56 protein-coding genes, 1 tRNA gene and 1 riboswitch (2 of these 58 cut by a window edge) are annotated in these 55,932 nt (G+C 57.2%); of the genes, 19 read left to right on the forward strand and 38 right to left on the reverse strand.

Annotation, left to right across the window (positions count from 1 at the left end; all coding sequences use genetic code 11):
- Together ACT3RW_RS13195 and ACT3RW_RS13200 are read right to left on the reverse strand one after the other, a co-directional pair.
- Positions 1-1,831: the 5' portion of an ATP-binding cassette domain-containing protein gene (locus ACT3RW_RS13195; protein ID WP_444614042.1), read on the reverse strand. Its footprint begins 497 nt before the window's first position; only the first 1,831 of its 2,328 coding nucleotides appear in the window; it begins with the start codon at positions 1,829-1,831; the stop codon falls past the left edge of the window.
- Positions 1,828-2,448: an ECF transporter S component gene (locus tag ACT3RW_RS13200; RefSeq protein WP_444614043.1), complete on the reverse strand. Its 621-nt coding sequence runs from the start codon at positions 2,446-2,448 to the stop codon at positions 1,828-1,830. The genes ACT3RW_RS13195 and ACT3RW_RS13200 overlap by 4 nt, the downstream gene beginning before the upstream one ends.
- A gap of 65 nt (positions 2,449-2,513) precedes the next feature.
- Positions 2,514-2,638: riboswitch (TPP riboswitch) on the reverse strand.
- Positions 2,639-2,712: 74 nt separating this feature from the next.
- Here ACT3RW_RS13200 and ACT3RW_RS13205 point away from each other — a divergent pair.
- Positions 2,713-2,964, forward strand: a complete 252-nt coding sequence (locus tag ACT3RW_RS13205; RefSeq protein ID WP_131088948.1) for a DUF4235 domain-containing protein — start codon at positions 2,713-2,715, stop codon at positions 2,962-2,964.
- 88 nt (positions 2,965-3,052) lie between these two features.
- Here the strand turns inward: ACT3RW_RS13205 and mnhG are convergent, their stop codons facing one another.
- From mnhG to ACT3RW_RS13235, 6 genes are read right to left on the reverse strand one after another with little or no spacing between them, the layout of a single operon-like run.
- Positions 3,053-3,454 (reverse strand): monovalent cation/H(+) antiporter subunit G, encoded by a 402-nt coding sequence (mnhG, locus tag ACT3RW_RS13210; RefSeq protein WP_131088949.1) that lies wholly within the window; start codon positions 3,452-3,454, stop codon positions 3,053-3,055.
- On the reverse strand, positions 3,454-3,720 hold the full coding sequence (locus tag ACT3RW_RS13215) for a monovalent cation/H+ antiporter complex subunit F (protein ID WP_131088950.1): 267 nt from the start codon (positions 3,718-3,720) through the stop codon (positions 3,454-3,456). The genes mnhG and ACT3RW_RS13215 overlap by 1 nt, the downstream gene beginning before the upstream one ends.
- Positions 3,717-4,349, reverse strand: a complete 633-nt coding sequence (locus tag ACT3RW_RS13220) for a Na+/H+ antiporter subunit E (protein WP_131088951.1) — start codon at positions 4,347-4,349, stop codon at positions 3,717-3,719. The genes ACT3RW_RS13215 and ACT3RW_RS13220 overlap by 4 nt, the downstream gene beginning before the upstream one ends.
- Before the next feature lie 13 nt (positions 4,350-4,362).
- Positions 4,363-5,964 carry a Na+/H+ antiporter subunit D gene (locus ACT3RW_RS13225; protein ID WP_131088952.1) on the reverse strand — a complete coding sequence of 534 codons (1,602 nt, stop codon included), beginning with the start codon at positions 5,962-5,964 and terminating at the stop codon, positions 4,363-4,365.
- On the reverse strand, positions 5,961-6,410 hold the full coding sequence (locus ACT3RW_RS13230) for a Na(+)/H(+) antiporter subunit C (protein WP_131088953.1): 450 nt from the start codon (positions 6,408-6,410) through the stop codon (positions 5,961-5,963). Before ACT3RW_RS13230 ends, ACT3RW_RS13225 begins: the two co-directional genes overlap by 4 nt.
- Entirely contained in the window at positions 6,407-9,376 is a 2,970-nt protein-coding gene (locus tag ACT3RW_RS13235; protein ID WP_131088954.1) for a Na+/H+ antiporter subunit A, read from the reverse strand. The genes ACT3RW_RS13230 and ACT3RW_RS13235 overlap by 4 nt, the downstream gene beginning before the upstream one ends.
- Positions 9,377-9,601: 225 nt before the next feature.
- On the opposite strand from ACT3RW_RS13235, the gene ACT3RW_RS13240 reads away from it, so the two are divergent.
- Positions 9,602-10,924 carry an MFS transporter gene (locus tag ACT3RW_RS13240; RefSeq protein ID WP_444614044.1) on the forward strand — a complete coding sequence of 441 codons (1,323 nt, stop codon included), beginning with the start codon at positions 9,602-9,604 and terminating at the stop codon, positions 10,922-10,924.
- Positions 10,925-10,986: 62 nt separating this feature from the next.
- Here ACT3RW_RS13240 and dcd read toward each other — a convergent pair whose 3' ends face one another.
- Positions 10,987-11,568 (reverse strand): dCTP deaminase, encoded by a 582-nt coding sequence (gene dcd / locus ACT3RW_RS13245; RefSeq protein ID WP_131088956.1) that lies wholly within the window; start codon positions 11,566-11,568, stop codon positions 10,987-10,989.
- 195 nt (positions 11,569-11,763) lie between these two features.
- Between dcd and ACT3RW_RS13250 the strand changes: the two genes are divergently transcribed.
- Complete coding sequence (locus ACT3RW_RS13250) at positions 11,764-12,633, forward strand: M15 family metallopeptidase (protein ID WP_444614045.1); 870 nt, start codon at positions 11,764-11,766, stop codon at positions 12,631-12,633.
- Between the two features lie 23 nt (positions 12,634-12,656).
- On the opposite strand, the gene ACT3RW_RS13255 is transcribed toward ACT3RW_RS13250, so the two are convergent.
- Together ACT3RW_RS13255 and ACT3RW_RS13260 are read right to left on the reverse strand one after the other, a co-directional pair.
- Entirely contained in the window at positions 12,657-12,998 is a 342-nt protein-coding gene (locus tag ACT3RW_RS13255) for a hypothetical protein (RefSeq protein ID WP_444614046.1), read from the reverse strand.
- A gap of 183 nt (positions 12,999-13,181) precedes the next feature.
- Complete coding sequence (locus ACT3RW_RS13260) at positions 13,182-14,888, reverse strand: fumarate hydratase (protein WP_444614047.1); 1,707 nt, start codon at positions 14,886-14,888, stop codon at positions 13,182-13,184.
- Positions 14,889-14,999: 111 nt separating this feature from the next.
- Here ACT3RW_RS13260 and ACT3RW_RS13265 point away from each other — a divergent pair, with 111 nt between their 5' ends.
- From ACT3RW_RS13265 to ACT3RW_RS13300, 8 genes are all read left to right on the forward strand, one after another.
- A complete protein-coding gene (locus ACT3RW_RS13265; RefSeq protein ID WP_444614048.1) occupies positions 15,000-15,491 on the forward strand; it encodes an SseB family protein in 492 nt (163 codons plus the stop codon).
- A gap of 96 nt (positions 15,492-15,587) precedes the next feature.
- Positions 15,588-15,658, forward strand: a tRNA-Gly gene (locus ACT3RW_RS13270).
- 70 nt (positions 15,659-15,728) lie between these two features.
- A complete protein-coding gene (locus ACT3RW_RS13275; RefSeq protein WP_131089818.1) occupies positions 15,729-16,658 on the forward strand; it encodes an AEC family transporter in 930 nt (309 codons plus the stop codon).
- Positions 16,659-16,746: 88 nt separating this feature from the next.
- Positions 16,747-17,562 carry an amino acid ABC transporter substrate-binding protein gene (locus ACT3RW_RS13280; RefSeq protein ID WP_131088961.1) on the forward strand — a complete coding sequence of 272 codons (816 nt, stop codon included), beginning with the start codon at positions 16,747-16,749 and terminating at the stop codon, positions 17,560-17,562.
- Between the two features lie 82 nt (positions 17,563-17,644).
- On the forward strand, positions 17,645-18,310 hold the full coding sequence (locus tag ACT3RW_RS13285) for an amino acid ABC transporter permease (RefSeq protein WP_131088962.1): 666 nt from the start codon (positions 17,645-17,647) through the stop codon (positions 18,308-18,310).
- On the forward strand, positions 18,297-19,064 hold the full coding sequence (locus ACT3RW_RS13290) for an amino acid ABC transporter ATP-binding protein (protein WP_444614049.1): 768 nt from the start codon (positions 18,297-18,299) through the stop codon (positions 19,062-19,064). Before ACT3RW_RS13285 ends, ACT3RW_RS13290 begins: the two co-directional genes overlap by 14 nt.
- Before the next feature lie 18 nt (positions 19,065-19,082).
- Complete coding sequence (locus ACT3RW_RS13295; protein WP_444614050.1) at positions 19,083-20,627, forward strand: helicase HerA-like domain-containing protein; 1,545 nt, start codon at positions 19,083-19,085, stop codon at positions 20,625-20,627.
- 63 nt (positions 20,628-20,690) lie between these two features.
- The gene (locus ACT3RW_RS13300; RefSeq protein WP_444614051.1) at positions 20,691-21,713 is read left to right on the forward strand and encodes a hypothetical protein; all 1,023 of its coding nucleotides are present in this window, start codon (positions 20,691-20,693) and stop codon (positions 21,711-21,713) included.
- Positions 21,714-21,720: 7 nt separating this feature from the next.
- Here the strand turns inward: ACT3RW_RS13300 and ACT3RW_RS13305 are convergent, their stop codons facing one another.
- From ACT3RW_RS13305 to ACT3RW_RS13375, 15 genes are all read right to left on the reverse strand, one after another.
- Complete coding sequence (locus ACT3RW_RS13305; protein WP_444614052.1) at positions 21,721-22,056, reverse strand: MFS transporter; 336 nt, start codon at positions 22,054-22,056, stop codon at positions 21,721-21,723.
- An 11-nt stretch (positions 22,057-22,067) separates the two neighbouring features.
- Positions 22,068-22,961 (reverse strand): MFS transporter, encoded by an 894-nt coding sequence (locus tag ACT3RW_RS13310; protein ID WP_444614053.1) that lies wholly within the window; start codon positions 22,959-22,961, stop codon positions 22,068-22,070.
- Between the two features lie 146 nt (positions 22,962-23,107).
- Positions 23,108-25,015 carry an NHL domain-containing thioredoxin family protein gene (locus tag ACT3RW_RS13315; RefSeq protein ID WP_131088966.1) on the reverse strand — a complete coding sequence of 636 codons (1,908 nt, stop codon included), beginning with the start codon at positions 25,013-25,015 and terminating at the stop codon, positions 23,108-23,110.
- Between the two features lie 139 nt (positions 25,016-25,154).
- Positions 25,155-25,925, reverse strand: coding sequence for a hypothetical protein (locus ACT3RW_RS13320; RefSeq protein ID WP_444614054.1), 771 nt, complete (start codon positions 25,923-25,925; stop codon positions 25,155-25,157).
- Positions 25,918-27,972, reverse strand: coding sequence for a cytochrome c oxidase assembly protein (locus ACT3RW_RS13325; RefSeq protein WP_444614055.1), 2,055 nt, complete (start codon positions 27,970-27,972; stop codon positions 25,918-25,920). The genes ACT3RW_RS13320 and ACT3RW_RS13325 overlap by 8 nt, the downstream gene beginning before the upstream one ends.
- A gap of 194 nt (positions 27,973-28,166) precedes the next feature.
- A complete protein-coding gene (locus tag ACT3RW_RS13330; protein ID WP_444614056.1) occupies positions 28,167-28,766 on the reverse strand; it encodes a copper resistance CopC family protein in 600 nt (199 codons plus the stop codon).
- 43 nt (positions 28,767-28,809) lie between these two features.
- A complete protein-coding gene (locus ACT3RW_RS13335) occupies positions 28,810-29,418 on the reverse strand; it encodes a hypothetical protein (RefSeq protein WP_444614057.1) in 609 nt (202 codons plus the stop codon).
- A gap of 152 nt (positions 29,419-29,570) precedes the next feature.
- Positions 29,571-29,855, reverse strand: a complete 285-nt coding sequence (locus tag ACT3RW_RS13340; protein ID WP_028268375.1) for an HU family DNA-binding protein — start codon at positions 29,853-29,855, stop codon at positions 29,571-29,573.
- A gap of 272 nt (positions 29,856-30,127) precedes the next feature.
- On the reverse strand, positions 30,128-30,412 hold the full coding sequence (locus ACT3RW_RS13345; protein ID WP_061954273.1) for an HU family DNA-binding protein: 285 nt from the start codon (positions 30,410-30,412) through the stop codon (positions 30,128-30,130).
- Between the two features lie 173 nt (positions 30,413-30,585).
- The gene (locus tag ACT3RW_RS13350; protein WP_444614058.1) at positions 30,586-31,581 is read right to left on the reverse strand and encodes an SDR family NAD(P)-dependent oxidoreductase; all 996 of its coding nucleotides are present in this window, start codon (positions 31,579-31,581) and stop codon (positions 30,586-30,588) included.
- A gap of 22 nt (positions 31,582-31,603) precedes the next feature.
- The gene (locus tag ACT3RW_RS13355; RefSeq protein WP_444614059.1) at positions 31,604-32,575 is read right to left on the reverse strand and encodes an ABC transporter substrate-binding protein; all 972 of its coding nucleotides are present in this window, start codon (positions 32,573-32,575) and stop codon (positions 31,604-31,606) included.
- Positions 32,572-33,900 carry an LLM class flavin-dependent oxidoreductase gene (locus ACT3RW_RS13360; protein ID WP_444614060.1) on the reverse strand — a complete coding sequence of 443 codons (1,329 nt, stop codon included), beginning with the start codon at positions 33,898-33,900 and terminating at the stop codon, positions 32,572-32,574. Before ACT3RW_RS13360 ends, ACT3RW_RS13355 begins: the two co-directional genes overlap by 4 nt.
- Entirely contained in the window at positions 33,897-34,928 is a 1,032-nt protein-coding gene (locus ACT3RW_RS13365) for an LLM class flavin-dependent oxidoreductase (protein WP_444614061.1), read from the reverse strand. Before ACT3RW_RS13365 ends, ACT3RW_RS13360 begins: the two co-directional genes overlap by 4 nt.
- Positions 34,925-36,010: an LLM class flavin-dependent oxidoreductase gene (locus tag ACT3RW_RS13370; protein ID WP_444614062.1), complete on the reverse strand. Its 1,086-nt coding sequence runs from the start codon at positions 36,008-36,010 to the stop codon at positions 34,925-34,927. Before ACT3RW_RS13370 ends, ACT3RW_RS13365 begins: the two co-directional genes overlap by 4 nt.
- Entirely contained in the window at positions 36,010-36,975 is a 966-nt protein-coding gene (locus ACT3RW_RS13375; protein ID WP_444614063.1) for an ABC transporter substrate-binding protein, read from the reverse strand. The genes ACT3RW_RS13370 and ACT3RW_RS13375 overlap by 1 nt, the downstream gene beginning before the upstream one ends.
- Before the next feature lie 173 nt (positions 36,976-37,148).
- On the opposite strand from ACT3RW_RS13375, the gene ACT3RW_RS13380 reads away from it, so the two are divergent.
- On the forward strand, positions 37,149-37,982 hold the full coding sequence (locus ACT3RW_RS13380; RefSeq protein ID WP_444613281.1) for an IS5 family transposase: 834 nt from the start codon (positions 37,149-37,151) through the stop codon (positions 37,980-37,982).
- A 30-nt stretch (positions 37,983-38,012) separates the two neighbouring features.
- Here the strand turns inward: ACT3RW_RS13380 and ACT3RW_RS13385 are convergent, their stop codons facing one another.
- Together ACT3RW_RS13385 and ACT3RW_RS13390 are read right to left on the reverse strand one after the other, a co-directional pair.
- Positions 38,013-38,819, reverse strand: coding sequence for an amino acid ABC transporter ATP-binding protein (locus ACT3RW_RS13385; protein ID WP_444614064.1), 807 nt, complete (start codon positions 38,817-38,819; stop codon positions 38,013-38,015).
- Positions 38,816-39,892: an amino acid ABC transporter permease gene (locus tag ACT3RW_RS13390; protein ID WP_444614065.1), complete on the reverse strand. Its 1,077-nt coding sequence runs from the start codon at positions 39,890-39,892 to the stop codon at positions 38,816-38,818. The genes ACT3RW_RS13385 and ACT3RW_RS13390 overlap by 4 nt, the downstream gene beginning before the upstream one ends.
- 290 nt (positions 39,893-40,182) lie before the next feature.
- Between ACT3RW_RS13390 and ACT3RW_RS13395 the strand changes: the two genes are divergently transcribed.
- From ACT3RW_RS13395 to ACT3RW_RS13405, 3 genes are read left to right on the forward strand one after another with little or no spacing between them, the layout of a single operon-like run.
- The gene (locus ACT3RW_RS13395) at positions 40,183-42,105 is read left to right on the forward strand and encodes an FAD/NAD(P)-binding protein (RefSeq protein WP_444614066.1); all 1,923 of its coding nucleotides are present in this window, start codon (positions 40,183-40,185) and stop codon (positions 42,103-42,105) included.
- 9 nt (positions 42,106-42,114) lie between these two features.
- Positions 42,115-42,642: a GNAT family N-acetyltransferase gene (locus ACT3RW_RS13400; protein ID WP_262199468.1), complete on the forward strand. Its 528-nt coding sequence runs from the start codon at positions 42,115-42,117 to the stop codon at positions 42,640-42,642.
- Positions 42,639-43,232: a J-domain-containing protein gene (locus ACT3RW_RS13405; protein WP_444614067.1), complete on the forward strand. Its 594-nt coding sequence runs from the start codon at positions 42,639-42,641 to the stop codon at positions 43,230-43,232. Before ACT3RW_RS13400 ends, ACT3RW_RS13405 begins: the two co-directional genes overlap by 4 nt.
- A 79-nt stretch (positions 43,233-43,311) precedes the next feature.
- Here ACT3RW_RS13405 and rpsN read toward each other — a convergent pair whose 3' ends face one another.
- From rpsN to ACT3RW_RS13445, 8 genes are all read right to left on the reverse strand, one after another.
- Positions 43,312-43,617 (reverse strand): 30S ribosomal protein S14, encoded by a 306-nt coding sequence (gene rpsN / locus ACT3RW_RS13410; protein ID WP_131088982.1) that lies wholly within the window; start codon positions 43,615-43,617, stop codon positions 43,312-43,314.
- A gap of 3 nt (positions 43,618-43,620) precedes the next feature.
- Entirely contained in the window at positions 43,621-43,791 is a 171-nt protein-coding gene (gene rpmG / locus ACT3RW_RS13415) for a 50S ribosomal protein L33 (protein ID WP_022874359.1), read from the reverse strand.
- Between the two features lies 1 nt (position 43,792).
- A complete protein-coding gene (gene rpmB, locus ACT3RW_RS13420) occupies positions 43,793-44,029 on the reverse strand; it encodes a 50S ribosomal protein L28 (protein ID WP_060702424.1) in 237 nt (78 codons plus the stop codon).
- Between the two features lie 332 nt (positions 44,030-44,361).
- Entirely contained in the window at positions 44,362-44,862 is a 501-nt protein-coding gene (locus ACT3RW_RS13425) for a MarR family winged helix-turn-helix transcriptional regulator (RefSeq protein ID WP_131088983.1), read from the reverse strand.
- Between the two features lie 150 nt (positions 44,863-45,012).
- A complete protein-coding gene (locus tag ACT3RW_RS13430; RefSeq protein WP_444614068.1) occupies positions 45,013-45,810 on the reverse strand; it encodes an ABC transporter permease in 798 nt (265 codons plus the stop codon).
- A 1-nt stretch (position 45,811) separates the two neighbouring features.
- The gene (locus tag ACT3RW_RS13435; RefSeq protein WP_131088985.1) at positions 45,812-46,714 is read right to left on the reverse strand and encodes an ABC transporter permease; all 903 of its coding nucleotides are present in this window, start codon (positions 46,712-46,714) and stop codon (positions 45,812-45,814) included.
- Entirely contained in the window at positions 46,711-47,844 is a 1,134-nt protein-coding gene (locus ACT3RW_RS13440) for an ABC transporter ATP-binding protein (protein ID WP_444614069.1), read from the reverse strand. The genes ACT3RW_RS13435 and ACT3RW_RS13440 overlap by 4 nt, the downstream gene beginning before the upstream one ends.
- A gap of 60 nt (positions 47,845-47,904) precedes the next feature.
- On the reverse strand, positions 47,905-49,131 hold the full coding sequence (locus ACT3RW_RS13445) for an ABC transporter substrate-binding protein (RefSeq protein WP_131088987.1): 1,227 nt from the start codon (positions 49,129-49,131) through the stop codon (positions 47,905-47,907).
- Positions 49,132-49,348: 217 nt separating this feature from the next.
- On the opposite strand from ACT3RW_RS13445, the gene ACT3RW_RS13450 reads away from it, so the two are divergent.
- From ACT3RW_RS13450 to ACT3RW_RS13460, 3 genes are all read left to right on the forward strand, one after another.
- Positions 49,349-49,816, forward strand: a complete 468-nt coding sequence (locus ACT3RW_RS13450; protein ID WP_131088988.1) for an Lrp/AsnC family transcriptional regulator — start codon at positions 49,349-49,351, stop codon at positions 49,814-49,816.
- A complete protein-coding gene (locus ACT3RW_RS13455) occupies positions 49,813-51,192 on the forward strand; it encodes an aspartate aminotransferase family protein (RefSeq protein ID WP_444614070.1) in 1,380 nt (459 codons plus the stop codon). Before ACT3RW_RS13450 ends, ACT3RW_RS13455 begins: the two co-directional genes overlap by 4 nt.
- A gap of 168 nt (positions 51,193-51,360) precedes the next feature.
- A complete protein-coding gene (locus ACT3RW_RS13460; RefSeq protein ID WP_444614071.1) occupies positions 51,361-52,419 on the forward strand; it encodes an ImmA/IrrE family metallo-endopeptidase in 1,059 nt (352 codons plus the stop codon).
- Positions 52,420-52,483: 64 nt separating this feature from the next.
- On the opposite strand, the gene ACT3RW_RS13465 is transcribed toward ACT3RW_RS13460, so the two are convergent.
- On the reverse strand, positions 52,484-54,202 hold the full coding sequence (locus tag ACT3RW_RS13465) for an HNH endonuclease signature motif containing protein (protein WP_444614072.1): 1,719 nt from the start codon (positions 54,200-54,202) through the stop codon (positions 52,484-52,486).
- Between the two features lie 57 nt (positions 54,203-54,259).
- Complete coding sequence (locus ACT3RW_RS13470; RefSeq protein ID WP_444614073.1) at positions 54,260-55,786, reverse strand: PucR family transcriptional regulator; 1,527 nt, start codon at positions 55,784-55,786, stop codon at positions 54,260-54,262.
- Positions 55,787-55,868: 82 nt separating this feature from the next.
- On the opposite strand from ACT3RW_RS13470, the gene ACT3RW_RS13475 reads away from it, so the two are divergent.
- Positions 55,869-55,932: the beginning of a CoA-acylating methylmalonate-semialdehyde dehydrogenase gene (locus ACT3RW_RS13475; RefSeq protein WP_444614074.1), read on the forward strand. The gene runs 1,433 nt beyond the window's last position; the window shows 64 of its 1,497 coding nt (coding positions 1-64); the start codon lies at positions 55,869-55,871; its stop codon lies off the right edge, out of view.

Consider the following 55,932-nt stretch of genomic DNA (forward strand, 5'->3'; position numbering starts at 1 on the left):
TACTGAACAGTCCAAGCTGCGCATAGACTGCGCCACTATCTTGGCCAACCAGTGCAATACCCCACGCAGCAAAAAGCCCTGCCAGTAGCAGCGGCCACGCCCGTTTGAGGAACTTCAGCGGACTGAGACCGGCCAGTGGGAACAACACAACGCTGGCAACAATGATCACCAAAGCCGAGACTGCATCCAATGTACTGATCAAAGGCAACGTTGCGGCAGCCACGGCGCCCAGCTTGGCTAACGGGTTGATCTTAGCTAGCCAGCTATCGCCCACCGGAGCATCCAGTACCGGTCCCTTAGGCTTGGCCACGTCGCCGCTTGGCAGTGCAGCTAGATGAATCTGCTCAGCCTGCAAGACGCTGGCCAAATGTTCATCGTGAGTCACCGCAATGATCGCGGTGTCCTGTTCCAACTGAGCAACCAGCAGCTGCGCTAATTCACGCCACGTATTGGCATCCTGTCCGAAGGTTGGTTCGTCAAGGATCAATACGTCTGGAGAAGCGGCTAACACGGTGCCTACGGATAGCCGACGTTTCTCTCCTCCGGAGAGCGTGAATGGGTTTGCGTCAGCAAGATGTTCCAGACCCAAGCGCACCAGCAGTGACTGCACTAACTGCTCAACTTGTTCCGGCTCGTATTTCAGTTCTCGCCCGCCACTGGCTTTGGCTCTTAACGGAGCAAAAGCTAGTTCTTCACGGACGGTTTGCGCCACAAATTGGTGCTCAGGTTCTTGGAACACTGAACCGATCCGACCAATCAGCGCACCAGCTTTCCAGCTAAACGGTGAGCTGCCAAGACCATTGGCTAGCTGCTCGCTTGCATCAAGCTGTCCTGCGACAGGAGCGAGCAAGCCACCAACGGTGAGTGCCAAGGTGGATTTACCTGCACCGTTTTCACCACGGATGACCGTTGCGGTGCCTGCGCGGACTTGTAGGTTAACCGGGCGGGTGCGCGGTGCTTGCTCAGCTCGGGCGCACACCAAGTCTTTGGCCTCCAGCAAGGTTCCTCCCGGCTGGAGTGTCACTTGTTGGATTTGTGGCAGGTAGCCGGGAACCCACAGACCGGCCGAAGCGAGTTCAGCGCGAAGCTGCTGATCCTCCATGAGCTGTTGCGGGCTCAGATCATGGGCTACTCCGCCACCTGGCTCAAGGACGATGATGCGGTCCATGTGCTGGGCCCAGACTTCCAACCGGTGTTCAACTACCAGCACGGTGGCCCCGCTGAGCTGTGCCGCATTAAGCACGGCATCGCGCAAGGGACCGATCCCCTCTGGGTCCACGTTGGCGGTCGGCTCATCAAGGAGCATCAATCCTGGCTGCATGGCCAAGATACCGGCCAGAGCCAGTCGCTGTTTCTGTCCTCCGGATAGTTCTTGGGTCCGGTGGTCAAAGGAGAGCATGCCTAGACCTACAGCGTCCAATACTTCTGGGATGCGCTCACGGATCACCTCGGGAGCTACAGCAAGATTCTCGGCCCCGAAGGCGACATCATCAGCTACCCGGCTCTGCACCACTTGGGTCTCCGGGTCTTGCTGCATCAGCCCAACCGGGCGTTGGCGAGCAAAGGCATCAGCCCCGTCAATGAGTAGCTCGCCACGCATTTGCTGCGACTCGTCGACTTCCAACAACCCCGCCAGAGCATGTAGCAAGGTCGACTTTCCCGCACCGGAAGGACCAACAAGAAGTACTTTCTGGCCGGCCTGAATATTAAGGTCTAAACCGGAAACCGCGGGAGTTGTTCTTTCGGCATGCTGCCAGCTAAAACCACGCGCAGAAATCTCGGCGCCCCGCCGAGTTTGAGCGTCAGCGCCACGGTTAGCCAGCGAACTCATTTGGCGTCCAGTTTCCCGGACTCGAGGTGAGCACGGCGGCTAGCCAGTGCGCTCAGTGCACCGGTCTTAGCCAATCCACGGGTGGCCAGCCAAGACAGCAGACCAGCGATGATCAGTCCAGAGACGCCGGTGATCAGCACGTGCAAGATCTTTAGTGATGAGGTGTATTCCACGTAGTACGCCAGGATGTAGGCTTCGGAAATACCGGCGAAGATGCCGGTGAAAAAACCTGCAATGAGCGCAACGCTCAGGTTCCACTTACGGTAGCGGAAGATGGCAAAGACCAATTCAGCACCAAGGCCCTGGACCAGCCCGGAAACGATGACGCTCAGACCGTAGTGAGATCCCAGCAATGCCTCGATAATGGCTGCCAGTAATTCGCAGAACACTGCTGCACCTGGTTTGCGGATGATCAGGGCACCGAGTACCGCTGGGAAGAGCCATACGCCAGTCAGCAGTGCAGCGGCAGGTGGGAAGGCAACAAAAGCTAGCGAGAACAGCGGCATGCCTGCGCTCCAAGCCCAGAAGATCACTCCTGAGGCTACGGCGATTACTGAGGCTACGACGATGTCGACAACGCGCCAGCTGGTTCGCTGTTTTGCGACTACTTGGTTCATGGGTGGTCCTCCTATATTTAGGAGGGGAGATGTACGGACTGATGGCATAGTGCTACACCCGTCCGCATCCGAGATGCTCGACTTCCTTCGCCGGTACTAGCCGGAGCAGGTTCGAGGGTCTGCGATCTATCGCACTCTCAGCGTCTTGGCGACTTCTTTTTTGAAGTCTGACGCTCCCCTGTCGGAAAAATTACTGCTCCCCCACCTTACCGCAGGTATGCTGGGCAGAGGAAAGATAAGTTACGACGTTGAAGCGAGGGCAATATGAACACAGTACAGAAACTTGCCACCACCGGAATTTCGATTGGCGCCGGTTTGCTCGGCAGCAAGCTAGTTGATCAGCTGTGGAAGGGCGTCACCGGAAATAAGGCTCCCCGCAAGGGTAGCGAAGAAGCTGCAGAGGCTTCATTCCGTCAGGCGCTCGGATTCGCGATCTTCTCATCGATTGTCGCAGCGACCATCCAGGTCTTGGCAGACCGTGGCACCAACAAGGTTGTCGCACGGTTCAGCAAGTAGCTAATGCTCAAGGAACGGCCCACCAATGGTGGGCCGTTCCTTTTTGTTTTGTTCAGTTTTACACTGCTCAGTTTTTCACTGCTCAGTTTTACTTTGAGTCCTTCGACTCTTCGCTAGAGACTTCAACAGACGCGGTGGCCGGTGCGTCAGATACCGTGTCCACTACTTGCCTCAGTTCATCGGCGTAGAGAGATTGTTTGGCAGCGTGCTTGGTTCGGTAACCAGCGCGCCCAATCATATGTGCGGATACGGGAGCGGTCAGTAGCTGCATCCCCCAAGCCAGGAACAATACTGGAACCACACTCCAGCTACGCAAGTGAATTGCTAGCGCGGTGAAGATCAGCAGAAAGCCAAGTACTTGCGGTTTGGTGGCGGCGTGCATCCGAGTGAGCATGTCGGGGAATGAAAGCAGACCGATACCGGCAATCAGCGACATGAGGCAGCCGGTGATCAGCAGGACGGCGACAAGAATATCGAGGAACAATTCCATTAGGCGTTCCTCTGATCCGAGACGTACCGCGACACCGTAACCGAGCCAATGAAGCCCAAGGTGCACGCAACAACGACAAACAACAGGTAGTCGGTGTGGCGGTTGAAGACCATTTCCAAGCACAACGCCACGGAAATGATCAGCAGCATCACGTCCAAGGCTAAGACTCGGTCAAGAATCGAGGGGCCCTTGGCAACGCGGATCAAGCACGCAACGGTGGCTAGACCCAGCATGATGCCGCAAATCCACATCACGATTGTCATCATTTTTTGCCTCCTACTCGACCAAGAATTGGACCGCATTCGTGCTTGATTGCTTCAAATTCATCGTGGCTACCCATCGCCATGATCACTCGACGTTCAATGTCGCGCACCGCTTCGCGGGCCCGTTCCATGTCGGATCTCGATTCGATGTTGATGTAGTGCAAGTACAGCGTTGATGAGCGCCGGTCAACGTCGATAACAAATGATCCAGGAATCAGCGTCAGTACATGTCCCACCGCGGTGACAATCAAATCCGAGTCGGTACGCAACTCCACGGCGATCACTCCACTGCGGGTTTTCTTTCCCCGGAAGATCGCCAGTCGTGCCACTTGGAAACTTGCCACAAATACTTGACCGATGAACCAGATAAACAGTTCAAAGCAGTACCAGACGTTCACACGGCCCGAAAGGACCACCGGCGGCAGCGGGAAGAGCGTGACAATTATCAGCGCAACGATGACACCGAAGATCAGATTCGCCGGCGAGAAGTCTTGCCAGAGGGCTGCCCAGACAAAGATCAGCAACGCCAGCAGCGGCCATTCCTGTTTGAGTGTTGCCCGGTGACGGACGCCAGAAGTATCAAGCGCATCATGGATACGCTGATCTCTGTGCTTCAGGTTTTTAGTCGACATCGTCCCCCCCTAATCACAATGGCAAGATCGCACTGATATATGGTTCGCGAGCAATGAGCTCAGCTGCGACCCGTTCACAGAACTCGAAGATTGGTCCAGCAAATACGGTCAACGCAATGCCGGCTACAACGAGTGACGCGGTGGAATAGCGCATTCCCCACGGCAAAGAATCGGCTTCAAGCTCCTTGGCCAGTTTCAGACCCAATGCCGGATTTTGCGCTCCACCAGCAGCAGTCTCAATAGCTACTGAGGCGGCCTGTTCCACTAGTTCTTGGTTTGGAACTTCAGCATCGGTAGCGCGTCGCCAGAACACACGGGCCCAAACACGGATGATGGCCAGCAGCGTCAGCAAGCTAGTGAGCAGACCAGCGCCAACAACAATCCAGGTCAATGGGTCAGCATCCTGTACTGCGGCGTGCAGCAATCCGAACTTCCCCAAGAATCCGGAGAACGGTGGGATGCCGCCCAAGTTGATCGCGGGGATAAAGAAGAGCAGCGACAGCGCCGGGGAAAGTTTGGCTAGCGAGCCGAGCTTGGTGACATTCGAGCTACCTGCACGACGTTCAATCAGGCCGGCCACCATGAACAACGAGGTCTGCACAATAATGTGGTGACCTACGTAGTAGATGGTTGCCGCGATGGCTAGTGGGGTGCCGATAGCAACACCAAAGATCAGGTAACCGATGTGGCTGGTCAGCGTGAAGGACAGCATACGTTTGATGTCCGTCTGGGCCAATGCACCAAGAATACCGACCACCATGGTCAGCGCTGCGGCCACCATCAGTCCGGCGCGTACTTCGCCTCCGGGGAACAGTAAGGTTTCGGTACGCACGATGGCATACACGCCCACCTTGGTCAGCAACCCTGCGAACACGGCGGTCACCGGTGCCGGAGCGGTTGGGTAGGAGTCGGGAAGCCACAAAGACAGCGGGAACACCGCGGCCTTGATGCCGAAGGCAATCAACAGCAATACATGCAAGATCAGCTGCGGGCCTTGATCCAACTGTGGCAGCTTCACCGCGAGGTCCGCCATATTCACCGTTCCGGTGGCGGCGTAGATCATGGCGATGGCCATCAAGAAGACCACCGAGGAAACCACCGAAACCACCACGTAGGTAGTACCGGCGCGAATGCGTTCAGCTGTGGCACCCAAGGTGAGCAGCACGTAGCTGGCGGTGAGCAGGATTTCGAATCCGACATAGAGGTTGAAGAGGTCCGCTGCCAGGAAGGCGTTAGACACACCGGCCAGTAGAATCAGGTAGGCCGGGTGGAATACCGAGACTGGTCCGGGTTCATCCCCGTCGGCTAGACCCTGACTGGTAGCGAAGAACAACACTGCCAGTGACACCAAGGTGGAAATCAGCAGCATAAAGGAGCTGAAGCCATCAACCATCAGTGCGATGCCGAAGGGTGACTCCCAGCCACCGATGTGTATGGCATAACTTTCTCCGCCCCAGACGGCTGCCACCATGCCTGCTTCCAAAAGCAAGGTCAGGCACAGGATGCCGATGGTGATCAGTCGTTGGGTGCGCACCTGGCGGCGGGCCAGGAACGCGGCACCGGCGCCAATGATCGGAAGGACTACGGCCAGGGGGGCTAGATCTAGAAAATTCACTCTTCCCCCTCACGTACTGGTCGGCCTTCTTCGTCAACGAATTCGGTCGTATCCTCTGCCACCGGCGAGTCTTCCTCTTCGTCGTAGGCTGTCTTCTGCGACACCTTAATATCTTCGGTGTCATCGGCCAGCTCATCGGCACTGGTCAGCGTCCACGACCGATAGATCATGGCGAGCAAGAATGCTGTCACCGCGAAGGTGATGACGATTGCCGTCAAGATTAATGCTTGCGGCAGTGGATCTGAATATTCTTCGGCTGCAATTTCGGGTTTGAACAGCGGGGCAATGCCTCGCCGGCCACCGGTGGTCAGGATCAGCAGGTTGATGCCGTTGCCTAAAAGCATGATGCCTAACAACACACGGGTCAGGGTTCGTTCAAGTACTAGGTAGAAACCGCAGGCAAGCAGCACACCGGTAATCACGAGAAAGGTGATGTTCACGCTCATCGGCCAACTCCTGTCTGTGAGGCTTGTACAAAGTCATGGCGGTCCACCGGGCTACGTCCTTCGGAGAGTGAATCAATTTCGCTACCCAGTGAACGCAGCACGTCCTGTACCAGTCCCAAAACCACCAGATACACGCCGATATCGAAGATCGTAGAAGTAACAAACTTCTGATCTCCAAAGAACCAGAACTCCACGGCATACATGGTGAAAATTTCGTCGCCCAGCAACAGCGGAACAATTCCGGCTAGTCCAGCTAGTGCAATACCGCCACCGATAAGCAAGCCTGGGGCAATCCTGAGTGACTCAGAGAGTTCAATGCGACCGCCGGCTAGGTAACGGATGGTCAAGGCAAGGCCTGCGATCAGACCGCCGGCAAAACCGCCACCGGGAGTGTTATGTCCGGTGAGCAGCGTGTAGACCGAGAGGATCAGCACCGAGTGGAACATCAGCCGGGTGACCACTTCAAAAATGATTGAGCGACGTTCGGCCACGAGGGTACTGCCGGCCATCAGCCAGTCTTGATTGCCGCTGGTGGCAAAGCGTCGGGCGATGCGCAGTTCCACATCTTTGGATTCCTTATTGCCCATGGCTTCGGAACCCGAATCGATGCTGCCCGGTTCCACCTCGTGTGCACGAACCCGTGAGCCGAAGCTACGGCCGGCGAAGATCAATGAAGCGACGCCGGTTGCAGCCGCCGCGAGGACGGTGATTTCTCCGAAAGTATCCCAGACACGCATGTCAACCAGGGCGACGTTGACAATATTTTTTCCGTAACCCTCGTGGTAAGCCAGCTCTGGCCATTCAAGTGAAATTCGGGTTTGGTCACGGGCGCCCATCATGGCGATGGCAATGTAGATCACCATGACGGCCAAGGCGATTGCCAGCAGTGCGCGTCCCCATTTGATCTTGGCAACTCCACCCCACAGTCGCTTTGGCAAGGCACGCAGAGCCAAAACGAAGGAGACCAAAATGATGGTTTCTACCAACAGTTGGGTCAGCGCCAAGTCGGGTGCCCCCTGCAAGGCAAAGATCGCGACCATGCCGTAGCCGGTGACCGAAACCATCAGCACTGCCATGAAACGCTTTGGCGCAATCACGGACACCACGGCGCCTGCAATAATCAGCGCACCGATGAGCAGCTGGGCAGGGTGGTCAGCAATAACCCAGAGATCGGGCCAAGGAGTCGAGACTGTCAGGGCAATCCCCAGCGGAACTACTAAGACGACGCCAAGAATCACGCCGAGGTAGAAGGACAACGAACCACGTTGGGTGCGACCGGTAATCCAAATGGCAACCATGTCCAGCCCGTTGAGTGACATGCGGTAGATATCTTCGGCGGAGATGATCATGCGCCTCGGAGCAGCACCGGTATCTGTTCGGCGGCGAATCCAGTAGAAGGCAAGACCCAGGCTGATGGAAATTGCGCTGAGTCCCAAGGCTGGGTTCAGTCCAGCAAATGCCAACAGGTGCATTTTGCCTGGTCCACCCTGCGCTGCTGACCAATGGATCATCAAAGGCTCAACCAGCTGTGGGTACAGGCCAAGGGCCAGCGTCATGGCTGAGAGCAGGAGCAATGGTGCGAGGAAGATCAGTGTTGGGGCCTTGCAGGTCAGGTACGGCACCGAATGCTTTTTCACCCCGAACGCGCCGAAGAAGAAGCGAAGAGAATAACCCATGGTCAAACCAGCGCCGAGCACCAAGCCGATCAAAGCAACGATGCCCCAGCCGTGTTCTAAGTGCAGCGCGGATTCGTAAATTGCTTCCTTGGCCACAAAGCCAAAGGTCAACGGCACGCCCGCCATGGATGCTGCAGCGATTCCGGCGGTAACACTCAGAATCGGCATGGCCCGGCGCAGTCCGCTGAGCTTTCGAATATCACGAGTACCGGTGTTGTGGTCAATGATGCCCACGCTGAGGAACAAGGTCGCTTTGAATAGGCCGTGGGCCAAGGTCATTGCCAGTGCGGCGAAGGCGGCTTCCGGTGTTCCAAAACCGAAAATGGCAATGATGAAGCCCAGCTGCGAGACCGTACCAAAAGCAAGAATCAGTTTAAGGTCATGCTGTTTAAGCGCACGGAAGCCACCAATGAGCATGGTCAGCACACCGATGCCCACGGTCATTGGTACCCAGAGGTTTGTTTCGGAGAATCCCGGGGCCAAGCGCGCGATCAAATAAACGCCGGCTTTAACCATGGCGGCGGCGTGCAAGTAGGCGGACACCGGTGTTGGTGCGGCCATGGCGCCGGGCAGCCAGAAGTGGAAAGGAACCAATGCGGATTTGGAGATGGCACCAACAATGATCAAGGCTATGGCTACGTCCGTGTAGGCACCAAGTGAAACGAGGCGATCTGCGGAAGCCAAGATCTCGGAGAGCTGGTAGCTGCCCGCTTCGGAACCGATCATCAAGATACCGGCCAGCATGATCAAACCACCCAAGGTGGTGACGATCAGTGCAGTCATTGCCGAACGGCGGGCTGAGATCAAGGCTTGGTTGAAGCCGATGAGCAGATAGGAAAGAACGCTGGTGATTTCCCAGAAGATAAACATGATGATGACGTCGTCGGCCGTGACCAAGCCGGTCATCGCTCCGGCGAAGGCAACCATCTTCGCAGCGAATCCACCAATTTGTGGGTCATCGTTTTTGAAGTAGCGTGCACAGTAGAACAACACCAGTGCGCCCACGCCAAGAATCAGCAGCAGGATGGTGGCGGATAAGGAGTCCATCCGGAAGTTCAACCCGATGTTGAGTCCGGAGATCCACTCAATTTTCAGTGAAGGCGGCGCATTAGGTGCACCGTTGGCCAGAGAGTTATCTGCGGCAAGTACAACAGGTAGCTGAGTCAGCAACCAAATAAATCCCACTGCAGGGACAGCGGCCACCACATAGAAGGCGTTTCGTTTAAGTACCCGGAACAAGAGCGGGCACAAAAGGGCGGTCACAAACAGCGCAGTGAGAATTACTAGCACTTGTCTCCTCTGTCGACTGTTGGTTGGGCAGAGTGCATTGACCACAAAAATAGTCCGCAGTAGTAATTTTATCAGCCGGTTTCCGCGAGCCTTTGCGCAATCTGTCTTTAGAGGAATATTTTCGCCAGTTTCCGCGATCAGCTGATTTTGAGCTTTTGCACAGGATTATCAAGATTTCCATTTTTGGTTCACTCACAGTTCCGTGCTTGCGGGTACGATTCGAGCATGTCAATCATTCGACCAGATTCGCCCCCAGCCAGTGATAAGTGGCTGAACAAGTACACCTGGGCTTGGGCTAGCTGGGACTGGGGTCAGGCAGCGATCAACGCGGTGATGATCACCTTCGTTTTTACCGTCTACTTGACCAGTGAGCTTTTCGGCGACAAGGACCATGCTTCGCTGGTGTTGTCTCAAGCGCTGACGGTCGGCGGTTTGGCCATCGCATTGCTGGTGCCAGTCACCGGAATGCGCGCCGATGCAGCAGGCCGACGAAAACTGTGGATTGTGGTCAATACGCTGATCCTCGTTGTTATCTGCGCTGCCTGTTTCTTTGTCTATCCAGACCCCAAGTTTCTTTGGTTAGGCGCCATCCTAATTGCGCTGATGTCAGTGGTCAGTGAGTTTGCCGGGGTGAACTACAACGCCGTACTCAACCAGATTTCAACCAAGGCCACTGTCGGCAAGGTCTCCGGATTCGGTTGGGGCATGGGCTACGTAGGTGGCATCCTTGCTCTGGCCCTGGTGCTATTCGGTTTTGTGGAACCTATAGTTCAGTGGCCTGGTGCCAGTACCGATGGATCACTGAATCTTCGATTGATCGCCATCTTCTCTGCCGCTTGGTGCCTAATGTTTGCGCTGCCACTGTTTTTCATCATTCCAGAAGCGCCGCCAGCCATTTCAGCGAAAATCCCACTGAAGGATTCTTACAAGGTCTTGTTCGCAACGATCAAGAACTTGTGGAGCAGTGACCGCAACTTACTGTTCTTCCTTTGCTCCTCAGCTGTCTTCCGTGACGGTCTAGCCGCCATCTTCACCTTCGGTGGTGTCATCGCGACGGGCACCTTTGGCTTCAGCACATCAGAAGTAATCATCTTCGCCATTGTTGGCAACCTAGTTGCGGCGGCCGGTGCGGTGTTGGGCGGCCGACTCGATGACGTGCTCGGGCCAAAGATGGTCATCTGCGGTTCCCTCATCGGGTTGCTCATCGCCGGTGCAGGAGTATTCCTCTCCCCCGGCGCCAGCGGCTTCTGGATCTTCGGATTGCTGCTGTGCTTGTTTGTGGGACCGGCTCAGGCGGCCTCACGTTCTTACCTGGCAAGGCTAATTCCAGCAGGCCGCGAAGGAGAACTCTTTGGCCTCTACGCCACGACGGGTCGGGCGGTTTCCTTCTTAGCCCCGGCACTGTTTGGCCTGTCTATTGCCATAGCTACTCCCCTAGTAGCTGCAGGCGGCGCCCAGCGCTATGGCATCTTGGGAATTCTAGTGGTGCTTGCCCTGGGCCTGCTGCTTCTGTTGCCTATCCGTGCACCGCGCAAGGTCAAGGATTAGTCAGCCGTCAAATGATCCACCAAACACAATGAGGACCGGCTCAAGGGCGATCCTCATTGTGTTTAGCTTTCGATGTTTGTGCGGTGGAAGTTCAGGTGGCTGCGTGATGCCGTTGGTCCGCGCTGTCCCTGGTAACGGTTTCCGTAGGGTCCGGAACCGTAAGGGTGCTCGGTGGCGGAGGTCAGCTTGAAGAAGCAGAGCTGGCCAATCTTTGAACCTGGCCAGAGCTTGATCGGCAGGGTAGCCATGTTGGAGAGTTCCAGCGTCACGTGTCCGGAGAAGCCCGGATCAATGAAGCCTGCAGTGGAGTGGGTGAGCAGTCCAAGGCGGCCCAGTGAGCTCTTGCCTTCAAGACGTGCCGCAATTGAGTGTCCGAGGGTCACCACTTCATAGGTGGAGCCAAGCACAAACTCACCGGGGTGCAAGATAAACGGCTCGTCCGGGGCAACCTCGACCAGGCGGGTCAGTTCATCTTGTTCCGTTGAAGGATCAATATGCGCGTACTTGTGGTTGTCGAATAACCGGAAGAACCGGTCAATTCGAACGTCCACGGATGCGGGCTGGACCATGTTCGAGTCAAAGGGCTCAAGGCCAATCTCACCGGACGCTATTTCTCTGCGAATGTCACCATCTGAATACAACACGTGAACAAACTTATCGCGTGAAGTGCCATTGGATGAACTCTGCGGGCAAATAAGTACTTTTTTCAGTCGTCTAAGTCGTCTCTGCTTCACTAATGAGGTGATGTACTTCCCCTCGCCTAGAGAAGAAATCGGGCTATCGTTATAGAGGGGACTTGTTTTCCCACTCATCGCTTCATCTCAAAGGGTTCCTTCATCATGCGTCTCGCCTCTGCAGTGACAAGCACCGTGCTTGCCTCGGCTCTGCTGTTCTCAGCAATTCCTGCTGCCCAGGCCGCGCCCGATAAGGATCTGTCCGCGATCGAAAGCTCGCAGCTTACGGACGCATCAAGCATGCTCGCGTTGATCAATCCCACCACCAAGCTTTCACCGGAGAACTACACACCCTCAAAGCTCGTGAATGTTGCCGGGACTGGAATGCAGTTGAGATCCGAAGCGGCTAAGGCCGTGGAGCAACTCATTACGGATGCTCGCGCGGCCGGCCATTCCATCCATCTGCTGAGTGCCTACCGATCCTATGAACGGCAAGCAGCGCTATTTAATCAGTACCAAACCAAATATGGGACCGCTTATGCCGAGCGTATTTCGGCACGTCCTGGCACCAGCGAACACCAGCTCGGGTTGGCGGCGGACCTTGGTTACACCAATAGTCAGGCCGAACTAAAAAGTGCCTTTGGGCAAACTCCTGCAGGTATTTGGATTGCCAAACATGCGGTGGAGTACGGGCTGATCATCCGGTACCCGGATGGCAAGGAAGAGATCACCGGCTACAAGTACGAGCCATGGCATGTTCGCTACATCGGTAAGGAGCACGCCAAGGCATTGGCACAATCAGGGGCTGAAACCTTTGAAGAGTACTTCACGATGCTTGGCGAGGCATCAGCGTCCAAGAAGGTCAAAGCAACCGCGGTTGCCGAAGATGAAGAGCAAGACAGCTCAGCACCTACCGATACTGACTCTTCAGAAGAATCAAAGAAGTCCGGTTACGGCGTGATGAAAGACGATGACCTTCTCGTTTTGCGTTTCCTACCGCCGTACCGCGATTGGGGTTTTGGCTTCAGCGAATAGTCGTTGCGCCTGAAAATTCTCGGCTAGAAGAAGCTCGCTACGCCCAAAAAGAGCAGTGACGGGACCAACGAAGCGACCAACGCTACGGCCCAATGCAAGATTTTTCCGCTGTTCTTCTGACATGCTCCGGTGCGTTTCCTTCGCGAAATCAGGTTCACATTGGAAAAGATCCAGATGATGGTTCCGATGGCCAACGGTGGGCCAAGCATCGTTTGAAGCGGGAAAATCGAGCTCTCTTGCAGAAGGTCGCGAACTGAACGACCCCAAGAACTGATCGGGTTACCAACCACCACTACGCACAGCATCCAGTAGTAAATAATTCCGGGGACACCAAGCAGCAGATTCACGACTGTTAGTCGTCTCAAAGCTTTCCCCTTCATCCCGATGATGTGCCTCGGGGTCTGCGAGGCTTCATGAATTCTACCGAATTCACGCTCACGCCTAGTGCTCTTTGCCTAGAATTGCGCCTGTGCATCGCCTAGGAGTTGCAAAAAGATCGCCAACAGATCATTTTCTGTTGACGGTCTCTTTGACTGGTGCTGCGAAAACTACTTAGCGCGTACCGGGATTCCGGTGAAGGTTGGCTTCAAGGTCTCGGCAAAGAAATCTTCGCCCTTGTCGTCAACGACGATGAACGCTGGGAAGTCCTCAACGTCGATCTTCCAGATTGCTTCCATGCCGAGCTCCTCGTATTCGAGAATTTCGACCTTCTTGATGCAATCCTGCGCCAAACGTGCTGCTGGTCCACCAATGGATCCAAGGTAGAAACCACCGTGGTTGTTGCACGCATCGGTGACCTGCTTGGAACGGTTGCCCTTTGCCAGCATGACCATCGAGCCGCCGGCTGCCTGGAACTGATCCACATAGGAGTCCATACGCCCTGCGGTGGTCGGGCCGAAGGAGCCCGAAGCCATGCCTTCTGGAGTCTTGGCAGGACCTGCGTAGTAGACCGGGTGGTCCTTGAGGTACTGCGGCATTTCTTCGCCAGCGTCCAGACGTTCCTTGATCTTGGCGTGCGCGATATCGCGAGCAACCACCAACGGACCGGTCAGCGATAGACGAGTCTTGACCGGGTACTTGGTCAGTTCAGCCAGGATCTCAGCCATTGGCTTGTTCAGGTCAATCTTTACCACCGAGTTGCCACCGGTGCCCGAGACGCCATCGGTCTCATCGTCGTGAGCGGCAATCGCTGGGTGGTTCTCATCTGGCATGAAGCGGGCTGGATCGGTTTCCAGCTGCTCAACAAAGAGACCTTCTTCGGTAACCTTGGCCAGCATCTGGCGGTCAGCCGAGCAAGATACTGCGATGGCTACCGGCATGGAGGCACCATGGCGTGGCAAGCGAACGATGCGCACGTCGTGGCAGAAGTACTTGCCGCCGAACTGGGCACCGATGCCGAAGTGACGGGTCAGCTCTAGGACCTTTTCTTCCAGCTCGGTATCGCGGAACCCGCGACCGGTCATCGCGCCTTCCGTTGGCAGGGAATCCAAGTACTTGGCCGAACCGTACTTAGCGGTCTTCAGCGCCATCTCGGCCGAAGTTCCACCGATAACAATGGACAGGTGGTACGGAGGGCAAGCCGCGGTGCCCAGCGAACGCAGCTTCTCATCGAGGAACTTCAACATGGAGTTCTCGTTGAGGATGGCCTTGGTCTCCTGGTACAGGAAGGACTTGTTAGCAGATCCACCGCCCTTAGCCATGAACAAGAACTTGTAGCTGGTGTCAGCCCCGTCCTTGGTATTGGCGTACAGGTCGATCTGTGCTGGCAAGTTATTGCCAGTGGACTTCTCTTCCCAAGTGGTCAGCGGGGCCAGTTGCGAGTAACGCAGGTTCAGTCGGGTGTAGGCGTTGTAAATGCCACGCGAGAGCGAGATTTCATCCTGCTCTTCGGTGAGCACACGCTGGCCGCGCTTACCCATAACGATTGCGGTACCGGTGTCCTGGCACATCGGCAGGATGCCGCCGGCAGCAATGTTGGCGTTCTTCAGCAAATCCAGTGCAACGAACTTATCGTTCGGGCTAGCTTCCTCATCGTCGAGGATGTTTCGCAGCTGCTGCAGGTGGGCTGGGCGAAGGTAGTGCGAGATGTCGTGCAGTGCGGTTTCAGCCAACTGCTCTAGTGCCTCGGGGGCGACCTTCAGGAAGTTCTTCCCATCCGGACCGGCGACGACCTCGACGCCTTCGGAGGAAATCTTGCGGTATGGGGTTGTATCTTCGCCAATTGGCAGAAGATCCTCATAACGGAATTCAGGCATGCTCTGTCCTTGATTCAATCGTGGATGCTCATCTGCCATTTTATGCCTCTTGCCCCAAATTCCCGCATTCGCCGTTTGCACCGCAGGCTTTATCGCGACATGCTGTAGTACATGAGCACCGAGAACACCCCAGCTGCGCACGACGGGCAGGATCCAGCACAGGCCCCGCACGCGATCATCGAAACACCAATGGACCAGCACCGGGCCAAACCTAAAACGCACTTCGAAATGATGTTGCAGGCTGGCTTGAACAAGCCTGAACTCTCCGGTTCAGTCATTGCTGCCTTTATGAGTGCCGAGGTGTACTTCCTCTCCCGTGAAGAGGTCACCGAAGAGAACAAAAACGCTCAGCCAATGCTGCTGACCAACCCCACCGGTGAAGCCGTGGTGGCTCTCTTTACTTCTTTGGAACGTATTCCATCGACCTACATCGACCAGGCACCGTTTGGTGTGAAGGTTCAGGGCGCCACCGTGGTGCGCGCACTGGATAACACTGGCTTTGTGGTCAACCCAGGCGATGAACTGAGCTTTGAAGTTCCAGCAGATGGCGTGGCCATTTTGCAGCAGCAGATGCTGAATCAAAAAAGCGAAGATCAAGCGTAATTTTTCCCACGGTTAATCGTGCGATGTAACGTCCCGTCGAATTCGTGAGATATGCTGATTGATGCCCGAGCCGTCATTAGGCCGCTCGGTGCACCTGCGGGCGTAGCTCAATGGTAGAGCGCTAGCTTCCCAAGCTCGATACGCGGGTTCGATTCCCGTCGCCCGCTCGCACTCACGTCGGGGTACCACTAGGTGCCCCGACGTTTTAGTTTCATTTGGCCAAAACCAAGGAGCATGATGACCGGAGTCCTCGAAGGCTTCTCCATCATTTGGGTGGTCATTGCCGTAGGTTACCTCGTAGGACGCACCGGAGTACTTGGAGATCAAGGACGCCACGTGCTTAGTCGCGTGACCTTCTTTGTCGCTAGCCCCGCCCTGCTATTCAGCACGTTGGCTGAATCAGATCCTGGTTCGGTCCTTGGCCCGCTGTTGTGGATCGCTGCAATCTCTGCCGCGCTCACCGCGCTGGCCTACCACGGTGTTACCGCACGGTGGCTAAAGCGTTCGTCTTCGGAGCGAATCATCACCGCGATGTCAGCGTCCACTGTGAACTCAGCAAATCTCGGTCTACCCATCGCTTTGTACGTTCTTGGTGATGCTTCCTACGCTGCTCCGATCATCTTGTTCCAATTGGCGCTGTACCAGCCAATCAACTTGGCCATGCTTGATGCCAGCACCTCGCGTCACCGCACCACCCCGCTGGCGTTGCTGCTAACAACGGTGAAGAACCCGATGATCATTGGTTCCATGCTTGGACTGGTGGTGGCGCTGACCGGTTTCAACGTTCCCTCGATTGTCCTTGAACCGATCGATTTGATCGCTGGCGCTTCGATTCCCTCAATGCTCATGGCCTTTGGCATTTCCCTTGTTGGGTCCAAGCCACTAGAGAAGAAGTCCGGGCGACGCGCCGATGTACTGATCGCCTCCGCTGCCAAACTGATTCTGCACCCGGCTTTGGCCTGGGTCTTGGCCTATTTCGCATTTGGGCTTCGTGGAGAACTGCTGGTGGCATCGGTAATCATGGCTGGTTTGCCTACCGCACAAAACGTATTTGTTAGCGCCTCACGTTATGACCAAGGTGTCATCGTGGCCAAAGATACCGTGCTCATCACTACTATCTGCGCCATACCACTAATGATGCTATTGGCCGTAGCGCTGGGAATTTAGTGTAACTTTTGACCTTCGGAATAAGCGGATGTCTCTAGACTGTTGTTAGGACTAGAGCATTACCCATCAATTCTTGAACGAGGTCATCATGAAGCGCACCATACCCCTGCTGGCAACTGCCGCAATTCTTGCCCTATCCCTAAGCGCCTGCGGCTCTTCCGGCGGCTCGGGCGATTCCTCCGCTTCGGCCTCGACCGAGGGCGGTTCCGCGTTGCAGAAGGTCAAGGATGCTGGCGTATTGACCGTGGGCACCGAGGGCACCTACCGTCCGTTCTCCTTCCACGAAGGCAATGACCTGACCGGTTACGACGTTGAAGTGATCAAGGCCGTCGGTGAAAAGATGGGTGTAGAGGTCAAGTTCCAGGAAACCCAGTGGGACGCGATCTTCGCTGGCTTGGATGCCGGACGCTTCGACGCTATCGCCAACCAGGTGGCCATCAACCCTGAACGCGAGAAGAAGTACCTGTTCTCGAAGCCGTACACCGTCTCTGAAGGCGTGGTTGTGACCAAGAGCGATAACACCGACATCACCTCCTTCGATTCGCTCAAGGGCAAGAAGACCGCGCAGTCGCTGACCAGCAGCTTCTATGAAGCAGCCAAGGCCGCCGGTGCCACCATCGAGCCGGTTGAAGGATGGGCCCAGTCGGTCACCCTGCTCAAGCAGGGCCGAGTGGATGCCACGGTCAATGACAAGCTGACCTTCCTGGATGCCCAGAAGACCAACCCGGATGACAGCATCAAGATCGCTGCCGAATCCGAGGACAAGAGCGAATCCGCAGTCACCTTGCGCAAGGGCTCCGAAGACCTGCAGGAAGCCATCGATGACGCGCTGGACGAGCTGCGCACCGATGGCGAACTCGCCTCGATCTCCAAGAAGTACTTCGGCGAAGACGTCAGCAAATAACCGCACCATCCCAAGTGAAACAGTAGACTGGCTCCACACGTATACGTCGTGGGGCCAGTCTCATTTGTCTCGAAGGTAGCTCATGGATTCGAATTGGCAGTTATTTATCGATTCGCTCTGGCCCTTGGCCAAGGGCGCAATCACCGCAAGCATTCCGCTGGCACTGATTAGCTTTGCCCTAGGCTTAGTTATCGCTTTACTCATGGCGCTGATGCGGATCAGCAAGAACCCGGCGCTCTCGGGCATCGCCCGGGTCTACATCTCGATCGTCCGCGGCACTCCCCTGCTGGTGCAGTTGTTCGTCATCTTCTATGGCATGCCCACCCTGGGCATCACCATTGACCCGTGGCCCAGCGCGATCATCGCCTTCAGCCTGAATATCGGGGCCTACGCCGCGGAAATCATCCGTGCCGCGATCCTCTCGGTTCCGACTGGCCAGTGGGAAGCCGGATACACGCTTGGCATGTCTCGCACGCGCAGCCTATTCCGGCTGATCCTGCCCCAGGCCACCCGCGTGGCCATCCCTCCATTGTCCAACTCCTTCATCTCGCTAGTGAAGGACACCTCGTTGGCTTCTACCATTCTGGTCACCGAAATGTTCCGCAAGGCCCAGGAAATCACGGCCTCGACCTACGAGTTCATGGTCCTGTACTGCGAGGCGGCCGCGATCTACTGGGTCATCTGCCTGGCGTTGTCCGCACTACAGAACTCTGTTGAAGGAAGGCTGGAAAAGTATGTCACCAAGTAACTCAACCTTGCTCAGCGTCACCGGCCTGCACAAGGCTTTCGGCGAGAACCAGGTGCTCAAGGGCATCGACTTCTCCGTGCACTCCGGCGAAGTGGTGGCCCTGATCGGCCCTTCGGGGTCCGGCAAGACCACCGCGCTGCGTTGCCTGAACGGACTGGAAATCGCCGATGCAGGAACCGTCGGATTCAACGGTGGACCGCAGGTGGACTTCGATGCCAAGACCAAGCCCAAGTCGGCGCAGATCCTGCGCGATCGTTCGGCGATGGTCTTCCAGGGCCACCACCTCTTCCCACATCTGACAGTGCTGCAAAACGTCACCATCGGACCCCTCGAAGTCCAAAAACGCGCCCGAGCTCAGGTATTGGCCGAGGCCCATAAGTTGCTGGATCGTGTAGGGCTCGGAGCCAAGGCCGACGCGTACCCAAATTCACTGTCTGGCGGTCAGCAGCAACGCGTAGGCATTGTCCGCGCGCTAATGCAGCAGCCTGATCTGTTGCTCTTTGATGAGCCAACCAGTGCCTTGGACCCAGAGCTAGTCGGTGAGGTTCTCAGCGTCATCAAGGAACTAGCCCAAGAGGGCTGGTCGATGGTTCTGGTCACCCACGAGCTGGCCTTCGCCCGCGACGTGGCCGACACCGTGGTCTTTATGGATGGCGGAGTGGTTGTTGAAACCGGGCCGGCGGCTCAGGTTTTGTCTGCTCCGACAAATCCCAGAACACAAGCCTTCGTTCAACGTCTTTTGCACCCGTTCTAGAAAACATAAGGTAAAGGTATGACCCAGGACACAAATGCATTGTTGACCAGCCTTATCGAAGGCTATAACTTCTCTTCGGAAGGTCTTGAACTCGGTGTAGCCCTCATTGATGGCAAGGTCGAGCCCACCGCTCCCATCAGGTTGCCGCTGAAAATGCTCAACCGCCACGGACTGGTCGCAGGTGCTACCGGTACCGGTAAGACCGTGACCTTGCAGCTAATGGCTGAGCAGTTGAGCAAAGCTGGCGTGCCGGTATTCCTCGCAGACATCAAGGGCGACCTGAGCGGTTTGGCACAGGAAGCTGTAGCTTCCGAAAAGCTCACTGCCCGCTTGGCCGAACAGGGCAAAGAATTTGCTCCCCGTGCCAACCCGGTTGAATTCCTTTCACTAGGCGAAGGAACCCACGGAACTCCGGTTCGCGCTAGCGTTGATGCTTTTGGTCCAATCTTGTTTGCTCGTGTTTTGGAGTTGAACGAGACACAGGAAGAATGCCTGCAGCTAATCTTCCACTACGCCGATACCAATAAGCTCCCACTTGATGACCTGAACGATGTGAAATCGGTAATTAGCTTCCTAGTCAGTGATGAGGGTGCAGCAGCGCTGGAGCAACTCGGCGGCGTGTCAAAAGCCACCGCTGCAGTCATCCTTCGCGGCATCACCATCATGCAGTCGCAGGGCCTAGACCAATTCTTCGGTCAGCCAGAATTTGATACCTCAGACTTCTTGCAGGTACGCGAAAACGGTGGCGTCATCAACGTTCTGGAATTGCCCAGCGTCAATCAGCAGCCAATGCTGTTCTCCACCTTCTTGATGTGGCTTCTTGCTGACCTCTTTGAGGACTTGCCTGAAGCCGGTGACTTGGACAAGCCAAAGCTGGTGTTCTTCCTTGATGAAGCTCACCTGTTGTTCAAGGATGCAACCAAGGCCTTCACCGACGCCATCATCAATACTGTTCGGTTGATTCGTTCCAAGGGTGTAGGACTGTTCTTCATTACCCAGTCCCCTACCGACTTGCCTGATGAGGTGCTCGGCCAGCTCGGTAACCGAATCCAGCATGCGGTACGTGTATTCACCGCCAAGGACCAGAGCGCACTGAAGAAGATCATCCAGACCTTCCCGGTCAACGGAGTGGATCTGCAAGAAGCGTTGACTCAAGCCGGTGTGGGTGAAGCGGTCATTACCGTGCTTGATGAAAAGGGCGCACCCACCCCAGTAGCGTGGACCAAGATGTCCTCGCCAGGATCAAATATTGGCCCAGCCTCCCCTGAGGTATTGGATGCGAATCTCAAAGCTTCACCGCTGGCTGCACGTTATGCCACGGCGGTAGACCGTGAGTCCGCTCGTGAAATGCTTGAGGCCAAGGCGCAGCCTGCGCCAACGCCAGAAGCTGCACCAGAACAGCCGGCACCAGCGCCGCAGCAGGAATCAGCACCACGCCAGCAGCGCCAGCCAAAGGCAGAACCAAACCCGATGCGAGACATGGCCGTAGATGCCGCAACCATGATTGGTCGCGAGCTTCTGCGAGGAATGTTCGGCAACCGTAAGCGCCGCCGCCTTTGGTAATACCCGACGCTAAAAATCGGCCAGTTACAGTTTGGAGCTCAATACCAGATAGCCTAGCTACTGATGAAGACTCCTAACTCCACGCCGATCACCGCCACCGCCTTGGCCCTTCGATGGACCCTAGCCGCGGTGGCGGTGCTCGTTTTGGCTGTTGCCGGCGTGATTATTGCTAATCGCACCCTGTTCTCCCCCTCGCATGATGTCAAAGAACTTCAGCAGGACCTCGCCAATGGCGAGGGTGCTAAAGCTCTGGGCCTGATGCAGGCCACCGTGCCAAAGGGTGACGCGGTAGCTCTGAACGGTGAAGTGCTCAAGCGTACCCAAAAGGGCGTAACAGACTTCTCCACTGATAAGGCACAGCCAGTGAAGGGCAACAAAGAACTGCGCACCGTGACCGCGCACTACAAGGTTGATGGTGTTGATAAGCAGTCCACCTACACCTTGCGCCACATCGGTAAGTCATGGCTCTTCTTTGATAATTGGGCCTTTGAACCTTCAACCCTTCCTAGCGTGAAGATCAAGGCCAATACCGTCAACGAGGTCACGGTCAACGAACAGAAGATCCCATTGGACGCCGGTGTTAGCACCCTGCCGGTCTTCTACCCTTCCGTTCTTGACGCCAGCTTCAGCACTAAGAATTTTGCTGCCGACACCCGTGGTGTGGTGGTCACTGCGCCTGCTGAAGATCCAGTGGAGATCGCGCTAAAGACCGAGCCAACTGATGCTTTCATCTCGGCCATCAATTCCAAGGTCAAGAAGTACCTCGACGATTGCGCCAGCCAGCAAGTGCTCATGCCTTCCGGGTGCCCCTTCTCGTACAACACTTCGGCACGAGTTGATTCCTCAACGATCAATTGGGATATCACCAAGTACCCGACCATCAAGGTCAGCTACTACAACGGTTCCTGGGTTCTTTCGCCACTGAAGACCTCCGCAGCATTAACTCTGACCGAGCAAGATCTGCGCACTGGCTCTAAGGAAAAGAAGACCGTCAACGACACGTATTCCTTTACCGCGAAGCTGACCACCAGCACCACCGAGGTCTCCGTGGTTCCAGTAGCCGGCGGTCAACAAGTCGCTCAGTAGCCCCAGGCTACCTACCCAGCATTTCGCGGAATTGGCTACGTAGTGGCACCGCATTGGTCTTGTACTTCTGCCACGTAAACAGCGCTAGCAAGCTTGCGCCCAGTGACAGAACCGCTCCGATGGACACCGCAATCTGAGTTCCAAAAAGCTCAGCAAGCCAGCCCACCAACGGCGAACCAATCGGTGTGCCACCTTGGACCACCATCAAGTACAGAGCTAGGACGCGGGCGCGGTATTGGGATGGCACCGACATTTGCACCATCGTGTTGCAACTGTTCAGGAAGGTTAATGCTCCGAGCCCAACCGGGACCAGCATCAGGGCAAACAGAAGATAGTTTGGCATCCACGCGCTTGCTAGTGCGGCCAGTGAGAAGAGAATACTCCGCCGCCAATGAGGTAACGCCAGCGAGGTGCTGAACGCCGAGCAGCTAGCAGCGCACCACCAAAGGTACCCACCGCCATGATGCTGCCAAGGATGCCATACTCCCCTGCGCCAACTCCGTAGACTTCGGTAGCCATCAGCGCGTTGGTCAGCTGGAAGTTCAGCCCAAACGTTCCGATGATGAACGCGAGGAAGAAGATCAGCAGCAGATCCTTACGGCTTTTGACGTAACTGAATCCTTCTCGCACTTGCCCTTTGCCCCGTGCCACCGGAGTAGAGGGGTGCAGCGCGTCTTTGCGCATAAAGACCAGTGAGGTGATCACCGCGATGAATGACGCACCGTTGAGCAGGAAGGCAGGTCCGGTGCCTACTAGTGCGATCACCGCTCCTGCAATGCCCGGACCGGCCAGGCGGGCCAGGTTAAAGTTGGCACTATTCAGCGCGACGGCATTAGCCAGGTGGCTTCCGGGCACCACTTCAGAAACAAAGGCTTGGCGTGCCGGAGCATCAAAAGATGCACCTATGCCCAATAATCCTGCCAAGACGTAGACCTGCCAGAGCTGGGCCGAGTCGGTGACAACCAGTAGACCCAGGATCAGGGCACATAAACCCATAAAGCTTTGCGTCACCATGAGCACGTGACGCTTATTAAAACGATCAGCAATCAAACCCGCGTAAGGGGCCAGGACAAGGACGGGAAGAAACTGCAGGCCGGTAGTGATGCCGGTAGCTACCGCATCGTGGTCGGTCAGTTCTGTCAGCACCAGCCAGTCCTGGGCCACCCGCTGCATCCACGTACCGATGTTGGAAACTAGAGCCCCAATAATCCATAATCGATAGTTGGGTATTTCTAGAGCCCTGAACATCTTCGTCGCCATAAACTTCTACCGGATCTCTCCGGCGCCTCCCGAACCTCAGTCTAATGCGACACAGCGAGGAATGCTGAGGTTTCCTCTGCATTCCTCGCTGTGAGGTTTGAAGCTATGTTTACCAACGCTGTGTCGGTGTGTGATTAGTTCACTCCACGAAGATCCAACAGCAATTCGTCATCGCCTTCTGGATCCAAGAGAACCGGGATTCCCCAGTCCTGCTGGTAAAGGTGGCAGGCTGCGTGATCTGGGATCTCGCCACCTGGCTCACCATCACAGGCCGCAGCGCGAGCGGTAATGTGCAGAACGCCGTCAGCAACTTCTGGGTTCAGCTGCAACGTGCGGGTCAAGCCCACCGAGGTTCCGCCACCGTCCAGCAACAATTCTGCTGGGCTTGAAGAAATCTTCAACTGAGTTGGATCTCCCCAACGGTCATCCAGCTTCTGCCCCTTCGGAGCGGCAAAGCGAATAACAATGTCGTGCTTGCCGGCCTGCACCTTGGTCTTCGGACGCTGGGTCTGGCTGGCGCCTTCATCAACAACCAAAGCTTCAGCAGGAATCGGCACACGCACCAGCTGGTGGGAATTGGTTTCAACAACCAGCAAAACTGGATCGCCCTCAACCGAGGAATCAACCAACACATCGGCTGGTTCCTTCAGCCCCTTGGCCAAGGTAGAAACGGTCTTGGTGGCCGGATCAAAGCGGCGCACCGCACCGTTGTATGAGTCAGCGATCGCAATGGATCGATCAGGTAGCACTGCCACACCCAATGGGTGCTGCAAGCGTGCCTGTTCAGCCTCGCCGTCACGGAAGCCGAAGTCGAACAACCCGGTGCCAACAGCAGTATTAACGCTCTTAACTTCCCCGTTCTCAACTTCAATCCAACGCAGGGCGCTGGTCTCCGAGTCAGCGATCCACACGTTTTCGCCCTCAAGGGCTAGGCCTGAAGACTGGGCGAACCAGGCTTCATCGGCTTTGCCATCCTTTAGGCCTTCCAGCCCGGTTCCAGCGAAGATGGACACCGCATTGGTTTCTGGGTCAAAGGCAAAAATCTGGTGCGTTCCGGCCATCGCGATGATGATCTGGCCCGATGGGTGGAAGAGCACGTCCCATGGGGAGGACAACGAAATGTTCAACGCGTCGGTGCCCAGCTGTACCGCCTGGGTTTCCTGACGTGCATTTTCCGAATCCAACAGACGCTGCACACCATTGCCAGCCAAGGTACCTACAACGCCGGTGCTCAGGTTCACCGAACGCAAACGGTGGTTCACGGTATCGGCTACAACCACGTCGTAACCGACCTTGGCGGCCAGCTCTTGAGGCAGCGCGGTCAGACCCTGCAGTTCGTTGAACTGTGCGGTGTTCGCATCGCCATCGGCGTAGCCTCGAACACCGGAGCCGATGGTGCGCACCACGGTGGACAGATCATCGGCCAGCTCAACCAAACGGTGGTGGCCCGAATCGCCGATCAGTAGGTTTCCGTTGGCCAAGGCGATGGCCTTGCCTGGGAAGCGCAGGTCGCCTTCCACAGCTTCTGGTGCCACGTAGGGGCCGTTGCCACGGTGCAAGGTGCCCTTGGCTTCGTGCTCGGTGATCAGTTCTTCAACCAGCGAACCCAGACCCTGCGCGTGACCTTCACCGGACAAGTGCGCCACAATGTAGCCCTCTGGATCCAGTACAACCAAGGTTGGCCAAGCGCGTGCGCCGTAAGCCTGCCAGGTGGTTAGCTCCGGATCATCAAGGATCGGGTGATGGATTTCATAACGCTCTACGGCCGCAGCCAAGGCATCCGGGTCAGCCTCGTGCTCAAACTTAGGCGAGTGCACACCGACGGTCACCAGCACGTCAGAGTACTTCTCCTCCAGCGGGCGAAGCTCGTCAAGTACGTGCAGGCAGTTGATGCAGCAGAAGCTCCAGAAGTCCAAGAGCACGATCTTGCCGCGCAATGCTTCAAGGTCCAGCTGTTTACCACCGGTATTCAGCCAGTTGCGGCCCACCAGTTCACTGGCGCGCACCTTGTAATTGGCGCGGACGGATTCTGTAGCGCTCATGGTCATCCTTTCGCAAATGCCGCGGCTCGGCAGTTAGAACTTTATTATCAGCCACGGCTCGGTGCTGTACTAAACGGTGTTAAGGAACATTGAGGTGCAACCGGTGCCAGCCCGGTTCTATTCCTCTGGCTCTGCCCGACTATGGAAGTTGGGACAGGGCAGCATCCATGACGCTGGTTGCCACCTTGTTGAACTTTTCGTCGGACAACGAGTTACTGGCAACGAAGGAAACCATCGCCACATACTCTTTGCTCTTTTTGATCAGGACCAGCGAATTTTGGGCGTATTCCCCGTCGCGGCTGTAGTACAGCGCAGAATCCACCGAGTCCACCTTGGGATCGGAGAACTTAAGGGTCTCGGTGTACTCGTTGGTGTTCAGCTTGACGCTCTTGCATTCAGAAAGAATGCTCTTCACGTTTTTGGTGTGCTGGTCAACCGACGCGTTCCCGTCCTTGCCCAACTTAGCTACTTCGACCGAGCCGGTAATGGACTGGGATTCGTTGGTGAAGTCAGTGCGTGCCGCTTGGGTGCCCAACTGCACCGGCGACCAGTTCAAATCGTTGATCGGAGCCGAGCATTGAGCTGGCAAGACCACGATGCCCTTGAGCGTATCGGTCGGTGGGGTGGCCAGAGATTCAAGATCTTTGCCCTTGATTTTAGCGCTGCTTGGGAAGCCCAATTGTGAGGCGATCACCGAGCCAGCTGCTGTGGCCATCTCAGGGGTAGTCGGATCTTCCTCGGAGCTCGATGCTGAGGCGCTGGGGCTAGCACTGGGTGAGGCCGTGCTTTCAGCGGCAATCTTATGCGTCTGGTCCTGTGGCATCTGGCTCTGTTCCGAGGAACAGGCGCCCAAGGACAAAGCGGTGCACAACACCAGCGGGATGCTCAATGTCTTGATGGTCTTAGGCATTGGGATTCCTTCGATCGGCCTGATTAAATTTGGCGAACATCGCGTTGTAGGCTTCCAGCTCGGCATCGTTGTCGCGTTCTGCCTGTCGGTCATAACGTTTGGTGTCTTTTTTGTCCTGTTTGAGCCAAGACAAAACCACAAAGATGGCCAAGACCAAGGTGGGTACCTCGCCGATGGCCCACATGGCGCCGGCGCCCACCACTTGGTCTTCCAGAGCGCTGCCGCCCCAGGTGCGTCCCATATTGCCGAAGTAGTCGGGAGCCAATAGGTTTTCGGTGCTCATCAATGCCACACCGAAGAAGGCGTGGAAGGCGACGGTAGCCAGCAAAACTACCAGGCGCATTGGGTATGGGTAACGCTTAGGCACCGGATCCGCATCCACCAGACTCAGCGCAAAGAGGTATCCGGTGAGCAGGAAGTGCAAGTTCATCAGCTCATGGCCGGCGTGGTAGCGCATGGCAGGTTCCAGGATCGGGGTGAAGTAGAAGATCACGATGGACCCGGCGAAGTTTACCGCAGCAAAAATTGGGTGGGTGATTACCTTCGAATAACGAGAGTGAACCAGGAACAGGATCCATTCGCGTGCTCCACGGGTGCCGTCAACGCGGGCAGGCAAAACCTGCAGCAGCAGGGTAATAGGCGTACCGAGTACCAAGAAGATGGGCACGATCATGGTCAGCGACATGTGATCAACCATGTGCGTGGAGAACTGGATTTTGCCGTAGACGGCCACCGCACCGCTGGTGACGTAGAACAGTGCGAACAGGCCAACAACCCAACTGATCAGGCGCGGCACGCTGGGCTTGTCGCCACGACGAGCCAACGTGATGAAGGCATAGAGGTAGGCCGCTAGCCCAAAGAGGCATACCGCTACCCAGATCCAGTCCATGCGCCAGGTGGTGAGCCAGCTGGCGGTATCTGGGGCTGGTGGCAGATCGTAGCCGGTGAGCAGACGGGCCGGGGTGGTTTTTGCCGGTGCCTCGTCACTGGTTGGCGGTGCGGTTCGAGCCAGCACCGTGGCTACCGACATGACCGAGGCCATCAGGATGACTTCAACTAGAACTACCTGCCATGCAGCACGCAGCGCGGTGTACTTACCGGCCAAAAGCTGCGGAATGACCTTGCGGCGGTGAACCAGTCCGAGTGCGCCCAGGGCCAAGGTAATCAGAAGTTTGACGATGACTAGCGCGCCATAAGGTGTGGCCCACTGTCCCCAGTTGGTGATGCGGATGATCGCCGAGGCCAGACCCGAACCGATCATCAGGAAGACAACAATGGCTGCCAACCCGGAATAGCGTTGCAGGACAACTCCAGCCAGTACCTGGCCACGCTTGCGTCCCGGTGCTTGGCCTTCCAGCGTTGGAGCTAGTAGTGCCAAGACAATAATTCCGCCGAACCACAGCACGACGGCCAACAGGTGTAGGCCGATGGAGTTCACAGCAGCAAAGTGGTCATCGCCGCCGGCAGCGTGGCCGATAAAGGCCATCGGCAGGATGCCTGCGAAGGAGAAGAGCGCGGTGGCACCAACTCCGGTTTTGGAACGTACCGCCAAGGCGAGCGAGCTCACCACTGCGGCAATCACTACCATCCAGGCCCAGGCCCGGCCGGTGGTGATGGAAAGAATATAGTCCAGAATTGCGGCTGAATATTGCCCATCCAGGCTCATCGGAAGGCCGGCCAGATCCCAGAAGGTCAGCACCATGACGGTAGCTGCAGAAAGGGTCCACACCACTGCAGAACCGGCGGCAATATTCATAGCGCGAGTAAAGGCTGGATGATCCGCGCCTTGCTCATCGCGTGTGGTTTTGATGCTTCGAGGCACAATGGCGGCAGCAAAGACTAACGCGGCTATGGCCACTGACATGGATGAATGATGGATCGCTCGCGCGATCGGCAGGCTCCAGCGCACAAACGCTCCAGGATCGGCCAATTCGGCCGGACGGGCGATGCCGGTGAACAACACCGCAACCAGGAAAACTACCGCTGAAGCGAGCAGCCCGGGCAGGATGAAGCGGGTGACTGAAACCGTGCGCTTTGCTGTATCCATATCCTTCTAATCATCTCATTTTTGCTCGACGGTCACAGACCAGATCCGCCGGAACTACACCGCTACGGCGCATCTCACACCCACAGTGCGCGCGTGTAAATCTCGTGCGCGAGGTGCTAATCAACGGCTTCTAAACCAGAGACCGACAGGCCAAGGTGGATCTTTGGCCTGCCGGTCTACGAGGTGTGCGCTTACTACTTGTTGTTGCGCATGAACTTGGCCAGAACGGCAATGGCGCCACCAAGGATCACAACGCCAATAACTACCCAGATGACCGGGCTGACATTGCTGCCTGCGGCCTGAAGTGGGTTGTCATTCTCCTGCTGCGCGTCGCTAGGCTGTTCAGCCTGCGCAGATTCACTTGGAGCACTGATCATCGAGGGAGTTGGCTTAGCTGATGCGTTGACGGTGAAATCCAGCTTGCTCTCTACTGGATGTCCATCCGAAGAAACGACGCGGTATTCCAGCTCGTATTCGCCGTTTTCCAACGATTTCGCCGGGGTGACAGTTACGGTCTTGCCCTTGGTTTCAGCCTTCGCTTCGACAGCTTTGCCATCATTGCTCAGCTCAACCACGGTGGAGTTCACACCTGACATGGTCTGCAGTTCACCGGAGAATTCCAGGGTGAGCTCCTCGGGAACCTGCTTCAACGTTGCCCCAGCTTTGGGATTTGAACTCACCAGTTCGTCGTGAGCAGAGGCGGCGGTCACCGAGGTAAATACTGCAAGGATCGCCAACGCCACTACGGCTGCGAGGCGGGTCAAATTCATTGTGGGTAGGGTTTTGCTCTTCATTGTTTTCCTTCCAAGCCCCTGGTGGGGTAATTCGTTCTATGTCTTAGGCAGCAAGAACGAAGGAAGGTGGCCCGCGGCGTTCGGGCAATCGCCCCAGTTGCGCCAACTTGGGTTGAAAACGCAAAGGGAAGTATGCCGGCAGTGCGCGAGCTTCAGGAACTTGCACACGGACAAGCGAAAGGATTTTTCGGGCAGTCGACAAAGTGAGGCATGAGGCCAGAGCCCCGAGCAAACGCTCGCCGCAGTGAAGCACGATAATGCTGACTACTGCAGCCATGACGTGTGCATAAAGCATTGATTCACTATGTGCGTTGGCATAGTGGGAGCTGATGTTGTGCGCCAGTTCGATGCTGCGCCCGGTGTGCTGGATGTGTTCCATGCCAGCAACACCAGTACTGTCATGGCTCATCACCAACAGGCTCAGATGGAACAGTCCTTGACTGGCAAGCACCACTAAGCTGGTAGCCCAAACGGAGAATTTTTTGCCCACTAGCGTCATGGCGATCACCGCAGAAATGCAGCTGATCAGGCCCATGGCTACCAACGACATTTGTGTTGGAGCGCTATGCGCGTGAGCTGCAAAAGCCGTCCAAGTGCACACGCTTGCCGCCAACCAGCCGCGCATAACGCGGGTTGCGGGTTTGTGTGGCACGGTTTGCAGCCTGTTCTCCATGATCGGTGTTGAGCACGCCTGATTCTACGCGAAGTAGAAGATCCGCTCAAACGCTGTCAAAAAGAAGACCCGACCTGCCTGACGGAAAATCTCCGGCAACAAATCGGGTCTTACTCAAGCTTTAGAGAAGCTTACTTCTTGGCAACAGCTGCCTTCAGCTTCGAACCAGCGGTCAGCTTGACCGAGTGGCCTGCTGGGATCTGGATTGCTTCACCGGTCTGTGGGTTACGGCCGGTACGAGCTGCACGATCGGTGCGCTCTACAGCCAACCAACCTGGGATGGTTACCTTTTCGCCCTGGGAAATCTGGTCGACGAAAACTTCGAAGACAGCATCCAGAACACCGTTAACGGCAACCTGGGAGTTTTCGGTCTTCGCTGCAACTGCAGCAACAAGTTCGCTACGGTTCATAGCCAATGTATGGTCCTCCTGGACTAGTGATCCAAAACCCGATTTCGGACTTCGAATGCCGCGCGGTCGCACGGGCTTATCAGTGAGAACATATCAAACGTTGAGGCCCGAAATGGCCGAAAACAGCCGAAATACCGGGATTTTTTCATCTTCTTACAGAATTCTTTGGCTAACGGCACCATTTTTGGGTTCAACGCCCACTTCTGGTACGCCAGTTAAGAACACAAGGCCCATCCCCCGGCATCGGAGAGTGGGCCTTGCTTAAGCTTTAGAGAGTCTTACTTCTTGGCAACAGCTGCCTTCAGCTTCGAACCAGCGGTCAGCTTGACCGAGTGGCCAGCTGGGATCTGGATTGCTTCACCGGTCTGTGGGTTACGGCCGGTACGAGCTGCACGGTCAGTGCGCTCCACTGCCAACCAACCTGGGATGGTTACCTTTTCGCCCTTGGAAATCTGGTCGACGAAAACTTCGAAGACAGCATCCAGAACACCGTTAACGGCAACCTGGGAGTTTTCGGTCTTCGCTGCAACAGCAGCAACAAGTTCGCTACGGTTCATAGCCAATGTATTGTCCTCCTGGACTAGTGACTCAAAACCCGGGTCCGGGTTTTGAATGCCGCACGGTCGCGCGGACTTATCAGTGTTGAACTTACCAGTTGTTGGCGACAAAATGGCATCATCACGCGGATTTTGCCGATTTCATCTAGAGAATCGAGGTGTGAAAGTTCACCTGAGCCCTATAGCGCGAAGGGATCTACTCCCTCATTCGCTTGTATCAATATCTCCCATGCCGCATCTTGAAGCACCTTGCTCCGAGTGACATTTGCCGGTCTGGCTAGCGTAATTCGGCCTTTGGAGGTCCATTGCGGGCCGAAGAAGACGCCGGGGGCACAGCGCTCCAACCCTTCGGTTAGCGCTGCCTCGACAATGGCCACCGAACCTTCATGTTTGCCCTGCGCGAAACTGCCCTGTAATCGACCCGTTAGGCGCTTTGCAAAGTCAGGTTCGTTGATTTCCTCAATCACCGGAGTGAGCCCAGAGACCGAATAACCCGGGTGCACGGCTACCGAACGAGACGGCCACTGCAGCTGACGTAATCGATGATCCAAACCAATTCCCATGCTTTGCAGTACAGCCTTGGACTGAACGTAGGCACGGTACGGGTTGTAGTCGTGCTCCAGCTTCAGATTTTTTGGATCGGTGCGCATCAGCAAAGTGGACATTGATCCAAGGGTGATCAGCCGTAGCTGTCCTTCCTTGAATTTCTCAGCCAATTCCCCGACGAGTCGGGCGTGTCCAATCACATTGGTGGTCATGGTTTGCTCATAACCCAAGGCTCCGGCTTCTCGGGTACTCGGGGTGTGGATCATTCCCGCGTTGGCCACTAGGATGTCCAGCTGACGCCCTCGAAGCTCGGCGGCCAGCGCCATCGCAGACAGGGCTGAAGCAGCGTCAAACTGCATAAATTCAACACTGGCCTCTGGCACTCGACGGCGGATGGCGGCCATGGCCTTTTCGGCACGTGACTGGTTACGACAGGCCAGAATCACATGCGCTCCCGCTGCAGCCAAACCCAAGGACGCAAAGAATCCTAAGCCTGCGTTGGCGCCGGTAACCACTGCTGTTTTACCGACGCCTAACGACTTCCAGCGCTCATAGTTGGCACGAATACTGGCCTGGGGCACGGACTGCCCCAACTGTTCTAGGGAACCCAAACGCACTGCACGATTCATGCTCCCCACGCTACTACAACCGTTAGCCTGCCAGACCTGGTGGGTTCAACCGAGAATCGGTAATTCCTTCCTCGCTCAAACCCCACTTATCCAAGATCTGTTTGTAGGCGCCAGATTTAATCAGCCCGTCAATGGCCACTTCTGCAGCTTCGGCCAGTCCGCTACCCTTCTTAGTGGTCACCGCGACCTGCGCGGTATCCGGCCACCCACCGGGGAAGGAACCAATCTGCTTAACTTCTCCGGCAGTCGCCTGTTTGTAGGCACCGGATGCGTTCGGTCCAAAGCTTGCATCAGCACGCCCAGAAAGTAGCGCCAAGGTTGAAGCCGAATCATCGTCGTAGTACTGGAAATCCACTGGTTTCAGACCCTTGGCCTGATTAGCTTTGTCCCACTCAACCAAGATCTTTTCCTGGTTGGTTCCCGAGCCGACGATAATCTTCAAACCAGCCACATCTTCGGCTTTTTTGATTGGCCCAATGTCCGAATCCTTATCGGCGTAGAACCCGAGCAGGTCCTCGCGGTAGGTCGCAAAATCAAACTTCTTTTTGCGCTCTTCGGTCACGGTCACGTTACTGATCGCGGCCTCGTACTTGGCTGACTCAATACCCAACGGCCAGTCCGCCCATGACACTGGAACAAGTTCTAATTCCAACCCGAGCGCATCGGCGAGCGCCGCTGCGAGGTCAGCATCATTGCCGATTGGTGTGGTGTTATCGGTGGCGTAAAAACTCAGTGGTGCTGAACTTGGTGCGGTCACGATGGTGAGCTTTCCGTCGGCCGAGATCTTTTCTGGAACCACCTTTTGAGCTTTTTTATTTACCGCGACGTCCGGACGCTCTTGCTGCGGGCTCGATAGCGCCGCGTCAGCAGCATTGGTCGGTGCCTGAGATTCGGTGTTCTCCTTGGCCTCGGATGGATCGGCGCACGCACTGAGGGACACCAAACCGATCAGCGCAAGGGTGGTGAAGGCGTAACGGGATTTGTGGAGCTTCATGATACTTCCTGCACTGTCTTGAGTCGCTGGATGGCCCGCTGCTCATGGGTTTCGTCGATGGTTAGTCCGAGGTTTTCTCGCAGAGTGTCCGCATAGGCCTGTGGGTAGACTCCGCGTTCCTGAAGCCGAGGGACCAGGTGGTTGACGATGTCATCAAGCCCGGTAGGAATCAGCCACGGGGTGATGTTGAAGCCATCAACCGCACCAAGTTCTGCGTACTGAGCCAAACGGTCCGCGATCTGATCATAGGAACCGGTGAAGGTGTGGTCCGCACGGTGTGAACGGGAACGGACAAACTCGATAATGTTCTGCCCCTTCTCCTTGGCTTCGGCACGCCATGCGGCAGCCAGCTCTAGAGACTTAGCACCTTGGAAGCCACTACCTCGGGTCACCGAGCTCTGCTCGACTACTGGATCAAATTCGGGCAGTGGCCCGTAAGGATCGACGTTCTCCAGTCGAGTACCCCAGAACTGTTCAAGGTAGGCCAACGCCTGGTGTGGGCCAATCTGGTGTTCGCGGACCCAGTGGTACTTTTCTTCGGCTGCTGCGGCAGTTTCTGCCACGATGAACTCAGCTCCGGGCATGATCTTCACCGAGTTCTCGGCACGTCCCACCTTGGCTGCACGAGCGTTGATGTCCTTGCGGAATTCCAGTGCGTCTTCCAGTCCAACGTGGGCGGAGAAAATGACGTCGGTCTGGCGGGCAGCAAAGTCGCGTCCCTCGGCTGAGTCGCCGGCTTGGAAGAGCACAGGCCGATGTTGTGCGCTGGCCGGAACGGTGCCGGTGTAGTCAACGTTGTAGTGATTACCGCGGTGGTGAACTGTGGAATCGTCCCATATCTGACGTACGGTACGAACAAAGTCCTCTGCATGAGAGTAACGCTCGTGGTGCTCTAGGTAGCCGCCTCGGCGGAAGTTTGCGCCGGTCCAGGCGTTGTGGGTGGTGACAATGTTCCAGGCAGCGCGACCCTCGGAAATCAGGTCCAAGGAGGAGAGCCGACGGGCCAAATCTGCTGGGTCGTTGTAGGTGGTGTTCTGGGTGGCTACCAAACCAATCTTGCTAGTTACCGCGGCCAGGGCTGCGAGCATGGTCTGTGCATCGGGGCGACCGGCCACATCCAGTTCATGAATGCCACCTAGGTGTTCACGCAGGCGCAGTCCCTCACCGAGGAAGAAGGCACTGAATAAGCCACGCTCTGCGGTCTGTGCAATCTGACGGAAGGAAGCAAAGTCAGTCTGGGATCCCGCCTTTTCGCTGCGCCATACGGTCGAAGAGTTCACGCCTTGGAAAAAGACGCCGAATCGTAGTTGGTTCTGGGTGCTCATGATGCCTCCTGGAAGCGGTTTTTGGCCACCGGCAGTGCGAAGGTTTCGCGCAGGGTGTCACCGTTGGGTGCCAGCAAGTTGCTGTGCTTCAGTTTTGGTAGTACTTCGTCAAGCAGTACGCTTGCGTCGATCCTCAGATCTCCCGGATGCAGGTGGACAAGATGTCGGCGTTGATCTTCCGGGTTGGCGGTAGCTTCCGCGAACTTTTTAAGGAAGCTAATGAGCTCATCAACACTGCCGATAAATTCGGCGCGAGGGGTTCGCTGCACGGATTGTTCGGCCGCCCGGCGGGCCCCGGTATCCCCTGCGGTGTCCAGATAAACGTCTAGTTCGATGGCTACCGCGCCCTTGCTGCTGGCGGTCTGTGCTTTGGCGAGTAGCTCATCAAGGTTGGCTGCGTTCACCTTCACCACGTCGGCACCGTTCAGTCGGCAGTGTTGCAGACCGTCGGGCGTAAATAGCGGGGCCGGAGCAATAATCGGCAACTGTCCCTGAGGTGGGCGTGGGGTGATAGCCGGGCCCTTGACCGAGAAGTTTTTCCCCTCAACATCCGCGTAGTGCAACTTGGTGGCATCTAGGTAGCGTCCGGTTGCCTCATCACGAATGACCGCGTCGTCTTCCCAGCTGTCCCAGAGTCGACGGTGGGTGGTGACCACGTCGGCAGCTTCGGTACTTAGCTGGTCCTCGGGCAATATGCTGCGACCTACTGCGTCGGCCTGTACCGAATCGTTCTGCGTTTCTAAGATCCATCCGGCCCGGCCGTGGGAAATGATATCTAGGCTGGCCAGCTGGGTTGCAGTGTGAAAGGGCTCGGTAAAGAGGGCATCAATCACCGGCAGCACCGCGATGCGCTGGGTTTTCGCGGCAACAAAACTGGCGCGTTGCACCGAGTCGAGCAGGCCATCACTGGAGAAGCTCACGCCGTGGAATCCAGCAGATTCAGCGCGTAACGCTGCTAGGGCCGAATCCTTCGGATCGTTACCGGCGCCATCAAGATTGAGCGCCAGCAGCAGGGAGTACTCACTCATACTGCATACTCCTTTTCTAAGGTGTTGTTGAACTGTGGATCTGTTTCGGTCCACAAGGTGGTCTCGGTTTTCACCAGCGGAATCACTTCCTTTGCGAAGCGTTCCAACGTTTCAATTTGTGCCGCATAGGGCGCGGTGGTTGGCAGCGAAATGGACTGCAGGTCGTGACCGAAGCTCTGGTGATAATCCAAGATCTTCTCGGCGACAAACTCGGGGCTACCCACCAAGAGGGGTCCTTCGGCCACCGCGTGCTCAATGCTGCGGTACGGGGTGTTGTTCCCCGGTACATCGCGCCGGTTAGTCAGTGCTTCGTACACCGGCCCAAATTCCTTGATGGCCGCCTTGGTGCTATCGGCCAGGTACACGCCTCCCGCCCCGCTGCCCGAACCTATATACCGTGCCGCCGGATCGTGGCCTGCCTGCGCATAGGCCAGCTTGTAGTGATCGATGAGCACCTTGTAATTTTCTTTGGGCTGGATCGCATTGGCCGAGAAGAGTGGGTCACCATGTTTGGCGGCCAGTTCTGCCGAACGAAGCGAGGTGGCCGAACCATGCCAGATCCGCAGTCGTGACTGGAACGGGCGTGGGCTGGTGGTGACCTGTTCTAATTCGCTGCGGAACCGTCCGGTGAAGTTCACTGGCTCATCGGCAAAGAGGGCTTTGAGCAGCTCGTAGTTCTCTTCGAGCAAGTCCCATTGATCCTCAACCTTCCTGCCAAAGAGCGGGAAGTGCGCCACTTCGTTGCCCTTACCAATTCCCAGCTCCAGGCGCCCATGACTTAACTGATCCACGGTGGCAAAATCTTCGGCTACGCGCACCGGATCAAGGATGGAAAGCACCACCACACCGGTGTGCAGCCGAATCTTCTTGGTCCGCGCGGCAATAGCCCCAAGGACAACGGCCGGCGAGGAAGAATTGAAGGCACCTGCGTGGCGCTCGCCTACTGAGAAGGAATCAAAGCCAAGTTCCTCGGCCCGCATCGCGGACTGCACTACCTGTTCAAAGCGTTGCGCGGTATCAACCTGCAGGCCGGTGATCGGGTCAGACTGGTGCGGAATAATGTCTAGTACTTGAAAACGCATTATTTGCCCTTGTAGTTCGCCGCGTTGATGGTTTCTGATTCCGGCAGAGCCTCTTCACTCAACGACCAGCGATCTAGCACCTTGGCGTAGGTGCCTTCCTTGATGGTTTCGTTCAGTGCCGCGGTGATCTGTTCAGAGAGGCGGTTGCCGGCCTTGGTTGTTGCGGCAACCAGCGTCTCATTAGGCCATCCGGCGTTGATCTTGCCAACCACCTTCAGATCATCACGTTGGTTTTCGCGGTACACGGTGGAAGGATAAGGCGCGATGTTCAAATCGATGCGTCCCGAGGATAGAGCCAAGATGGTGTCGGCTTCACTGGAGTAGTACTGCAGTTCTGCTGGTGCCTTGCCCTTGTCCTCTAGCTCTTTGTTCCATGCCAGCAGGATCTTTTCCTGGTTAGTCCCGGAACCCACGGCGATCTTCTTGCCCGTAATGTCGTCGGCTGATTTCACGGTGATATCGCTGTCGGCGCGAGCTTCAAAGCCCATAAACGCTGCACGGTAGGTGGAGAAGTCGAACTTCTTCACTCGATCCGCGTTCACCCCAACATTGGAGAAGACTGCTTCAAAGTCGCCCGATTCGGTTTTCAGCGGCCAGTTCTCCCAACTGGTCACCTGCAAGTCCAGTTCTAGTCCCAGCTTGTCGGCGACCAACTGGGCCAGGTCCACTTCGGTGCCGATCACGGTCTTTTCACCGGTGGCGTGGAAGGAGAGTGGTACCGAGCCGGCGGTGGTGGCCACGGTGAGCTTGCCGTCCTTTTTGATCTTTTCTGGGACCGCGTCGGCCAGCTTTTGATCTTTGGTGGAGCGGATGCGGTCTTGCTCTGGTGAGGTGTTGTAGGTTGTGCTGCTCTTGGCTTCAGCGCCCGAGGATGCTGCCGGGGCGGCGGCGCCTGGGTCAGCGCAACCGGCGAGGGTGAGCAGGCCGATCACAGAGAGGGCAGAAACTGCTGCGTACTTTTTCATGGTGCGAGTCCTTAGTGACAAAGCTTTAGAGATCGCGCCAATAGGTGTGCAACATCCGCAGTAAGTATTAATGACAGCGTAATTAACCACGTCAGGCACGTCATTAAGCAGTGAAGCAGGCACGGACAGTGTTAAACAAGGTTTGTCTAGAACCGTTTACACAAGAAGGTCACGTGCCTGCCCTACCATCTTCCATCATCGAGCCTCTCTGGCGCCAATTCGAAGCGTTGATCCCAGATCGGAACGTAACCCATCCACTGGGCTGCCACAAGCCACGGATCAGCGACCGGATCATCTTCGACAAACTCATCCAAGTCCTCGTCCTGGGCGCGGCCTACGAGAAAATCAGCGACACGACCTGCTCGGCCACCACCATCCGACGGCGCCGCGACGAATGGATCACCGCAGGGATCTTCCGCGAACTGGAGCAGATCTGCCTGGAATCCTACGACCGGATCATTGGACTGGACCTAGAGAATCTCGTCATCGACGGATGTCTGGTCAAAGCGCCGTGCGGCGGTGAAGCCGCCGGAAAATCCCCGGTAGACCGCGGCAAGCAAGGCACCAAACGCTCGCTGATGACCGACGGGAAAGGCATCCCGGTCGGCTGCATCACCGCAGGCGCGAACCGGCACGATTCCCCGTTGCTACGCCCCACGCTCGAACGCCTTTCCCGTTTCGGCTACCAGCTGCCAGAGCAGATTACCGTGCATCTGGATGCTGGATATGACAGCCGTAAAACACGGGAGCTGCTTACCGAGCTGGGTTGTGATTGGGAGATCAGTACCAAGGGCGAACCCTTGCAGGCCGGGGTCCGCTGGGTGGTGGAACGAACCAATTCGTGGCACAACCGGGGGTTCAAGAAATTGGCGATCTGCACCGAGCGCAAGGTCCGGGTCATTGACGCGTTGATCAGCCTCGCGAACAGTGTCATCGTGATCCGCAGGCTGATCGGGGAAGCGTGGGCGACCCATCGGTGGGATACGAGGCCTAATCGAAAGCCTTAAGAATCGTTTGTCCCCTATTGGCGCGATCTCTTAGATGTTAAAAGCCGGTTCGATGACTTTGGAGAGGAAGGATTTGGTGCGCTCGTGCTGTGGGTTGGCCAGTAGTTCTCTCGGGGTCCCCTGCTCCACGATTCGTCCGCCATCCATAAACACAATTCGGTCGGCGACATCGCGGGCAAACCCGATCTCGTGGGTGACGATGATCAGCGTCGTACCTGACTTGGCTAAGTCCTTGATCACTTCGAGCACCTCGGTGACCAACTCAGGGTCCAGCGCACTGGTCGGCTCGTCAAAAAGCACCACCTTGGGATCCAGGGCCAGGGCCCTCGCGATGGCCACACGCTGCTGTTGACCGCCGGAGAGCTGGCGAGGATAGGCATCAGCTTTATCCGCCAATCCCACGCGGGCTAGTAATTCTTTGGCCCGCGCCTGGGCTTTGGCCTTGGGAACCTTGCGAGCGTGGATGGGCGCTTCAACAATGTTTTGTAGGGCGGTCAGGTGCCCGAAGAGGTTGAAATTCTGGAACACCATGCCCACCTCGGTGCGCTGCGCCAAGATTTCTGCGTCGCCTCGTTCATGGAGTTTGCCGTTGCGCACCTTATAGCCGATCAATTCGCCATCGAGGCTGATGGTGCCTCGGTCCACCTTTTCCAGGTGGTTGATGGTGCGCAGCAAGGTGGATTTTCCTGAGCCCGATGGCCCAATAATGACCAAGACTTCACCCTGGGCAACATCAAGATCGATCTCGTGCAGAACTTGGGTTGTACCGTAGCTCTTGTCTACCGAGCGCACCGCTACTTCTCCGCGGGTGCTAACTTCTGTGGTTGCCAGGCTCATAGCTGTCCTTTCGAGGAATTGATCGAGGTGCCGGTGGCGGCGTGGGTTGTGAAGAAACCACGCAGTTTTTGTAACGGGGTTGGTGGCAAGGTGCGCAGTGCACCGCGGGAATAGTGACGTTCAATGTAGTACTGGGCCACGCTGAGCACCGAAGTGATCACGATGTACCAAATGGTGGCCACCAGCAGCATCGGCAACACTTGCTGCGTGCGGTTGTAAATGACCTGCACGGTGTAGAACAGTTCCGAATAGGCCAGCACGTAGACGATCGAGGTGCCCTTGACCAGGCCGATGATTTCGTTGAAGGCGGTCGGCAAGATCGCTCGCATGGCCTGCGGGAGCACGATCCGGGTGGAGCGGCGCCAGCGAGGAATACCCAATGCGGTGGCCGCTTCGATCTGGCCCTGGTCCACCGAGAGAATGCCACCGCGAATGATTTCCGCACTGTAGGCCGCCTGGTTCAGGGTCAGCCCCAGCACCGCGGCAGCAAACTGGCTGATCAGGCTCGTGGTCTGGAATTCGGCGAAGGTAATTGAGGTGAACGGGACCCCCAGCCGGATGGTTTCATACAGGTAGCCGAGGTTGTACCAAAGCAATAGCTGCACCAATAGCGGGGTGGATCGGAAGATCCAGGAGAAGGTCCACGACACCGAGCTAAATAATGGCGAGCTTGATAACCGCATCAGCGCCAGCACAAAGCCGAGCGCAAAGCCCAGGCTGCCGGAAATCAACGTGAGCTTCAGAGTCTGCCCGAGTCCGCGAAGAATGGATTCGGCGGTGAACCATTGCGCCACCACACCCCATTCCCACCGTGGGTTAGTAATCAACGAGTACAGGATCGCTGCGGCGATTCCGGCAACAACCACGGTGCCGACCCAGCGCCACGGATGGACCGCGGCAACCACCTTGTAGTCAGCAATAGCACTATCGGTAGTGTCGCTCGGCGTTACTACCGGCTGCACTGTCTCCGACTCGGTGTTCTGCACGGTGTTCTGAACTTTGTCCAGCGCAGTCTCCGGCGTTGTGTCCTGCACGGGATCTGGGTTGGTGACCCGGGTGGTTGTCGGTGGCATCGTTTGCTCCTTGTATGGCTTTGTTTCTCTTGAGGAACACGCTAGAGCCGTGGGGACGACCACCGCATCTGGCTAGTTCACGCTCGTTCATTCAAAGACACCATGTGTCGAAATGACGAAAAGTGACGGCCAAAACCGGGCGTTTTATAACGACGTGTTGCTGCTGCATCTCGGTCCGTGAACTTTGCGTCCTTGCAAGTCACACCCGCTAGCGTCGGACAAAGCAAGGCTCCTAATCTGGCGCTAACTACAGATTCCGCACCTACCGGCCGGCGGCGCAAAGGAGAAAAATGTCCGAGCAGCACATCGTTTTTATCGGCGGCGGCCCACGCACCGCGATGATTCTCGAGCGCATCAGTGCCAACCGTGAGTTGTTAGACAACACCGCCCTGCACCTACATGTCGTTGACCCCTTCCCGGTGGGTGCCGGACGCATCTGGCGCGAAGATCAAAGCCCGCTGCTTAAACTCAATTCGCGCGCCGCGGATGTCACGATGTTTACCGACGCGTCGGTGCAGTGCCTGGGCCCAGCCAAGGACGGCCCTGCCTTAGATCAGTGGGTGCAGCTTATTCGCGACGGGCAGCTTCACGATGTGCCTTCCCTATTGCTCACCGATCCGCTGCTGCGAGCCGAGGTTGCTCGCCTGGGTCCTGCCGATTTTCCGACCCGGCGTTTGCAGTCCTGCTACCTACGCTGGTTTTTCGCCCGCGTGCAGGCCTCATTTGCCAGCCCGGACGTCATCAAAATCCATCAGGATACGGCCGTGGATCTGCTCTCCGAGTCCAGCACCCATCGAGTGCTCCTTGCCTCAGGTCGTGAAATCGTCGCCGATCAGGTTGTCCTCGTTCAGGGTCACCTAGACGCGCGGTTGGAATCCGATGCCCGATCCCTAGAATTTGCCGCCCACGCCGACACCGCCGATCATTTGGGCTACATCCCGCCCGGCTACACCAACGACATCAACTTTCAGACACTGTCGGCCGGGACCGAGGTCTTGGTTTCTGGCATGGGGCTGGCCTTCACCGACCTATTTGTGCTGCTTTTTGAGGGCCGCGGGGGCAAGTTTGTTGCCGGCGAGAACGGAAGTTTGCGCTATCTGCCCAGCGGCCAGGAACCGAAACTTCTGGCCGGTTCGCGGCGCGGGGTTCCGTATCACAGCAAAATTCGCAGCACCACCACTGCGCCGCTGAGCACCGGTTACTTCACCGAAGAAGCCGTCAATGAATTACACGCGCAGCACGGCGAACTGGACTTTTTTGCCCATGTTTGGCCATTGATCGCCAAAGAAGCAGCCTTCTTTTACTACCGCGAAATTTTTGCCACGCCCCACTCATTCGCACCAAGTATCTGGAGCGAATTCCATGCCCGCTTCGATGCCATCTCTTGGTATTCGCCCGAACGCACAAGCCTCGTGGCCCAATTTGTCGCCCCAGAATTCCGGCTGGAATTTGAGGACCTAGAATTCCCGCTGCCCATCCCCCGGCCATTGCCCGCCCAAGGCCAAGCTCAAGAGCTCAACCAGCTGGTGCGCGAACATATCAAAGAGGATTTGCGGGTGCGCGATTCGGCCGATCATCCACAGTTCCAGGCACTATTTTTTGGTCTGCTCAAATCCTTTGTCACCCTGCCAGTCGTCGACGCCCTACTCAGTGACACCGGTCGAATTCAGCTAGCAGGATGGTGGCAAGGCTTCTTCAGCTTTGTCGATTCTGGCCCACCGGCGCACCGTCTGCGCGAGCTACTCGCCCTACACGAGGCAGGATTTATCAGCTTCTTGGGTCCAGAAACCTCATTCGGTTTTGACGCCAATCGCCAGCTTTTTTGCGCCCAAACCCTCGCCGGCGAAGTGCACGCTCCGTGGTTCATCGAAGCACGGCTACCATCGACCCACATTTCAACCAGCACCGATCCCCTGCTGGCCTCGTTGTACCACCAGGGATTGATCACCGAAGAACCCGGAGGTTCAGGAAAAATGCACATCACTTCACTGCGCCAAGTCATCGGTCGTGGCGGGAGCATCCACCGTTGGCTCTTTGCCACCGGTGCTACCGCCGGTCGATTCCAAGGCGGGGCGTTCTCCCGGCCGAACTCCAATTCCGCGCCCTTTGCTGATAGTGACGCGCTGGCCCGCGAACTGCTCTCCGCACCGGCGGCCATGAACCAGTGGGAATTAGCCGGCGCCATCGCCCAAACCCATCGGACCCTAGGCTAGAAGATCAAGATGACCACGCAACAGCAATCACCCAACCTCACCGCCCATGCCGTTTTGATTGGCGATCCTCGCCTAACCCCGCTCTTTGCCGGGCTCACCGTGGAATACACCCAGCGCTACGGGGATCGCAACGGTGCGGTAGCCGCCGAACTTGAGCGCTTCCCCGCCCACGAATTCACGGCCCCACTGGGACGATTTGTCATTCTAGAGGAGGACGGACAGACCGTTGCCGGTGGGGCGCTGCGTCGTTATGACCAGCACACCGCCGAGCTCAAACGCATCTGGACCCATGAAGACCACCGACGTCGTGGCCTGGCGCGTAGGGTTCTGCAGGAACTTGAGTTGGCCGCGATCGATCTGGGTTATACACAGCTCTACCTCACCACCGGTCCGCGTCAACCCGAAGCGCTTAAGCTGTACCTGAACGCAGGCTACCAGCCCCACTTTGATCTTGATGCCGACCCGTTAACCATCGGGCACCTGCCTTTCACCAAGGCGTTGCCCCACGCTCAAGCTAATGCCACGATAGGAGTATGAACCAACCGGAGAATTCGGATGCTGCGCTGAACGCCGCACGCTACGCCATGGGCAAGGCCAGCGATCAAACGCCTCTGCCGGTAGATGAGTATGCCCAGGCCACCGGCATGGCGCCGGTTCAAAAGCCCAAAACCCCGCTGCAGCTACACGCTGAAGATGAAGCGTGGGAGGTTGCCAATTCCGTGCTCGATGAGGCCTTTGCCCGTGGCGAGTTTGAGAACCTTGCCCTATCGGGGCAGAAGATCGACCACCTGACCAATAATAATGATCCAGACTGGTGGATGAAGTCGATGATGCGCCGCGAACAGATCACCGGTCTGGGCCCACCGGCGTTAACCTTGCGGGTTGAGGACGAACACTTGGAGCAGACGCTGGATCGTTTACCCACGCCGGCGGCAGTACGCGCGCACGTCGAGGACTTCAACGCCCGGATTATCGATGCTCGTCGCCAGCTACTTGGCGGTCCGCCGGTGATTACACCGCTGCGTGAGGTGGATGCCGAGGTCTTTGCTTGGCAAAGTCGCCGCGCGGTTGCCCAGCCAAAGCCAGCGATCACCCCCAAGCGCCGTTGGTGGCAACGCAAAAGCTAGTGCTTAAAGACGAACTTAACGGCAAAAGCCGCCCTCCCAAAGGAGAGCGGCTTTTGCTAAGTCAAATGACTTGCAGGTCTTACCAGGAAGACTTGGTGATGCCCGGAAGCTCACCACGGTGTGCCATGTCGCGGAAGCGAACACGGGAGATACCGAACTTCTGGAAGGTACCGCGTGGACGACCGTCGATCGCGTCGCGGTTACGAACGCGGATCGGGGAAGCGTCGCGTGGCAGCTTCTGCAGGCCTACGCGGGCTGCTTCACGAGCCTCGTCAGTTGCGTTTGGATCTACAAGAGTCTTCTTCAGCTCGAGGCGCTTCTCAGCGTAACGCTCGACAATGACCTTGCGCTGTTCGTTCTTTGCGATCTTGGACTTCTTGGCCATGTCTTAGCGCTCCTCTCGGAATTCGACGTGCTTGCGGACTACTGGATCGTACTTCTTCAGAACCATACGGTCTGGGTCGTTACGACGGTTCTTACGGGTTACGTAAGTGAAACCGGTACCAGCGGTGGACTTCAGCTTGATGATCGGACGTACGTCCTTATCCTTCTTTGCCATCTTAGAGCTTCACACCCTTCGCAATCAGGTCGCCAACAACAGCGTCGATTCCACGAGCATCGATGAGCTTGATGCCCTTGACCGAAAGGGTCAGGGTCACCTTGCGACGCAACGAAGGCACGTAGTAGGTCTTCTTCTGGATATTCGGATCGAAACGACGCTTGTTGCGGCGATGCGAGTGGGAGATGCTATGTCCGAAGGCCGGAGTAGTACCGGTTACCTGGCAAACAGCTGCCATGATCACTCCTCAGTTAGTTAGTAGTAAAATTCGGCGGTACTCGCGCACAGTGCCCATAAGTAAATATCGGCACCGCTTTTGTGCGTTATGAGTCCCGCCAACCAGTGAAACACCGTTAATACTGCACACTAGGAAGGTAACCAGGCTGGGTGAGAACCAACCGAAGAGCCTTAAAGTATGTATGTCGGTGAACTTCGTAACCGGTCGAGCAATGTCCCCGTACTCAGGTGGTCACGATATTCGGTATTACGGGCAACGCGCAGTTGCCATCCCACCGTGCGGCGGCACAACAACACACGCGATTAACGCCTGATTAGCTTATCGAGAATTCCTCAGTGTTCCAAATCGGTCGCGCCCGGCTTTAAGATCCAGTGATCTTGCTGAAGCGAGGCAGTAATCTTCCGCGTAATCCGCGCCAGACTCTTAACGTCCTTGTCATCAAGGGGATCGAACAAAAGTGCACGAACCGAAGCGACGTGATGAGGCGCCATTCGCACCACCGCTTCCCATCCAGCCTTCGTTAATGAGGCGATTTTCACACGTGCATCGTCCGGAGATTGCACTCGAAGCAGCCAGCCGCGCTGTTCCAGCTTCTTAACCACGTGCGAAAGCCGGGATAACGAGGCGCTGGTATGCGAAGCCAGTTGGGTCATCGAAAGCTGATGGTTATCCGCCTCAGAGAGCATGGCCAGCATATGATAGTCGAAGAGCGTAATGCCTTCAAGCCCCTGCAGATCGGAGTCCAGCGCGGACGGGAGCAGGGTCATGACGGATTGAAGTCCGAGCCATGCGTCGCGTTCGGACTGGGTCAGCCAAACAGGCTTCTCGCTCATCGGTGGTCCAATCGTTCAGGCCCTGCCAGTGCAGGAAGTGCGGTAGTCAACGGGTAAGAGAATACATTGTCAAGCTAGGCAACCGCCTAAACCTGAGCTTTTCTGAGGAAAACCAAAGGCTTGCACCGTGCGGTGCAAGCCTCTGGATAATCACGAATTTTCTAGCTGCCGCTTCTTGCGATAGCTGATCACTTGTCCTGTGACCACCACTAATAGGGCAACGATGAACATTGCCGAACCAATAACATTCGCTTGGGCGGGAATGCCACGGGTGGCCGAAACATAGATGAACTTCGGGAAAGTCTGGAACGCGCCCGAGTTGAAGTTCGTAATGATGAAGTCGTCGAAGCTCATCGCGAAGGACAACAACGCCGCGGCGATAATGCCGGGAAGCAACAGCGGGAAGGACACCTTCCAGAAGGCCGCGGCCGGTGACGCGTAAAGATCGGCTGCAGCCTCTTCCAATCGTGAATCCAGCGAGGAGACGCGAGCCCTAACCGTCACGATCACAAAGGACATGCAGAAGACCACGTGGGCGATCACGATGGTGCCGTAACCCAGCTCCCACCCCAGATTCAAAAACTGTGCCAGCAGCGACGCACCGAGCACCACTTCCGGGGTGGCCAGCGGCAAAATAATGAGCACGTCGGTCAGCTTGCGGAAGCGGAATTTGTACCGCACCAAACCGATCGCGATCCCGGTGCCCAATACCGTAGCGATCACCGTGGCCACCGTGCCGATCTGCAAGGAGTGCACCAACGACTGACATACCGCTGGAGCCCCACACGGGTTCATCCAGTTATCCAGGGTGAAGCGCTGCCATTGCAGGTTGGCTCGGCCGCCGTCATTAAAGGAGAAGACAAAGATGTAGGCGATCGGCACCAGCAGGTAAATAAAAGCCGCACCGCCGATCACCGGAATCAGCCAGCGTCCAATTTTCTGCTTCACGCTACATCAACTCCTCGGTGCCAAAGCGGCGGATATAGATCGTGACCAGAATGAGGATCGAAACCATCAGCACAAAACTCAGCGCCGCAGCGCCCGGGTAGTCGATGATTTTGAAGAACCGTGAGTCAATAACCTGGCCGATCATCGTGGTATCTCGGTTATTGCCCAGCAACGCCGAGTTCACGTAGTCGCCAGCGGCTGGAATGAAGGTCAGCAAGGTGCCAGCAAAAACACCCGGCGCGCTCATCGGCAGCGTGATCTTGGCAAAGGAGGTGATCGGACTGGCATACAGATCCCCGGAGGCCTCCAACAACCGGGTATCAAGCCGGCCGAGGTTCGCATAGATCGGCAACACCATAAAGGGCAGGAAGTTGTAGGTCAGGCCGGCCACCACCGCAAAGGGAGTGGCCGTCAGGTGTCCGTCCGCGGGTAGGATCGCGATGAATTTCAGCGTCTGCGCCACAAATCCTTCATCGGCCAGGATCTGCTTCCAGGCCTGGGTGCGCAGGATAAAGCTGGAGAAAAACGGGGCGATCAGCAGTACCAGCAAGATGCCTTGCAACAGGGTTTTTTCGCGCAACCGTACGGCCACCAGGTAAGCCATCGGGAAGCCGATCAGCAATGCCAGCACGGTGGAGATCAGCGCAAACCAGAAGGAGCGCAAGAGTTCTGGCCAGTACGCCGAAAGCACCGTCGCGTAGTTACTGAACTGCAGGCCCGGCACAAATTCGCCGACCTCCGCGCCGGGTGGTTTGGAGTACAGGCTCATCGCCAGCAAGATCACCACGGGCAGAGCGAAGAACAAAGCCAGGACCAACAACCCGGGAGTGATCAGAAAAATGCCAGTGCGGTTTTTGCGTTTTTCTGCCCGTAGCTCGTCCTTGCTACGCAGATCGACGCTCATGACTCGACCCCTGCGTCCACACGTTCATCCCCGGCCAGCCCGAAGGAGTGCTCAGCTTCCCACCCAAGGAACACCGTGTCACCTTCTGCCGCCGGTTGCTGGCCACGGTTCTGCGTGAAGGTGCCGATCAGGCCGATTTGCGCGACGTCCACGAGGTATTCCGTGGTGGTGCCGGTGAAGGAAACGTCCACGACAGTACCGGTGAGCTGATTCTGCCCATCAACTGGGTTTCGGTCGATGGTGATCTTTTCTGGGCGGACACCGACCACCACGTCTCCCTCGGTTTGCACCGCGCGCTCAGCTGGAAGCAAGATGGTGCGCCCGGCAACTTCCACGCTGAGCATGCCATCCGTCACTGCGCTGACCGTGCCGCGCATCAAGTTGGATTTGCCCAAGAAGTTGGCCACAAAAGCGGTGCGTGGCAACTCGTACAGTTCACGCGGTGGACCCATTTGTTCGATCCGCCCGCCGTTCATCACCGCGACCACGTCGGCCATGGTCATGGCCTCTTCCTGGTCGTGGGTGACATGGATGAAGGTCAGGCCCACCTCGGTCTGGATCTTCTTCAGTTCCAGCTGCATTTGCCGGCGCAATTTCATATCCAGCGCGCCGAGCGGCTCATCAAGTAACAACACCTGCGGGCGATTAACCAGCGCCCTGGCTAGGGCCACGCGCTGTTGCTGACCTCCCGAGAGTTGCGCAGGTTTGCGGTTGGCCAGGTGCGCGAGCTCAACAAGCTCCAGACCCGCCCGCGCCTTGTCAATCGCCTGTTTGTCCTTTTTGCGCTTGAGCCCAAAGGCCACATTTTCCAGCACCGACAAGTGCGGGAACAACGCGTAGGACTGGAAAACTGTATTAACTTCGCGGCGGTGGCTGGGCAGTGCGGTGACGTCCTGCCCACCGATCAAAATGCTGCCAACGCTCGGAGCTTCGAGTCCGGCGATCATTCTCAAGGTGGTGGATTTGCCGCAGCCCGAGGGCCCCAGCAAGGCAAAAAATGTTCCCGCTGGAACCAGTAGGTCCAGGTTTTCCACCGCGCTGAAGCTGGCGAAGCGTTTGCTAATGCCCGAAAGTTCGAGGTCAGCACCCGAAGTTACGGGGCTCTGTGTATGTTGAGCCAAAGTGGTCATACCCCTATCACGTCCTTATGCTGCCCGCGGTTCTGCCCGTGCGATCTTTGATTGTGCATCTTAGGCGCCGATCGCGTTCTGGAATTGAGTTGCCAGCGTTGATTCCTCGTCTGGCTCCAGCGAGCGGAAGACATGTGCTTTGGCCAGGTCCTGATCGGTAGGGAAAATCAGCGGGTTGTTCACCAGCTCCGGATCGATCTTCTCCATCTCTTCTTTGGCGCCGACCACCGGGCAAATGTAGTTCACATAGGCGGCGACCTCGGCGGCCACGGCCGGATCGTAGTAGAAATCCATCAGCTTCTCCGCATTGGTCTTGTGCGGCGAGGCCACCGGAACCATCAGGTTGTCACTCCACAGGGTGCCGCCGGCTTCAGGCAGGATGAACTCCCACTGGTCGTCGTTCTCAAAATTCATTTGCACCACGTCACCGGACCACACAATGCCTGCGATCGCGTCCCCGGAGATGAAGTCCTGCTTATAGGAGTTGCCCTTGACCTGGCGAATCTGGCCGTTGTCGATATTCTTGCGCAGCACGTCGGTGGCCGCACCAAACTCAGATTCGCCCCATTTTCCGGCCACATCCACACCGTTTTGCAACATCAATAGCCCCATGGTGTCGCGCATTTCATCCAGCACGGTGACCCGGCCCTTCAGCGCTGGATCCCAGAGGTCATCCAGGGACTTCAGACCCTTGGGGAAAGCCTTCTTATTCCAGGCGATGCCCGCGTAACCGGTCTGCCAGGTCAGCGAATGTTTGCGCCCTGGATCAAAATCGACGTTCTGCAAGCTTGGCAGCAGGTTCGCTGCGTTCGGGATGTTATCCAGGTTCAGCTCCTGGGCGTACCCCTGACGAATCAACCGCCCAGCCATCCAGTCGGTGAGCGTCACGATGTCTTGGCCGATGTCCTGGCCGGCCTTAAGCTGCCCCTGCACCTTGCCGTAGTACGAATCGTTGCCGTCGATGTCCTCTGCGTAGTTGACCTTGATGCCGGTCTTCTTGGTGAACGCGTCGAGGGTCGGGTAGGTCTTCTTTTTGTCGTCGTAGTCTAGGTACAGGGTCCAGTTGGCCCAGTTCACACTCTGATCGGACTCGGAAAGATCGGTCACCACCGCCTCGGTCTTGGTGTCCTTGGAGCCGCCGGTGCCACAGGCAGCCAGCAGGCCGGTCAGCCCTAACGCGCCTGCGGTGGACAGCACGGACCGGCGAGAAAAGCTGCGTTGACCCATGGCTTGGACCAGTGCTCGAACTTGAGGATCTTGCGGTAGTCGTCGTTGCGAGTGCGACATGGCATCCGTCCTTTTGCATCGTGAAAATGTGATCGGTCACATAGGAAACTGATGTCGTTCATCCTGTCAGCTATACAAAAGTCAAACAAGAGCTAAACAAAAGATTCCTCAGGTATTTAACGAACCGGAAACGAGAAACTTACAAAATGACCCCTTTCGCAACTGAATCAGTGGCTGTAGGGTCGGTTCAAAGCCCCCAAGACCCAAGGAGGTCGATATGACGTTACCCTCGCACTCAGCACAGGTGATCGACGAAATTTCCAAGGAGATCATCGAACAGCTGCAGGAAGACGGGCGTCGTTCCTATGCCGCCATCGGCAAAGCAGTGGGCCTGAGCGAAGCAGCGGTACGCCAACGCGTGCAGAAGCTGGTCGAGAGTCGCGTTATGCAAATCGTCGCAGTCACCAACCCATTGGAACTGGGCTTCACCCGCCAGGCAATGATCAGCATTGTCGCCAATCAAGACATTAACGGCACCGCCGATCGCATCGCCGAACTGCCAGAAGTCGACTATTGCCTGGTGACCACCGGAACCGCCGACATTCTCGCCGAGGTCATCTGCTCTAACGACGAAGACCTCTTGCGCGTGATTGGCACCATCCGCGGGATCGACGGCGTGCTCAGCACCAATACCTTCACGTACCTTTCACTGAAAAAACAGGAATACAACTGGGGAACACGATGAACACACCACGCGGTACCGATCGCCAGCAAGCAGCTCGCGATCACCTTTGGATGCACATGGCCCGGCACTCTTCCATCGCACAGGGTGGCCACGTTCCGATCATTTCGCGCGGGCAGGGGCACAAGATTTACGACGACGCCGGTCGTGAGTACTTTGACGGGCTCTCCGGTCTGTTTGTGGTTAACGCGGGTCACGGCCGAGCCGAACTGGCCGAAACGATGGCCAAGCAGGCAGAAAAGCTGGCCTTCATGCCACTGTGGTCCTACGCCCATGAACCAGCGATTGACCTGGCTGAACGTCTTGCCAGTTACGCCCCGGGAGACCTCAACCGCGTGTTCTTCACCACCGGCGGTGGCGAAGCGGTGGAATCGGCCTTCAAATTAGCCAAGCAGCACTTCAAAATGAAGGGCAAGCCTGGCAAGACCAAGGTCATCTCCCGCGCTTTGGCCTATCACGGCACCCCGCAAGGCGCCCTGGCCATCACCTCGCTGCCGGATATGAAAACTCCCTTTGAACCGCTGGTTCCGGGCACCTTCCGGGTGCCAAATACCAACTTCTACCGGGCGCCAGAAATGTTCGCCGACAATGAGAAGGACTTTGGACTCTGGGCCGCGGAGCGTATTCGCGAAGCCATCGAATTTGAAGGCCCGGACACCGTTGCTGCCGTCTTTTTGGAGCCAGTGCAGAATTCCGGCGGCTGCTTCCCGCCGCCACCTGGCTACTTTGATCGGGTGCGCGAAATCTGCGACGAGCACGACGTGCTGCTGGTCTCCGATGAAACCATCTGCGCGTTCGGACGCATCGGCTCGATGTTCGCCTGCAATGACTTCGGCTTTGTCCCCGACATCATCACCTCGGCAAAGGCCCTGACCAGTGGTTATGTACCGCTTGGTGTGATGGTTGTGTCGGACAAGCTCTTTGAACCGTTCACCAAGGGAGACACCACCTTTTACCACGGCTATACCTTCGGTGGGCACCCGGTCGCCGCTGCCGTCGCGATGGCCAATTTGGACATCTTCGAACGCGAGGGGCTGAACGAGAACGTCAAAAACAACGCCGACAATTTCAAATCGACCCTAGATAAGCTGCGCGACCTGGACATTGTGGGCGACGTGCGCGGGGCCGGCTACTTCTATGGGATCGAGCTAGTCAAGGACAAGGCAACAAAGCAGACCTTCAACGACGAAGAGTCCGAGCGACTGCTACGCGGCTACCTCTCCCCTGCTTTGTGGGAGGCGGGTCTTTACTGCCGAGCCGATGACCGCGGAGACCCGGTGATCCAGCTGGCGCCACCGATCACCATCGGACAACCCGAGTTCGACCAGATTGAATCGATCTTGCGCACCGTGCTGAAAGAAGCGGTCAACAAGATCTAACCCATTTGGCCCGCAGGATCTGCCTGCGGGCCATAAATCTGCAAGTCAGCGTCATATGAAGCGGCGGTTCTTCACGGTTTGTCGCTCAATTGGTGCTTTGTGTCATAGGCCACTAGTCTGAGGTCATTGGACGATCAAGATCGCCTTTTGGAAGATGGCAGGAACCTCATGACACTGGAACCGACCCGAATCAGGCTCGCACGTGAACGTGTGGCACTGAGCAGGTCAGCGCTGGCCGCGTCACTGGGCGTGGGCGAGCGGGAACTGGCCCAGGCCCCCGAAAAATTGAGTACTGCGTTGGCGCAGACGCTAGGTTGTGCCGAGCAATTTTTCCGCCTTCCCGCCACCTCCGGGATCGACGCTGAACGGATCTTCTTCCGCAGTCCGCGACGTACCAGCAACGCGCAGAAGCTCGCCGCAGCGGCCGCCGGGCGCACCGGTGTGGAGCTATACCGACTGATCACCCAAACTTTCCATTTGCCACCGACCGAAGTGCCGGAACTGACCGGCTACAACCCGGCTGACGCGGCAGCACAATTGCGTTTGGACTGGGATCTTGGCTGCGGGGCGTTACCCGACGTACTGCACCTGCTTGAATCTCACGGGGTGAGGGTGCTCAGTTTGCCCGCCGAGCTCGACGCGGTGAAAACCTTCAGCTTCTGGGAAGAGGGCCAAGCGTTCATCTTCCTGGCCTCGGGCACTAGTGCGGCGCAACGCTTTGCGTTGGCCCATGAGCTGGGGCACCTGGTACTGCACTCGTCGCTGAGCCGAAATGGGGAGCAGATCGCCCACGCTGAGTTGGAGGCCGATCAATTCGCCGCGCACCTGCTCATGCCGGCGTTGTCCTTGCAGATTCGGGTCTCGAACCTTTTGCAGATTCCTCAATTGCTCACGCTTGAAAAACATTTTGGGGTGCCGGCCACGGTGATTCTGGCTCATGCTCGAGCGTGTGGGGTGCTGGGCGAAAGCGCCTACACCTGGCTATGCCAAGAGATGCTGCTTGAGCCGGTGCGCAACAGCGCTCCGGAAACCTCGCGGGTCTTCTCGCTGGTCTTCCCTTCACTACAGTTTGACCACCGGGCCAGTACCGCGCGGATCGCCCAGGAATTGGGCCTGACCGAACAGCATATTCACGAACTGACTTTTGGGCAGGCTTTTGTTTTGCTCACCGGCGAAAATCAGCAGGATCCTGGGGAGAGTATCCGCGGGCATTTGCACGCGCTGTAGCTGAGGGCGGGCCGGCTATAGGGGGATTCGAGGCTTGTTTCAGGGACGGCTTCGGGGCCAGGCTTCAGGGGTCGACGATTTCTACTTGGAGCTCGCCGGCACGCCATAATTCCGTCATCCGATCGGCGAGCTGGTCGGCCTTGATGGCCTCGTCGGGCGTCATGAAATACGTGTTGACCCGCAATTTTTGTTCCGGATCCAAGGCCTCGGGCAGTAGTACCATCGGTCGACAGCCCGGGATTTTCACCGCGTGGAACAAGCCGCAATGACGTTCGACGTGATGGACCGGACAGCCCAGGGCGGCCGAATTGATATCCGTGGCGCCACCTTTTTCCCAGGCGTCAAGATGGTCGAGCTCGCATCGTTCAACGGGCATGGAGCAGCCCGGGTAAGAGCATCCTCGATAGGCAGCGCGTAGAGCTCTGCTCTGGGCTTTGGAGAACAGCCGTTGGCTGCGGCCAAGGTCTAGTGGTAGCGATTTGCCGTTGAGGATGACCGGGTAGATTCCCGCCGAACACATCATCGCGCGCACTTCTCCGGGTGCGAGGGCAAATCCCGAAGAGCTGACTGCATATTTTTCGCCTCCTGCCATCATTTTTTCGTAATCCAAAATGACGCTGACTTGACCTGTTGCCAAACCTTTTCGGGTGCCGGTGTCTTGTGCGGTTCGAGATGAATGATCGGCCATCAACAACGCCATCACTCCGATCAGGCGCCTTCGCTCCGGCTTCAAGTCTTCCCACGCTGGCTGCGGGTCGGCCTGTGGAGCAGGTGGAGCTGGTGGGTCGGCGGGCGCGTCGCCCGGATCAGGCGGATCGGGCGGCGGGTCGGTGGAGGAAGAGTCCTGCCGGGCCCAGTCGGGTTTGGTCGATTCGTCATCCCAGCCGGAGCCTTGCTCGCCGGTGAATTCAGCCTCGGTATCTTGCAAGGCGTCGCGGTTGCCGGCCAGCGTGGACGGATTGGACAGGGACGCAAAGAACGCCTCAATCACCGCCGCCTGCGAGGGCAGGACACGCAGGATGTACTCAACTAGGCCTTTGCGCAGGCCTCGGCGGTAGAGCCCGACCTCTTCAAGCAGCGCTTTGAGCGGTCGCTTGCCAGCTTTGACCCGTGCAACGAGCTCGCCGATGTGCTTACGGGCAGATTTGGGTTCGCCGGCAATCATCTGCAGGGCTTGGGATTCGAGCTGCTCTTTTTGGGCCTCGCCCGCCGGACCGTCAGCAAGGTCTTTGCGGGCCGAATGTAGTTTTGTCGCGGTGGCCAGCACCAAGCGAGGATCTACCTCAGGGTTAGCAAACTGCTGCGAGAGCTTAGGCAGCCAGGGCGGAAGCGGGGCGCCGGAATCGTCGATGCCGCCGATGAGGCAATCGGCCTGAACCAGCCGGTCGTTCACGGTGCTGCGCGGGATGTCCAGCCAGTCATGCATCATGGCGCGGGCGGAGCGGTAGTGCGTGCGCCCCATGGTGGTGTGCCCTTCGGCGGCGATCAGCTGCTCCATGCTGGGTTCGGTGCCCAGATCGGCGATGGTTTGCAGGGAGGCTTGGTCGAGTTTGTGGGCGCCGGACGTGCGTAGCGCGTGGGCGGCGTACAGCTGGGCGCGCGACTGCACGGCGGCGTGGTTTTCGGTGGCCAACGCGAAGTAGGCAGCGTGCCCGGCCGGAAGTTCGGAGGTTGAAAGCACAGCAGTCGCGGACGCGTAAAGCGTGTTGGCGGTGGCCAGATCTTGTAGCGCTTGGGCGGTTGCTGTGCTCATGTTTGTCAGTGTGCGCCGGGGCGCGGGCACGCGCAGAAACCCCGGGGCGGGCTGTGGAAAACGAGTCGGGAGAACTAGCCGGGAGAACTAGTCGTGCAGGCGGTGCCAGAGCAAGGCAACCTGCAAGCTCGCCCGTGATTCGGCGGAGTGCAGCCCCACCCCGAGTTTGGCTTCGAGCTTGGCTAAGCGCGTGTAGAGCGTGGGGCGCGAGAGATAGCCGGCCTTAGCTAGGGCGGACTTGTTGCCGCCGTGCGCGAGGTAGAGTTCGAGCAGGTCAAGTGCGGGTTCATCGAGCGGGTCCAGCAACCCGGCCAGTTCGGCGTGGGCAAAGGCGCGCATCCGCGAGTCGTTGCCCATCGCAGATAAAACCCCGCGCAGGCGCAGGTCGGCAAAGCGGTAATAGGGGCGGGCGCGCGTGGGTAGGTGCGGCACAATTTCGCTCACCGCTCGCGCCTGTTCCAGCCCGGTGATGGCGGTGCGCAGGTTGCCTTCGGAACCCACCCCGATGGCCAGCGGGGAACTGTGTTCTTCGGCCAAGCGGCGGGTGAATCCTTGCAGGGTGGAGTCCAGTAATTCGCGGGCGCGCAACGGCAGGATCAGCCCTAAGTACCCGGGTTTAAGCAGACCCGCGAGGAAGCCCAGGTGCAGGGTGTCGGCGAGCTGATCGAGCACTTCAAGCAGGGCACGGTCCGCCAGCTGAGTTTGGGTGGCCGTGGCTGCCGCGCTGCTGGAAATGACCACCGGCACGTAGTAGGCGGTGGCGGTCAGGCCCAAGGCTTGGGTCCGGCTGGCCAGCTCCTTGTCGCTGTAGTTATGTCCGGCGATCAGCTCGTGCAAGGTGGCGGTGCGGGTTTGGTAGAGCAGTTCGCGTTCATCGCGCCCGGACAGGCGGGTGATGGTCAGCGCCTGCCCGGCACGCTCAAGGACCATGGCCGCACGTTCATCGTCCGCTAATTCGGTGGGGACGATCAGCCGGCCCCAGCGTCGGCGGGCCGCCCCCACCGGAGTTTGCAACCAGTTTTCCGCCCCCGTGCTGCGCCCGGTGTGCTCCAGGAAGCCGACAAATTTGGAGCGGTTGATCCAGTCATCAAGTTGCGCGCCGGCGTGCGCCAAGACCCGGTGGCGGACATCTTCTAGCACCACCGGGGCGTCCAGTAGCGCGGCGGTGCGGGTGACAATTTGCGCTTCGTCCGCCTCTTTGAGTGAGAGCTCGGTGTAGATTTCGTGCACGGTGCGAGAAAATTGCACGGCTTCAAGCTGTTGGGCGACCAAGAGTTGGTGGATGACCTCGGTGATGGCCACAAAGCGGGTCTGGCGGCGCAGTACGATCACCGGTAAGCCCAGATCGGCGACGGAAAAATTGCTGCCGCTGGTGTTTTCGATGATGACCCCGGATGCGCCGGCGGTGCGCAGGGCGGTGATAAATTCGCGGACGTCGCTCACGTTGCGCAGGGTGGTGAGGACCAGTTCTCCGCCGAGCAGTAGCGCGATGTTTTCGCTGGATTCGGTGACGTGCACCCAGCGCAGTTCGGCATCCAGACCGTCGGCGCAGAGCACTTCGGGTTCGGCGCCTTGCACGATGGGCAGGGACAGCACCTCACTAACCGTCAGCATTTTTACACTCCGTCATCGATCGAGCTTAAATCATGACATAGTGCCGGTGTTCTGACTCACTATTCTCGACCATGATGAAGCCATGACACCTACCGAAAACCTGCAGCACTGGATTAATAACGCCGCCACGTCGACTCAAGATCGCA

Origin of the sequence: Glutamicibacter sp. AOP5-A2-18 (assembly GCF_052446055.1) — a bacterium.
Lineage (GTDB): Bacteria > Actinomycetota > Actinomycetes > Actinomycetales > Micrococcaceae > Glutamicibacter.

Coding starts and splice junctions, on each gene's coding strand:
- ACT3RW_RS13320 (WP_444614054.1), bottom strand. CDS start 25,925: ATGCCTAAGACCATCAAGACATTGAGCATCCCGCTGGTGTTGTGCACC.
- ACT3RW_RS13275 (WP_131089818.1), top strand. CDS start 15,729: ATGACCGGAGTCCTCGAAGGCTTCTCCATCATTTGGGTGGTCATTGCC.
- ACT3RW_RS13205 (WP_131088948.1), top strand. CDS start 2,713: ATGAACACAGTACAGAAACTTGCCACCACCGGAATTTCGATTGGCGCC.
- ACT3RW_RS13300 (WP_444614051.1), top strand. CDS start 20,691: ATGAAGACTCCTAACTCCACGCCGATCACCGCCACCGCCTTGGCCCTT.
- ACT3RW_RS13435 (WP_131088985.1), bottom strand. CDS start 46,714: ATGAGCGTCGATCTGCGTAGCAAGGACGAGCTACGGGCAGAAAAACGC.
- mnhG (WP_131088949.1), bottom strand. CDS start 3,454: ATGGAATTGTTCCTCGATATTCTTGTCGCCGTCCTGCTGATCACCGGC.
- ACT3RW_RS13460 (WP_444614071.1), top strand. CDS start 51,361: ATGACACTGGAACCGACCCGAATCAGGCTCGCACGTGAACGTGTGGCA.
- ACT3RW_RS13285 (WP_131088962.1), top strand. CDS start 17,645: ATGGATTCGAATTGGCAGTTATTTATCGATTCGCTCTGGCCCTTGGCC.
- ACT3RW_RS13230 (WP_131088953.1), bottom strand. CDS start 6,410: ATGAGCGTGAACATCACCTTTCTCGTGATTACCGGTGTGCTGCTTGCC.
- ACT3RW_RS13445 (WP_131088987.1), bottom strand. CDS start 49,131: ATGTCGCACTCGCAACGACGACTACCGCAAGATCCTCAAGTTCGAGCA.
- ACT3RW_RS13260 (WP_444614047.1), bottom strand. CDS start 14,888: ATGCCTGAATTCCGTTATGAGGATCTTCTGCCAATTGGCGAAGATACA.
- ACT3RW_RS13215 (WP_131088950.1), bottom strand. CDS start 3,720: ATGATGACAATCGTGATGTGGATTTGCGGCATCATGCTGGGTCTAGCC.
- ACT3RW_RS13405 (WP_444614067.1), top strand. CDS start 42,639: ATGAACCAACCGGAGAATTCGGATGCTGCGCTGAACGCCGCACGCTAC.
- ACT3RW_RS13355 (WP_444614059.1), bottom strand. CDS start 32,575: ATGAAGCTCCACAAATCCCGTTACGCCTTCACCACCCTTGCGCTGATC.
- ACT3RW_RS13370 (WP_444614062.1), bottom strand. CDS start 36,010: ATGCGTTTTCAAGTACTAGACATTATTCCGCACCAGTCTGACCCGATC.
- ACT3RW_RS13360 (WP_444614060.1), bottom strand. CDS start 33,900: ATGAGCACCCAGAACCAACTACGATTCGGCGTCTTTTTCCAAGGCGTG.
- ACT3RW_RS13200 (WP_444614043.1), bottom strand. CDS start 2,448: ATGAACCAAGTAGTCGCAAAACAGCGAACCAGCTGGCGCGTTGTCGAC.
- ACT3RW_RS13220 (WP_131088951.1), bottom strand. CDS start 4,349: ATGTCGACTAAAAACCTGAAGCACAGAGATCAGCGTATCCATGATGCG.
- ACT3RW_RS13265 (WP_444614048.1), top strand. CDS start 15,000: ATGAGCACCGAGAACACCCCAGCTGCGCACGACGGGCAGGATCCAGCA.
- ACT3RW_RS13325 (WP_444614055.1), bottom strand. CDS start 27,972: ATGGATACAGCAAAGCGCACGGTTTCAGTCACCCGCTTCATCCTGCCC.
- ACT3RW_RS13375 (WP_444614063.1), bottom strand. CDS start 36,975: ATGAAAAAGTACGCAGCAGTTTCTGCCCTCTCTGTGATCGGCCTGCTC.
- ACT3RW_RS13365 (WP_444614061.1), bottom strand. CDS start 34,928: ATGAGTGAGTACTCCCTGCTGCTGGCGCTCAATCTTGATGGCGCCGGT.
- ACT3RW_RS13330 (WP_444614056.1), bottom strand. CDS start 28,766: ATGAAGAGCAAAACCCTACCCACAATGAATTTGACCCGCCTCGCAGCC.
- ACT3RW_RS13470 (WP_444614073.1), bottom strand. CDS start 55,786: ATGCTGACGGTTAGTGAGGTGCTGTCCCTGCCCATCGTGCAAGGCGCC.
- ACT3RW_RS13385 (WP_444614064.1), bottom strand. CDS start 38,819: ATGAGCCTGGCAACCACAGAAGTTAGCACCCGCGGAGAAGTAGCGGTG.
- ACT3RW_RS13455 (WP_444614070.1), top strand. CDS start 49,813: ATGAACACACCACGCGGTACCGATCGCCAGCAAGCAGCTCGCGATCAC.
- ACT3RW_RS13425 (WP_131088983.1), bottom strand. CDS start 44,862: ATGAGCGAGAAGCCTGTTTGGCTGACCCAGTCCGAACGCGACGCATGG.
- ACT3RW_RS13295 (WP_444614050.1), top strand. CDS start 19,083: ATGACCCAGGACACAAATGCATTGTTGACCAGCCTTATCGAAGGCTAT.
- ACT3RW_RS13400 (WP_262199468.1), top strand. CDS start 42,115: ATGACCACGCAACAGCAATCACCCAACCTCACCGCCCATGCCGTTTTG.
- ACT3RW_RS13440 (WP_444614069.1), bottom strand. CDS start 47,844: ATGACCACTTTGGCTCAACATACACAGAGCCCCGTAACTTCGGGTGCT.
- rpmG (WP_022874359.1), bottom strand. CDS start 43,791: ATGGCAAAGAAGGATAAGGACGTACGTCCGATCATCAAGCTGAAGTCC.
- ACT3RW_RS13315 (WP_131088966.1), bottom strand. CDS start 25,015: ATGAGCGCTACAGAATCCGTCCGCGCCAATTACAAGGTGCGCGCCAGT.
- ACT3RW_RS13395 (WP_444614066.1), top strand. CDS start 40,183: ATGTCCGAGCAGCACATCGTTTTTATCGGCGGCGGCCCACGCACCGCG.
- ACT3RW_RS13450 (WP_131088988.1), top strand. CDS start 49,349: ATGACGTTACCCTCGCACTCAGCACAGGTGATCGACGAAATTTCCAAG.
- ACT3RW_RS13350 (WP_444614058.1), bottom strand. CDS start 31,581: ATGAATCGTGCAGTGCGTTTGGGTTCCCTAGAACAGTTGGGGCAGTCC.
- rpsN (WP_131088982.1), bottom strand. CDS start 43,617: ATGGCCAAGAAGTCCAAGATCGCAAAGAACGAACAGCGCAAGGTCATT.
- rpmB (WP_060702424.1), bottom strand. CDS start 44,029: ATGGCAGCTGTTTGCCAGGTAACCGGTACTACTCCGGCCTTCGGACAT.
- ACT3RW_RS13240 (WP_444614044.1), top strand. CDS start 9,602: ATGTCAATCATTCGACCAGATTCGCCCCCAGCCAGTGATAAGTGGCTG.
- ACT3RW_RS13390 (WP_444614065.1), bottom strand. CDS start 39,892: ATGCCACCGACAACCACCCGGGTCACCAACCCAGATCCCGTGCAGGAC.
- ACT3RW_RS13250 (WP_444614045.1), top strand. CDS start 11,764: ATGCGTCTCGCCTCTGCAGTGACAAGCACCGTGCTTGCCTCGGCTCTG.
- ACT3RW_RS13290 (WP_444614049.1), top strand. CDS start 18,297: ATGTCACCAAGTAACTCAACCTTGCTCAGCGTCACCGGCCTGCACAAG.
- ACT3RW_RS13280 (WP_131088961.1), top strand. CDS start 16,747: ATGAAGCGCACCATACCCCTGCTGGCAACTGCCGCAATTCTTGCCCTA.
- ACT3RW_RS13305 (WP_444614052.1), bottom strand. CDS start 22,056: ATGCCAAACTATCTTCTGTTTGCCCTGATGCTGGTCCCGGTTGGGCTC.
- ACT3RW_RS13310 (WP_444614053.1), bottom strand. CDS start 22,961: ATGTTCAGGGCTCTAGAAATACCCAACTATCGATTATGGATTATTGGG.